Genomic DNA, 57,671 nt, shown 5'->3' on the forward strand with positions numbered 1-57,671 from the left:
CCATTGAGGCGGTTTCCAAAAACCATAAAGATTGGGGTAAGGATTATGAATATAGCGCCATTAAAAATGAGTTTATCCATAAAGGAAACCATCAAATTGAAAAAGATATTATTCGAAATTGGTTTAAATTATAGTTAAAAACGAAATTGTAATTTTAATTATTATTCAATTGTAATAAGCACAGAAAAAACTCCGAAATAACACTGTTTTGGAGTTTTTTTATGGAGTAAAACCATGTGAAAAGCACTTTTTGATATTGCTTTTTTGTCTTACATAAAACCATACAAAAACCATACAACGTATTATAGAATGTAATTAGTTAAAGGATTTGTGCTATATTGGTAACGCAACATTAACTGCATTACCCTTGAAAAAATTATTTTGCCTTACTACACTATTGTTTTTTTTGTGCTCATTTGTATTGGTTGCACAAGAAATGCCTCCCATTGATGTTTACACACCAAAATCTTATGGCGCTGAAAATCAAAACTGGTCTATTGCGCAATCAAAAGACAAGTATATTTATGTTGGCAATAATAAAGGTCTGCTGGAATTTAATGGTGCAAATTGGCGTTTATACCCATCGCCAAACGAAACTATAATCCGATCTGTTAGTGTTTTTGACGATGTTATTTACACCGGTTGTAGCAAAGAGTTCGGTTATTGGAAAAGAAACAAGTTTGGAGATTTATTTTACACATCGCTTTCCCAAAAGCTTCAAATCGATTTTTTAGAAGAAGAAGAGTTTTGGAATATTATAAATCTAGACGATTACATATTGTTTCAATCTTTAGAAAGAATTTATATATATAATAAAAATGATGTATCGTATTCTGTAATTGATTCCGATACCACCATTTATAAAATGTTTAAGGTGAATGGTAGCATTTACTTTCAGCAAACCAAGGATGGCCTGTATAAGATTGAAAATGGCAAGTCTAAAGTAATTTCAAATCACACCGTATTACAAAACAATTTATTGGTTAATGTTTTTAATCATAAAGGAAAACTATTAATTGAAACTGAAAACACAGGGTTTTATGTTTTAGACAACAAGGGCCTTGAGCAATGGGATATTCCTGCTAGAAAGCTTGTTCCCGAAAGTGGTGTTTACCGAAGTACAAAATTGCGAGATGGTAGTTTTGTGCTCGGAACCAGGTCGAATGGCATTTTTCATTTAACAGAAGATGGAGAAATCAATTATCACATCAACATCATAAACGGTTTAAGTAATAACACTATACATGCCATTTTTGAAGATGCCGAAAATAACATTTGGCTGGCTTTGGATAACGGTATTAATTGTATAAATATTAAATCGCCATTTAGAATTTATAACGATAAAGAAGGGAAGATAGGGACCGTTTACGCATCGGCAGTGTACAACAATTACTTGTATTTGGGCACAAACCAAGGCTTGTATTGCAAGCCTATTAACGCTAATGGTGAATTTGAGTTTATTGAAGGCACCCAAGGCCCTGTTAGGTGTTTGGTAGAGCTTAACGACACCTTGTTTTGCGGGCACGATACCGGCACATTTCTTATAGATAAAAATACCGCAGATTTGGTGGTTGATGTTCAGGGCACTTGGAATATTGTACCGATAGACAGCTCGAAAAATGTACTGCTTCAAGGTAATTACGACGGGCTTAATGTAATTGTAAAAGTAAATGGCAAATGGATTTTGAGAAACAAAATAGAAGGGTTTGATATCTCAAGTAAGTTTTTTGAAATTTATAAAGACAATATTTTTGTAAGCCACGAATCTAAAGGCATTTATAAGATAAAAGTTGATAAGGATTTTACAAAAGCCACTGAGATTATTAAAGATTCTATAGTGGGCAAAGGGCTGAATTCTAGTGTGATTAAATATAACAACTCGATTTTTTATGCCTATAAGGAAGGCGTTTTTAAGTACCATCCTGAAAAAGAACAGTTTGTTGTAGATTCTGTTTTAAATAGTTTGTATTCGAAAGATGAATATACTTCGGGAAAACTCATATCCGATAAAGAAAACAATATTCTGTGGAGCTTTTCTAAAAAAAATCTGAGCTATGTTTCTCCAGGCAAGTTAAGCAGTGTGCCACGAGTTAAAAAAATCGCTTTATCAACGGCACTGCCCAAAGGTTTAACAGGTTACGAAAACATTTCATATCTGCAAAACAGTAAACATTTAATGGGTACATCAACAGGTTATTTGGTTTTGGATTTAGATCAAATAAAAGAAAAAGTGTATAGCATTTCAATTAATTCAATTACAAAAAGCGATGTAAAGGATAGTCTTCAGGTTGTAGATAAGCAAATTAAAGGGGATTTTGAAAACAAAGACAATAACATAGAATTCACGTACAGTGTAGCAGAATTTAATAAATATTTAGACACCGAGTATCAATACCAATTAAATGGGATTTATCCGGAGTGGAGCGATTGGTCGGCGAACTCAAGTATATTATTTAAAAACTTGCCCTATGGCGATTATGTTTTTAACGTTAGGGCAAAGGTTGGTAATAGAATAACAAATAATACGGCAACCTATAGTTTTTCCATAGAAAGACCATGGGTTTTATCAAACACGGCAATCATTATATATGTTGTTTTGTTTTTACTTATTACATCGTTGATGCATAACTTGTACAAACGATATTACAGAAAACAACGGGAAAAGTTGATGCAAAAATCGGCACGGGACTTGGAGTTAAAGGAATTGGAGAACCAACAACAGCTTATGCGTTTTAACAACGAAAAATTAAGACAGGATATTGAAAGTAAAAACCGTGAGTTGGGAATTTCTACAATGAGTCTAATAAAAAAGAATGAGTTTTTAAACAATTTAAAAAAGGAACTTAAAAATGTTTCGGATAATGATAAAAACTTAAATTCGGTAATTAGAATCATTGATAAAAACCTTAACAATACAGATGATTGGAATGTGTTTGAAGAAGCTTTTAATAATGCCGATAAAGACTTTTTGAAAAAGATTAAGGCCATCCATCCTTCGTTAACGTCAAACGATTTAAGGCTATGTGCCTATCTCCGGTTAAATCTCTCATCAAAAGAAATAGCTCCGCTACTTAATATTTCACCAAGAAGTGTAGAAGTAAAAAGGTACAGATTAAGAAAAAAAATGGATTTACCACACGAGTCGAGCTTAACAAATTATATTCTTGAAATTTAAGAACTATACATTTATATTTTATACCTATACAATACCACAACATTTAGTAAAATAACGTTTTTTTAACATTAATTTGTTTTTTAGTAATTCGTTGGTAAAACCCCGATTTTATTATGGTTGTCACAATAAACTTTACTTTTTTTTGCTATGTATACTTTTTGTTTGGGTGAAAAATAAGGCTACATCAATGGTATAGAGTAGTTTTACATAAACTCAAAAAACTAACTCTATGAGACACAATCTCTTTAAAATTCTAACACTTTTCTTTATAGCATATTCAAGTGCTCAAAATGTAAATGTTAGTGGAAACGTACAAGACGATACAAGCTATCCTATACCGGGAGCAAATGTATTGGTAAAAGGTACAAGTAATGGCGCCGTAACAGACTTTGACGGTAACTTTACTATTACTGATGTTAAAATCGGAGCAACACTTGTCTTTAGTTATATAGGTTATATAACGCAAGAAGTTGTTGTTGCTAACGGCGATACTTTAAACATTCAATTAATGCCGGACATCGCACAACTTAGTGAAGTAGTGGTTGTGGGTTATGGTACGCAGAAGGTTACTAAAGTGTCCGGTGCTATTTCAACGATAAAATCAGAATCAATTGAAAAAATAAAACCTTTAAGGGTTGAAGAAGCATTACAAGGTAGCGCTTCGGGTGTTTCGGTAATTCAAAGTGGTTCCCCAGGAAGTAAACCAACCGTTTTGGTTCGTGGTATTCCTTCGTTTTCCGGGGTTGACCCAGTGGTTATTATTGATGGTGTACCTCAATCTTTAGATGATTTAAATTCTATTAGTTCTGCCGATATTCAATCAATTAATATTTTAAAAGATGCTGCATCAACAGCAATTTACGGTGTTAAAGGTGGAAACGGTGTAATTGTAGTTACAACTAAAGGTGGAAGAAAAAACCAAAAAACCGAATTTAACTATAATACCTATACAGGTGTACAATCTGTAATAAGAAAAATAGGTTTATTAAATGCTACCGAATATGCTGTTATGGCCAATGAAGGAAGCTCGGTTGCTGGTGGAAGTTTAATTTTCCCGGATATTTCTAATATAGGAATGGGCACCGATTGGCAAGATGAGGTATTTAAAAATGCAACTGTAAACTCGCATACATTATCTGCTAGAGGAGGATCAGAAACTGTAGGTTACTTTTTATCAGCAGGCTATTTGAGTCAAGGCGGTGTTGTTGGCGGTGATGATAAATCTAATTTTAATAGAGTAAACTTTACTTCAAACTTAGATTTTCAGTTAACTTCTAAATTAAAATTCTTAATTAACACAAGTTATGCGAACATTAAAAGCAAAACCATAGCAGAAAACTCTTTTAATTCCATTTTAGGAAATGCTATAAATTTCGATCCTACGGTACCGGTATTTAACAACGATCCTAACGATTTTGCTACATACGGTTACAGTAACTTATTGTTATCTGAGATTTTTAATCCGGTACAACGATTAGATGATACCTATAATGAGAACAATGGAAACAAGTTGTATGGTAAATTCGAATTACAGTACGATATATTGGATAATCTTAAAATATCGTCGCGTTTTGGTTACACCAAATGGGATCTAGTAGGCAAGAGTTTTTCTCCTTTAGCGTATTACGGACCCAATAACGTGTCTAGTCAATATTTACCAGATGGCACGGTGCCTATGCAAACTGTAGATAATGGCGATGGTACAACAAGTACAATCCCGTCGTTCCACAATAGTGTTACCGAATACACGGCATCAAATTTTAATTACACTTTTGAAACATTTGCCAGCTATAATTTTAGCTTAAACGATGCACATAATTTCGATGTTGTTTTAGGTTTAGCCCGAAGCAAATCTACAGGACATGGTTTTGGTGCCACTAGACAAGATGTAAGAGATAACTCATGGGCTTGGGCAGATATTAGTGCTGCTACGGGTGTTAATACCAAATTAAATACCAATGCCTATACAGGGTATAGCTACCAAAATTTAGAGCGTAGAAACATGTCTTTCTTTAGTAGGGTTAATTACGATTATAAAGACACGTATTTGGCATCGTTTTCTGCAAGACGCGATGGCTCTATAGCTTTTGGTGATGATAACAAGTTTGCCAATTTCTTTGCAGGGTCTTTAGGATGGGTTGTAACAAACGAAGATTTTTTCAATTCAGAATCTATTAATTTCTTAAAGATTAGAGGAAGTTATGGTACGGTTGGTAATGAAAATGTAAATCCGCAGTATGTAGGTATTTCTGTGGGCGGACCAAGTTATAACTCTACCGCGAATAGTAACGGATATACGTTTGGAACCGAGTTTGTTTCTGGCGCCACGGTTAATTCGTTTAGCAACCCAACATTGAGTTGGGAGGAGCAAACACAATATAATGTAGGTTTAGATGCTACATTATTTAATAACTTATCTATTACTGCAGATTATTTTAACAAGTCTGTTGAAGGATTATTATTTACAGATGCACCGCCACTTTATGCGGGTACTTCAGAACCAGTTACATCTAACATTGGAAGTACAGAAAGTAAGGGTATAGATTTAACATTAGGATATAGGACTAACGGAGACGATTTTAAGTTTGATACATCATTTACGTTCACAACGTCTAAAAACTTGGTAACCGCAACAAATACCGATGGTACTGCATTTGTGCCAGGTGGGTCTTATTTTAATGGTCAAGCGCATAATGCAACGCGCTTCCAAAAAGGGTTTACACCGGGGTATTTCTATGGTTTTGAAACAAATGGATTATTCCAAAATCAGGCTGAAATCGATGCGCATGCCACACAAACGGGAGCGCAACCAGGAGATATTCGCTTTGTAGATATTAATAATGACGGCATCATTAACGATGATGATAAAACAAATATTGGAGACCCGTTTCCGGAATTCACTTTAGGTTGGAATTTAGGATTTGAGTACAGAAATTTCGATTTAGGCATGTTTACTTATGCGTCTGTTGGAAACGACATATTTAGAGCCTATGAGCGTAATGCGATATACACGAATAAAGATAGAAGCATTTTAAACCGATGGATAGGGGAAGGCAGTACCAACGACGCTAAAAATCCGCGATATACTTTTGCCGATTCCAATAGTAATATCAGACCATCAGATCGATATATTGAAGACGGTAGTTTTATTAAAATTAAAAGTTTAATTTTAGGATACACACTACCTGAGGACTCAAATAATGTATTTAGTAAAGTGCGTATTTATGCCCAAGCTAAAAACTTATTAACACTTACAGAATATACGGGTTACGACCCTGAGATATCAGGTGGAATTTTAGATACAGGTATAGACAGAGGTGCTTATCCGCAGGCAAGAACATTTCTAATTGGTTTAGACCTTAAATTTTAACATCCAAAAATAAATTAGTATGAAAAATATAAAAAACAGTATAGTATTAACCATGATACTTTCAATCTTTGTTGGTTGTTCAGATGTTGTTGAATTCGACCCGCATGATGAGTATCAAGTTACCGAGGCTGATTATCTGCAAACAGAATCAGACTACCGGACTATGGCAGTGAGCTGTTATACACCAACACAATGGTTAAATCAAATGGTGGTTATTGGCGATATTGCATCAGATAATGCCGTTGCAGGTGGCGAAAATGCTTCCGATGTACTATCGTTGCAAAACATTGATGATTACGATTATCAACTTTTAGCAAACAATTCAACACTTCAAGATTTATGGCTATCGGCTTACGAAGGCATTAACAGAACCAACTATCTTATAAGTTATAAAGATGTTAACCTGTTAGGAAACACGGTAGATTTTAATGGTAAGGAAGCACTTTTTGGCGAAGTTCGTTTTTTAAGGGCTTATTATTATTTCAATTTGGTTAGAATGTTTGGCGATGTAGTGTTATTTACCGATCGTAAATTAGGTATCACGGATTTTGGAACCTTACAAAGATTGCCTAAAGCAGAGGTGTATGCACAAATAGAAACCGATTTAACAAACGCTATTAATGCTTTGCCTACATCGGCTTCGCAACAAGGGCGTGTAACAAAATATGCTGCTCAAGCTTTACTGGGTAAAGTGTATTTGTACCAAGAAAAATTTGACTTGGCGGCACCAATGCTTGAAAACGTGGTAAATGGCCCATTTAGTTTAGTACCAACTTTTGATGATATCTTTTTATTTGAAGGTGAAAACGGTCCAGAATCAATTTACGAAGTACAATACTCAAATGGTTCCCCGTATTATAACTGGGGCGGACAAACAAGAGGTCAAGGAAATTACGCGGTACAGCAATGTGGTGTAAGAGGTTTAAGTGGTTCGGCGGATATGCCTTTTAATGCTGGTTGGAGTACAAATTTACCAACACAGGATTTAGCTTTGGCTTATGAAGATGGCGACCAGAGAAAAGACGCTACGGTTTTTGATGTTGCTGCTTATGCTGCAAATAATCCAAGTCTTAATGTTACATTTCAAGTGGCTCCTTTTAAAAATACCGATTTATATAATAAAAAGTATTTACCAAGAAAAGGGCAAACAAGCGGACAAATTGAGTTGAATTACGAAAACAATCAACGTATTATCCGTTATGCAGACGTGTTGTTAATGGCAGCAGAAGCTAACTTAAGAGCATCTAACGGTAGCGCTGCTAAAGCACAAACCTATTTAGATATGGTAAGAGATAGAGCCTTTGGCGATACTAACCATAGGGTTACAGCAACAGTTCAAGCGGTTTGGGATGAAAGACGATTGGAATTGGCTATGGAAGGCGATCGTTTTTTCGATTTGGTGAGAACAGGTCAAGCAGCTACAGTTTTAGGAAGCGGTTATAGCACGGCTACAAAAGGTTTGTTTCCTATACCTCAAAGAGAAATCGATCTTTCTGGATTATCACAAAATGACGGCTATTAAAAACTTAAAAAACAAATTATGAAAACATTAAAATATATTTTTAGCACGATCTTAATTATAGTTTTGGCATGGAGTTGTGAGGAAAACGTGTTTGGCGATACAGATTTTGTTGATAGCACTAAGGCTCCAACAAATCTATCGGCTGCGGTTAGTATTTCACAAGACAATACGGGCGTAGTAACCATTACACCCTTAGGTGAAGGTGTTGCAAGTTATAGTATTGACTTGGGCGATGGCTCTGAAATTGAAGAAGGCATTACTCCTGGCAATAGCATAGAACATGTTTATAAAGAAGGAACTTATGATGCAACAATTACGGCAGCGAGTATAAATGGGTTAACAACATCCATTACACAACCTGTAGTGGTGTCATTTAAAGCACCGGAAAATTTAGTTGTAACCATCGAGAATGATGCTGCAATTTCAAAGCAAGTAAATTTATCGGCAACTGCTGATTTCGCTACATCTTATGAAGCGTATTTCGGAGAGCCAGGAAACGATGACCCAATTCCTTTTAATATAGACGAAACCATATCGTATCAATATGCAGAGGCAGGAACATATACAATTAGAGTTGTAGCTATGAGTGCCGCTATTGAAACTACGGAGTTTTCTGTAGATTTTGAGGTAACCGCAATTTTACAACCATTAGAAGCTGCGCCTGCTCCAATTAGAGCACAAGCGGATGTGATTTCAATTTATAGTGATTCTTATACAGATCCAGATCCAATTGATTACAACCCGAATTGGGGACAATCAACAACGTATACGCAAATTGAAATTGGCGGAAACAACATGATTCAATATGGTGATATTACTTACCAAGGAATCGATTTTTCTAGCGTAGCTGTTGATGCTTCGGCCATGGAATATGTTCACGTTGATGTTTGGACAGCACAAGCAGGTTTCAATGCTAAAATATCTCCTATTAGTGCAGGACCAAATGAAACGGCTTATGATTTAGAGTTAACTCAAGATCAATGGACATCATTTGATATTCCATTATCTGTCTTTACAGATCAAAACCCATTGGTAGACTTTTCAAATATTATTCAATTTAAGTTTGAAGGTTCTCCATCAGAAGGTGGTACCATTTTTATTGACAACCTTTACTTTTACAAAGTGCCAACAGGCGTAGAAACTGGTATTGTTGGAACATGGAAATTGTCATCGGCAGCTGGATCATTAGGTGTAGGCCCATCAGTTGGTGATGTTAGTTGGTGGAACTGTGATGATACTTGCGTATCGGACAGGGCATGTTATTATGATGATACTTATGTGTTTAACCAAGACGGTTCTTTCCAAAATGTATTAGGTGCTGATACCTGGGTTGAGGCTTGGCAAGGTGGTGGTGACTCATGTGGCGCTCCGGTTGCTCCTCATGATGGCTCAAACGCTGCAACCTATGTATACGATGAAAACACAGGTACAGTTACTCTAAACGGTACTGGTGCTTTTATAGGATTGCCAAAAGCAACCAATACGGGCGAACTTTCTAGTCCTGGTGATGCACCAGCATCGGTTACTTACAATGTTAGCTTTGTAGACCCAAATACCTTATCGGTATATATTGAAGCGGGAGCAGGTGTGTTCTGGCAGTATACCTTAGTAAGAGAAGGCGTGGTTAGCTCACCATTAACAGGAACATGGCAAATGGCTCAAGAGGCAGGAGCACTAGGTGTGGGACCAGCTCTTGGAGATACCACATGGTGGAATTGCGACGACGCTTGCGTTTCAGGTAGAGCATGTTACTATGATGATGCTTATGTGTTTGGAGCCGACGGTTCTTTCCAAAATGTATTAGGAACCGATACTTGGGTAGAGCCTTGGCAAGGTGGCAGTGATGCTTGCGGAGCACCTGTAGCACCTCACGATGGATCAAATCCAGCAACATTCACCTTCAATTCCGGCATATTGACATTAAATGGCGTGGGAGCTTATATCGGTTTACCAAAAGCAACCAATACAGGCGAGCTTTCAAGTCCTGGAGATGCGCCGGCATCAGTTATATATAACGTGTCTTTTATAGATAATAATACAATAAGTGTATCTATTGAAGCAGGAGCAGGTGTATTTTGGCAATATAAGTTAGTAAGAATCTAAAAAAATTAAATTATGAAAAACATAAAATATTATATCGGAATGTTTTTGGCACTAGCTTTAGTATTTACTAGTTGTCAAGACGATGATATTTCAATGGGCGAATTAATTGCCCCATCTAATGTCACAATTTCTGCCGAAGTTTTTGGAGTAGATGCAAGTAATCCTAACGGAGATGGATCCGGATTTGTAGATTTTTCTGCAACAGCAGATAATGAAATTAGTTACCAATATGATTTTGGTGATGGTAAATCAGAAATATCTTCAACAGGTAAAATAACCCATAGGTACACAACCACAGGGGTAAATACTTATACGGTTGTTGTTAGCGCTATTGGTGCCGGTGGAATTAAATCGAGCACTTCTATGGAAGTTGAGGTGTTTAGTTCATTCTCCGATCTTGAAGCTGTAGAAATGTTATCAGGAAAAGTAATAGGAGGCTCTAAAACATGGTATTGGGCTTCTAATTTACCAACTCATGTTGGTTTAGGTCCTGTTGAAGATGATTATGGAAATGGTGAATTTGCCTATGAAGCTTGGTGGAATTCCATTGGGCCATGGGATGAGGAAAAATCATGTATGTACACCAACGAATTTGTATTTACTAGATTAGAAGAAGGCTTAACATTTGAACAAACCGTTGGTCCTGCATTTATACCAGGAACTTATGCTGGTGATTTAGGTGTTGCTGGCGATACTTGCCATGATGAAACCGTAGCTACAACCATGTTTGGTGTTAAAAATGTATCATTTGCACCTTCTTCTTCTAAAGCAGCGCTTGAGGGGTCATATAATGAAGCACCTTACAGAGGCACTAGTTTCGAAATTGCTGATGGCGGATTTATGGGATGGTATGTTGGAGCATACACTTATGATATTATATCGATTACCGATGACTTTTTAGAAGTTAGAATTATTCAAACCGGCAATGGATTTGCTTGGTATCATAAATTTACCTCTGTAAAACCTGAAGAAGGAGCGGTTGAAGAATTTGAATCTCAGTACAATACACTGGTGTGGTCTGATGAGTTTGATACAGATGGTGTTCCGGATGCAGCAAACTGGACTTACGATACTGGCGCTGGAGGCTGGGGTAACCAAGAAGTGCAAACTTACACTACCAATGCAGAAAATGTAACGGTTAGCGGCGGATCACTTATTATAACAGCCAAAGCAGATGGAAGCGGTGGCTATACCTCGGCAAGAGTAAAATCTCAAGGTTTACAAGCGTTTACTTACGGAAGAGTTGAGTTTAGAGCTAAATTACCAAGCTCACAAGGAACTTGGCCTGCATTGTGGATGTTAGGTGAAAGCTTTTCTACCATTGGTTGGCCAAGGTGTGGAGAGATAGATGTTATGGAGCAAACAGGTTGGGACAAAGAAACAACTTTAGGAACATTGCATTGGTTCGATACAGGAACAAATGCCAATGCGTCTTATGGTGAAACAACATCTATAGCCGATGTGTCTTCAGAGTTTCATTTATACTCTTTAGAATGGACTGAAGATAAGTTAACCGTAATGCTTGACAATGTGGCCTTTTTTGAAATGGACAATAATTCAGGTTTACCGTTTAACGATGATTTCTTTTTTATCATGAACATCGCCATGGGCGGAACTTTAGGTGGAACAATCGATCCTGGGTTTACCCAAGACACGATGGAAATTGATTACGTAAGAGTTTATCAATAAAAGTTTGAGAGTTATTAAAAGGGTCGGCATTTTACCGTCCGGCCTTTTTATACCATTTTCTTATTTAAAATAGCGCTTTGGTCACTTAGTCGCATGCAATTCAAACGATTATAATTAATGAACAATACAGTTTTAACAGCAGATAAAAACGTTTTGAACCACACCCAAAAAGTAAAGGGTGAACTGGTGGATTTTGATGGCGAAGCGTATTACAAGATTTCCAATAGTGACGCTATGCGACCATTTTTTATGAGCATCGTTAGCGACTCCAACCATTGGATGTTTATTTCTAGCAATGGCGGTTTATCGGCAGGTAGAAAAAATTCTGAATCTTCATTATTTCCTTATTATACCGATGATAAAATAACCGAACTTGCCGATATTACGGGAAGCAAAACCATCTTTCAAATTCATTTAAAAGGAAAAACCTATGTGTGGGAACCTTTTTCGGAAAGACAGGCAGGACTTTATCAAATTACCAGAAACATATATAAAAACAGATACGGCAATAAGGTTGTTTTCGAGGAAGTTAACAAAGATTTAAGGCTAACGTTTCGATATCAGTGGAGTACAAGTAACCAATTTGGTTTTGTAAAAAAATCGACCCTTCAGAATAATTCCAATAAAGATTTAAACATCACTTGTTTAGACGGATTGCAAAATATTTTACCCGCTGGGGTAACTTCCGATATGCAAAACGCATACAGCAATTTGGTTGATGCTTATAAAAAGAACGAATTGTTGCCAGAAGTTGGTTTAGGTATTTTTTCGTTAAGTGCCATTATTGTTGACAAGGCAGAACCTAGTGAGGCTTTAAAAGCGAACACGGTATGGTCTGTTGGGGTTGAAAATCCAACATATTTAATATCATCATTGCAACTTAACGATTTTAGAAAAGGACGTACAGTAAAGCAGAAAGAAGACATTCGAGCCGAAAAAGGTGCGTATTTTACGGTTTCAAATATAGATTTACAAGCCAATTCAGAAAAAAATTGGATGTTTATTGCCAATGTAAACCAAACCATTACGGGAATTACCCAAATTTCCGAACTCATAAAAAGTGAAAATGACGTAGTTCGTCTTATTGAAAATGATATTGAGTTGGGTACGGAAAACCTAATAAAATTAACCACAGCTTCTGATGGTTTGCAAGTAACCGCAGACCCTTTAACAAACACAAGACACTTTGCAAACACGCTTTTCAATATCATGCGTGGTGGCATTTTTGATGACGATTACAACATCGAAAAACAAGATTTTATAACATACATTTTGAAGGCCAACAAAGACGTTTTCAATACAAAACAGAAAACCTTAGAAGCCCTACCGGAAATTTTTCAATTAAAGGATATTAAAGCTTTCGCTGAACAAAGTGCGGATAAAGATTTTAAACGTTTGTGTTTCGAATATTTACCATTAAAATTCAGCCGAAGACACGGCGACCCGAGCAGGCCTTGGAACAAGTTTTCAATAAACACAAAAAGTGAAATTGACGGTTCTAAAATTTTGGATTACGAAGGCAATTGGCGCGATATTTTCCAGAATTGGGAAGCACTGGCACATGCGTATCCAGAATTTATTGAGGGTATGATTCACAAATTTTTAAACGCCACAACTTTTGAAGGCTACAACCCGTACCGCGTAACAAAAGGCGGATTTGATTGGGAGGTTATTGAAGAAGACGATCCGTGGTCGTACATAGGCTATTGGGGCGATCATCAAATTATATACCTTTTAAAATTTTTGGAGTTTATTGAAAAGCATTACCCAAATAGATTGGAAAAACTATTCGACCAAAATATTTTTGTGTATGCCAATGTGCCTTATAAAATTAAGAGTTACCAAGACACTTTATCAAACCCAAAGGACACGATTGATTTTGATTATAAACTGAATGAAAAAATCAACGAAAGAAGGACCAAAATAGGCGCAGACGGGGCATTGCTTTTAGATAAAAATGCGTCCATTTACAAAGTCAATTTAATTGAAAAATTATTGGCCACCGTATTGGCAAAACTATCTAATTTTATTCCCGAAGGCGGTATTTGGTTAAACACCCAACGCCCCGAATGGAACGACGCCAACAACGCTTTGGTGGGCAACGGTGTCTCGATGGTTACTTTGTATTACTTAAACCGTTTTTTAAATTTCTTTGAAACGGTGGTGTCGAAATCAGACACCGAAGAGGTAGAAATATCTTCAGAATTAAGGGTGTTTTTTAATCAAGTGGTTGCCACATTCCAAAATAACAAAAATATACTTTCTGGGCCTATTTCAAATAAAGACAGAAAAACAGTTTTAGATGGTTTAGGAAACGCAGGCAGTACATACAGAAACACAATTTATGAAAACGCTTTTTCAAGCGATAAATCTTCAATAAACAAAACAGAGCTTTTAGAGTTTATTGATGTTACAAAATCGTATTTGCAGCACACCATTGCGGCAAACAAACGCGCAGATAATTTATATCACGCCTATAATTTAATGACTGTTGAAAATAACGAAGAAATTTCCATTTCATATTTATCCGAAATGCTCGAAGGTCAAGTTGCCGTTTTAAGTTCGGGTTATTTAGCGCCAAAAGAAGCCTTGGATTTATTGGAAGAATTAAAATCTAGCGCCCTCTTTAGAGCCGACCAATATAGCTATATTTTATATCCAAATAAAGACTTGCCAAGGTTTGATAAAAAGAACAATATTCCAGCCGAAAACGTGGAGCAATCCCAATTATTAAAGCAATTGGTTGATGATGGGAACACGCAGATAATTGAAAAAGATATTTTAGGAAATTTCCATTTCAACGGAAACTTTAATAACGCAAATAGTTTAAAGGAAGCGTTGCATAAATTATCGGATGAAAAATATAAACCGCTGATTGAAAAAGACACCCAATTCTTATTGGATACATTCGAAGCTGTCTTCAATCACAAAGCATTTACGGGACGTTCGGGAACATTTTTTGGTTACGAAGGATTGGGGTCAATTTATTGGCACATGGTTTCCAAATTGGTATTGGCGGTTCAAGAAAATGTACAGTTAGCCATTAACACCAATGAAAGCGACGACATAATAGGCAGATTGTTAGATCACTATTACGAAATTCAAGCCGGTATTGGCGTACATAAATCTCCAGAATTATATGGCGCATTTCCAACCGATCCGTATTCGCATACGCCAGCAACAAAAGGTGCACAACAACCGGGAATGACGGGGCAGGTTAAAGAAGATGTGTTGAGCAGATTTGGGGAACTGGGCGTTTTTGTTGAAGATGGAAAACTGTTTTTCAATCCACGATTGTTACGAAAAAGCGAGTTCTTAAATTCATCAAAATCGTTTGAATATACCAGTATAAATAAAGAGGATAAAACCATTCAATTGGAGGCCGACTCATTGTGTTTCACCTATTGTCAAATTCCAATAATTTATAAAATTTCAGAAAACGAAACCATTAAAGTGGTTTATCAAGACAACACGATTCAAGAATTTCAGGATTTAAGTTTAGATGAAAAAACTTCAAAAACAATTTTTGAAAGAACAGGTGATATTAACCGCATTGAAGTTTTACTTAAAAATAGATTTTAAAATGACAACAACGCTTAGAAATACATTGATATTGGGCATTTTAATTGTGATGGTTGGCTGTGGGAATAAGCAAAAAAAAGAAGAAAACAACGTGGCAACAGAAAAACAGATAACAGCAAAAGATATTTTAGGTAACCCTGATTATTTGGCCATTTCTTATGGCGGTTATAGGCAAACGTCGCGGGATATTCAACCCACTATTGAAGAGCTTAAAGACGACATGAAGATTCTTGCCGCTATGGGTGTTAAAATATTGCGCACTTATAATGTGCAGTTACAGCAAGCGCCAAACTTATTAAAGGCTATTAGTGAACTAAAAAACGAAGATTCAAACTTCGAAATGTATGTTATGCTTGGTGCTTGGATAGATTGTAAAAACGCGTGGACAGACCAAACACCGGACCATAATGTGGAAAGCGAACAAAATGCTGGCGAAATAGACAGGGCGGTAGCCCTGGCGAAAGCCTATCCGGACATTGTAAAGGTAATTGCCGTTGGTAACGAAGCCATGGTGCGTTGGGCAACAAGCTATTTTGTGCAACCCAACGTCATTTTAAAGTGGGTCAATCATTTACAGGATTTAAAGCAAAAAGGCGAGCTTTCAAAAGATTTGTGGATTACAAGTTCAGACGATTATGCCTCTTGGGGCGGCGGCGATCCGAGTTATCATACACCGGATTTGGAAAAGCTAATTAAGGCTGTCGATTATGTTTCCATGCATACCTATCCGTACCACAACTCACACTATAATCCGGAGTTTTGGAAAGTGCCGGAAAATGAGCAAAACCTATCCGATTTAAAAAAGATAGATGCGGCCATGTTGCGGGCTTTTGAGTTTGCAAAAAAGCAATACAATGATGTTTATAAATACGTAAAAAGCATTGATGCATCAAAACCAATTCATATTGGCGAAACAGGTTGGGCAACGGTTTCAAATGGGCATTATGGTAAAGATGGGTCTCGTGCTACAGATGAATACAAATCAGGACGCTATTATGAGTTGATGAGGGCTTGGACTAACAAAGAAAACATCTCTTGTTTTTACTTTGAAGCGTTTGATGAGCCGTGGAAAGATGCCAGAAACCCGTTAGGTTCAGAAAATCATTTCGGACTTTTCAAGGTCGATGGTCAAGCTAAATACGCGCTTTGGGATTTGGTTGATAAGGGTGTTTTTGAAGGTTTAACCAGAAATGGAAACCCTATAACAAAAGCCTATGATGGCGATAAAGATGCTTTAATGAGAGGCGTTTTGGTGCCGCCAATAAAAGAATAAAGATGAAAAACTATATCGTACTATTTGTAATGCTTTTTGCTTTTGCATCGTGTAAAAACGAGGCGCAAAACTCTGTGGTTTCGGTAAGCGAGCGTCAAATTCTTGTAAACGGTTCGCCCTATCTTATAAAAGGGATTTGCTATCATCCTGTTCCAAAAGGAAGCGATAAAAGGGATTTTAGCGCTTTAGCCCAAGATTTAGCCTTAATGGTCGAGGCAGGTATTAATACCATCCGCGTTTATGCGCCTATTGATAACAAAGCGGTTTTAGACGACATACATGCAGCCGGAATTAAAGTGATTATTGGTTTTGGGTATAATCAAAAAGGAAAGTTCGATATACTTTCAGGAACATATATCGATTACGTAAACAAGTATAAAAACCACCCATCCATTTTAATGTGGGAACTGGGTAACGAATACAACTACCATCCAGAATGGTTCAGAGGCGACATAAAAAATTGGTATAAAGCCATGAATGATGCTGCAGAACTTATCCATAAAAACGACAGCAATCATCCCGTAACAACAGCTCATGGCGAGCTGCCCGATGCATTGGCGTTGTCAATGGGGCCAAATATCGATGTTTGGGGCATGAATGTGTACCGTTGGGACGATCCATCAAGTATTTTTTTCCAATGGGAGGCCGTTAGCGAAAAACCCATGTATTTATCCGAAGCAGGTGGCGATAGTTATATGACCATTTCAAAGGCTGGATTTGAAGAAGGTATTAATGAAAAGGCACAAGCTGAAGCCAATAAAAATATTTTAGACAAAATTTTTGAAAACCAAGAGGTTTGCTCAGGTGTTACCATGTTTTCATTTACAGATGGCTGGTGGAAAGCAGGAAATCCGGATAAGCAGGACATTGGTGGTTGGGCGCCCAACAGTAGCGGCGTGCCATACGACGGGGCTCCAAACGAAGAATTTTGGGGCATTGTAGATATCGATAGAAACAAAAAAGAAACATTTAGTGTTGTAAAAAATAAATATAATCAGTTAAAACATTAGGAAAATGAGGCAATGTAATTATGTAACAATCTTTATAATGGCGATAGTATTATCAAGTTGTAATGTGAAAGATAAAGCGTTGGATTTTGAGGTTTACGAAACATCGGAAAGCGGAAATAAGCTAACCAGAATTACCGAATTTAAAACACTGGATAGTGTTGTTAAAATAACTTTAAACCCCGAAAAAACGTTACAAACCATTACAGGTTTTGGCGGTTCTTTTACGGAATCTTCAGCTTATTTGCTGAACAAGTTGAGCAAAAAAAACCGCGATACCATTCTTCAGGCTTATTTTGGTGAAGAAGGCGCGCGCTATTCATTAACAAGAACCCATATTAGTTCCTGTGATTTTTCATTGAGTAATTACACCTACGCACCGGTTGAAGGTGATATGGAATTGGAAAACTTCTCCATTGAAGAAGATCGTGACGATTTAATTCCAATGATAAAAGACGCGATGGCGATTTCAAAAGATGGTTTCAAAATTATAGCCTCACCTTGGACGGCGCCGCCATGGATGAAAGATAACAATGCCTATGTTGGTGGCGAGTTATTGCCACAATATTACGATACATTCGCCCTGTTTTTTTCTAAATATTTAGACGCCTATAAGGCAGAGGGCATTGATATTTGGGGTTTAACGCCTGTTAATGAGCCTCACGGAAACGGCAATAATTGGGAGAGCATGCACTTTTCGCCCGAGGCAGAAACAGATTTTGTTCAAAATCATTTAGGACCAAAACTTGAAGCCAATGGTATGGGAGCCGTTAATATTCTTGGTTACGACCAAAATAGAGCCGGTTTAAAAGAATGGGTCGATGCCATGTTCGCTACCGAAGAATCTTCAAAATATTTTGCCGGTACAGCCATTCATTGGTATGAGAGTACTTATGATTATTTCCCCGAAGCTTTACAATACGCGCACAACAAGGCACCAGAAAAATACTTGATAGAAACCGAAGGCTGTATAGATTCTCAAGTTCCGGTTTGGCAAGACGATGCTTGGTATTGGAAAAAAGAAGCCACAGATTGGGGCTATGATTGGAGAGAGCCCGAAAAAAAATATTTACACCCAAAATATGCACCTGTAAATCGTTACGCGAGAGATATTATTGGTTGCCTAAACAATTGGGTTGATGGTTGGATAGATTGGAATATGGTATTAGACCGACAAGGTGGACCAAATTGGTTTGAAAACTGGTGTGTCGCCCCGGTTATTGTAGACCCGGAAAAAGATGAGGTTTACTTCACGCCACTATACTACACCATGGCACATTTTAGCAAGTATATAAGACCTGAGGCTAAAGTTATTTCGCATGATAATTCAGATGAAACCCTTATGGTCACAGCTGTTAAAAATCCTGATGAATCCATCGTATTGGTGTTGTTTAATGAAGGTGATACGCCTAAAAGTTTCAATATTAATTTAAACGAACAATCTATTGCTGTTTCAATAAATGAAAAAGCCATTCAAACTATAGTCATTCCAAGTCAACAATAAAAACACCTGCACAATGCTAACTAAAAACTAAAAAAAGTATGTCTAAAACGAATAAAGTACCCATGGGTCAAAAAATAGCTTTCGGAATTGGTATGTTCGCTAACCAAATGTTCCCTGCTATTCTGGGCATTTTTATGGTAGTTCTAGTGCAAGATTTAGGTTTTCCTGGGTGGATGTGGGGTATTCTGTTTTTTCTTCCAAGGGTGTTTGATGCTTTTACCGATCCAATTATGGGTTTTATATCAGATAATACAAAATCCAAATGGGGAAGACGCAGGCATTATGTTTTTCTTGGTGCATTAATTATGGGCATCTCTTTTGTTATAATGTGGCAATTATATAGAACAGACGGTGTAAACTATAATTTTACATACTTTTTAATTTGGTCTTTTGTGTTTTATTTAGGGCTAACCATTTTTAGTGTTCCTTATGTGGCTATGGGTTACGAAATGAGTAATGATTTTCATGAACGCACGGATATTATGGCTATTGCCCAATGGATAGGCCAATGGGCATGGGTAATTGCGCCTTGGTTCTGGGTTTTTATGTACGATCAAAACTTGTTTGAATCGGCAGATGTAGCAACACGAAGTTTGGCTGTTTGGGTCGGTATCGCTTGTATGGTTTTTGCCATGGTCCCAGCAATTTTTATACATAGTAAATCGACAATTAATGAAAATTATGCGCCTTTAAATTTTAAGACCATTGGCGGTAGTTTAAAAAAGATTTTCGAAGGTTTTAAAGAAGCATTTAAATCGGTGCCTTTTCGACAATTGTGCATCGCCACCTTTTTTATTTATAACACCTTTTATACTATTGCGAGCTTTTCGTTTTTCATTGTAGTTTACCATTTATTTGGAGGCGATGCCGGAGCGGCAGGAATCTGGCCCACCTTATTTGGCAGTGTGGGTGCCTTGGCTACCACGTTTATTGTTATTCCGATAATTACCGGAATGTCTAAAAAAATAGGTAAAAAGAAAGCTTTTATAGTCTCACAAGCAATCTCAATAATAGGGTATATTCTACTTTGGTTCCTGTTTATTCCGGGGAAACCGTATATGTTTTTATTTGCACTTCCGTTTTTTTCATTCGGAATTGGAAGCTTGTTCACATTAATGATGTCTATGACTGCTGATGTTATCGATTTGGACGAATTAAACACCGGGCAACGTCGCGAGGGTGTTTTTGGAGCTATTTATTGGTGGATGGTTAAATTTGGGTTTGCCATTGCTGGATTGTTAACAGGCACCATTATGTCGGCCGTAGGATTTGACCCAAATTTGGCTACCCAACCAGAAGGTGCCGTTTGGGGGCTTAGGGTGTTTTATTCAGGATTTCCTATCGTAGGTACTTTAATTGCCATTTATGTGATGCGGAACTACGATTTAACCGAAGAAAGAGCGAATGAAATAAGCGAGCAGTTAGAAAAACGTAAAAGTACACCATAAACACAGTATTATGTCTCTCAAAGCAGGAAATATATTGTCGCTCTCTGGTGGCAATCATGAAAATAAAACGACAAAAGGATTACAAAATACATTTAGCAGGGTATTAAAAAGTGGTATGCACGGAATTTGCTTTAGTGCTTACGAGGAAGGACAGGAAGCCGGAGATCAAATTACCGAAAAACAAATCCGCCGACGCATGAAAATTATTAAACCATACACGAAATGGATTCGTACTTTTTCATGCACAGACGGAAACGAACTTATTCCCGTAATTGCTAAAGAATTTGGTATTAAAACAATGGTTGGTGCTTGGTTAGGTAATGATGCCGAAATTAACAAAAGGGAAATTGAAGGCCTAATTAAACTGGCTAAAGAAGGATTTGTAGATATTGCTGCAGTTGGAAACGAAGTGATGTACAGGGGTGATTTAACCGAGGCGGAACTTTTAAGTTTTATGCACCACGTAAAGAAAGCTATTCCAGAAATTCCAATGGGCTACGTTGATGCGTATTATGAGTTTACAAAACGCCCAAAAATCACTGAAGCTTGCGATATTGTTTTGGCAAATTGTTATCCTTATTGGGAAGGATGTAGTCTGGAATATTCTTTAATTTATATGAAGGATATGTTTAACAGAGCATTAAAAGCTGCCAACGGAAAAAAAGTTATAATTACTGAAACAGGCTGGCCTAGTCAGGGTTCAGGGTTGCATGGTGCCGTTCCTTCTTACGAAAACGCCATAAAATATTTTATTAATACTCAAGAATGGGCCAAAGAAGATGATATTGATGTGTTTTATTTTTCTTCTTTTGATGAGTCATGGAAAGTTGGAACCGAAGGCGATGTTGGTGCTTACTGGGGCTTATGGGATAAAGATGAAAAATTAAAATATAAAAACAACATTCTTGGTTTTAATACCTCAAAGCATTCTTTAATAAAAAGTCAGTAATTTTCTTTTAATCGTAAAGAATTCCTCGAGGTTCTACCTCGGAGTTTCCGATGAAATTGTCATTCCCGAGACATCGGGAATCTAAATAACAAATTTCGGTTTTTGGCTCTAAGACCAAAATGAAACGAGTGAAGTACCTCTATGGCCCTACCTCGATGATAGTTCGTTCAAGAAATTTTTTATTCAGTTCGTTTTTCGTTAAAATAACCTTAAATATTTTCTGTAACTAACTATCTGTCAAGCTAAGCGGAGTTAACAACTTAATTTCTTACGGTTAAACTCAGATATTTACCACTACATCACCCATACAAATAGCTTTATCTGAAACGATGAAGCTTTTTTATTTGGATTGGCAATAAGTCTTACAAACCCCTATTATATGTATAATACGTTTTGTTAAAAATAGAATAAACCCTGGTTTTTATTGCGTTGTATACTTTTTGTAGTGCTCTCAAATAAGAATTTCACATAGTTTTATTAATATATTTATTAAAGCGACAAATTCAGTTTTCATTTCGCTTTAACTAAAGCATACTTTAAACACTGAATTTGTTTTAATACTAATAATTCTTAAAACTAAATTATGATGAAAAAAATTACTTTATTTCTTTCAAAAATCACATGGTCTATTGTTACACTGGTATTTATGATAAGTATGTCTGCTTCCGGACAAACCCCAGGAGGCGATTGGTATTTAAAATGGAGCGACGAATTTAATGGGAACTCTTTAAACACTAACCATTGGAATGTTGAAGTTGGGAATCTTAACATAAACAATGAGTTACAAACCTATACTGCCGATAGAGTGACGGTTGGCAATGGCCATTTAACAATATTTGCCTCTTGGGATTTTCAAGAAAACCGTATGGAATCGGGTCGAATAAATTCGGCTGATAAAATCGTATGGGACGAAGGTTATACCGAAGCACGAATTAAATTTGAAGATTGGGACTGGAATGGAAAAGATGCAACTTTTGCTGCATTCTGGTCGATGGGAGAAAGTTTTGGTAATTCAAATATAAGCGCCCATAATGTAAATGGTGGTTCGGCATGGCCAAGTTGCGGGGAAATTGATATGATGGAAATGGTTCCCAATCATGACGCCATTTCTACAATCCATTACAATCCATCATTAGACTATAATGGCGATGGCGATTCAGACGTTCAAAACTGGCCGCACAATTGGGTTTATCATACCGTAAGCAGACCTGCTCCAGATTGGACACAGTGGCATACCTTTGGTTGTGAAAAAACAGATACCGAGTTAAAGTTTTATATAGATGGCGTCTATTTCGGTTCGCATTATTTAGATGAAACAAGAAAAGAGTATCACCAGGCTTTCTTTTATATTTTAAATGTAGCCATAGGCGGTGATTTGGCGGGCAATCCTCCAAACAATTATGACGTTTATGTAAAAATGAATGTTGATTACGTGCGCTATTATAAACGCCCTTGGACTATTTCATTAAAAGGCAGCAACAACAAATTTGTGAGTTCCAATAATGGTTCGTCGGCAATGATGTGTGATCGCCCAAGCGTTGGAGACTGGGAAAAATTTGATATCATAGATCAGGGTGACGGAAAAGTGGCTTTAAAAGGTTCTAACGGAAAATATGTAAGCTCTAACAATGGTGCGTCGCCAATGAAATGTGACCGATCAAGCATTGGAGGATGGGAAGTTTTTACCTGGGTTGATTTGGGTAACTCGCAATTTGCTTTAAAAGGAAGCAATGGAAAGTACGTAAGCTCTGAAGGTGGCAACACAGGAATGATGTGTAACCGCTCAAGCATCGGAGCGTGGGAAACATTTAACTACCAAACTACTACCCACTCTGCTAAAAATAGCGCCAAGGATAAAAACTTATTATCTGATGACATCAATGAAAATTTATTATCGGATATCACTGTATTTCCAAACCCCGCAATAAACACGCTAAACATTAATACTGAAGAAAAAAACTATACCTTATCGGTATTCGATATGCTAGGTAAGCAAGTCTTTAAAGCATCTGAAATTAATGGTGCAACTGCAATTAACGTAGAAAAAATGAACACAGGATTGTATGTAATAAAAATAAACTCTGAAAACGGAACACATACCCAGCTCGTGGTGGTTAATTAATGCTTTCCGAACCAATAATTAAAAGCTGTTTCGCTTACTTCGAAACAGCTTTTTTTTACACTTTTTTTATATGAATACAGGTCAATTTGCATCCAAATATTTACTGCAATCACCTTTTCTTCAAGGTTATACAGAGTCATAGATTGGTTTCTTGTAGTACAACTCAAATATTTACCACTACATCACCCATACAAAACGGCAATATGTCAACCAGTAAAGCTGTTTTTAAAAGCACCATAAACCGCACTATTGCCCTGTAGCTGTGCTCTGTTTTATGAAAAATTAGATAAAGCATAACTTTTATTGCGTTGTATGTTTTTTGTAGTGCTGTTAAATGTGAATTTCACACAATTTTGTCAATATATTTATAAAAATGACAATGTTGGTTTTTAGTAGGTTGAAGTTCGACCTCCCGTAAATACTGATTTTGTTTAAATATTAACTAATTCATAAAACTAAATTACGATGAAAAAAATTACCTTATTACTTATCTTTTTGACTGTGTCTCTTGGATTTGCGCAGCCAACAACCAATGCTACCGATCCGCAGGCTAGAGATGCAGGAGATGTTATTTCTATTTTTAGTGGTGCCTATACCGATGTGGCTGGATCGAATTTCAACCCAAACTGGGGTCAATCTGGTTTTGGCACTGCAAATACGGCTTTCGATCCCGGGACGGGAAATACCGTATTGGCTTATACCAACTTTAATTATCAAGGCGTTCAATTTGGATCTACTCAAAACATAACAGGAATGGAATTCTTGCATGTCGATATTTATATCGATGGTACATTCAATCCTAATGTATTTGTGATTAGTTCAGGTGCTGAAATTGCCCATGCCATTACAAATACGGGAGCAAATACATGGATTAGTGTAGATATCCCGGTAACTGGAATTACGGGAGACACTTCTAATGCGATTCAGTTCAAGTTCGACGGTGGCAATGGATCTACAGACGCTATCTATGTAGATAACTTATATTTTTGGAAGGCAGAAACAGACCCTGCAACAGATGCAACATTAAGCGACCTGCAGGTTGACAATGTTACGATTACTGGTTTTGGATCGGCTACAACGTCTTATGATTACTCCGTTCCACCGGGAACCTCAATTGTACCGCAAATTACTTTAGCGACTACAACTAATGCCGGTGCATCACGTGTAATAACTCAAGCGTCTGGTATTCCCGGAACAGCTACGGTGGCCGTTACAGCCTCAAATGGGATAGATACGGAAACATACACAGTTAATATTTTTGCTAGTGGCCCTCCTACAGCTGCCCCATTACCCCCTAATAGAGCACCTGCCGATGTGAAGTCAATTTTTAGTGACGCCTATACCGGTATTACAATTGATACTTTTGATACACCATGGTGTCCCGGAACAACAACAGAAGAGTCGATTTCCGGTAATGCCATGAAAAAAGTTAGTGGCTTAGGTTGTGAGGGTGTAGAATTCATAAACGGTAGATTTGACGCTACAGAGTTTACTCATTTTCACATGGATATTTTTACAGAGACAGCAACCATGGATAAGAGTTTCAATATTAAATTTTCCAACTGGGATAATGGCACATCGGAATCAAACGCTATAGAATATTCTGTAACCAATGCAAATTTCTTAACCAATCCGAATCCAGGTACATGGATATCTTTAGATATACCTTTATCTGATTTTACCGCTGGAAGTAGAAATGATATTACACAATTTATAATAACATCAGATTTGGGAACTGTTTATTACGATAATTTATATTTATATAAAGGAACACCTTTAAGTACCGATGACTTCGAATTATCGGTATTCAAAGCATATCCAAACCCCACACATGATAGTTGGACGGTGCAATCTAAAAACCAAAATATAGCATCCATTAAAGTGTTTGATATTTTAGGAAAACAAGTGTTATCACTTTCTCCCAATTCAAGCGAAGCAAACATTGATGGATCGAGCTTAAAAATCGGATTGTATTTTGCACAAATACGTACCGAGAATAGTTTACAAAGTATAAAGCTTGTGAAAAAATAAATAAAACCATATATGTTTTAAAACCCTATAAACGCTGTTTATAGGGTTTTTTTATACGCCATGTTTCTCTTTTATCGCTGTGCTCTCTTAACTTAATATCAATCGATTAAAATGCTGTGTTAAATTAATTTAGGTGTTAAAATTTTGAATTACTAAAAATATTTCTTTAATATTGCATTATGTATTACATAATACTTAATACGAAAAACTAACGTTATTTAACTAATTCAAATCATTTTAGTATGAAAAAAAGAAAGTTTAATATCAATTATTTGATATTTATTTTGCTTTTTTCTTTGCCAATTCTAACTTTTGGTCAAGAAAAAACAATTACGGGAACCGTGGTTTCAGCCGGAGACAGTATGCCATTGCTAGGTGCAACGGTTGTTGTTAAGGGTACGACTACAGGAGCGTCAACAGATTTTGATGGAAACTACACCATTAGCGCCAACACAGGCGATGTTCTTGTGTTTAGCTATGTTGGTTATACATCAAAAGAAGTTACGGTAGCAAGCGAAACAGTAATTAATGTGTCTTTAACCGAAGACGTAGCAATGCTGGACGAAATTGTTATTACAGGTTATGGTAAGCAAACCAGAGCCACTTTAACAACGTCGGTATCAAAACTTGATACACAAATTTTAGAAACATCAACACGATCTAATGCAGCAACTGCATTACAAGGAACCATTGCCGGTTTAAGGGTAACAAACACTACGGGACAACCGGGGTCTACGCCACAAATTGTTTTACGTGGTGGTACTAATTTCGACGGTACGGGTTCTCCATTAATATTAATTGATGGTATTCCTGGATCTTTTTACGCTTTAAACTCTGACGATATCGAGTCTATCGAGGTGTTAAAAGATGCGGCAGCTACCGCAATTTACGGTGCAAGATCTGCTAATGGTGTTATTCTGGTAACCACAAAAACAGGTAAGGTTGGAAAATCTTCTATCAACTACAGATATAAGTATAGTACCAACAATGAAAGAAACGATCAAAAGTATATTGGTGCTGCAGACCATATCAATTACAACAGACAGTCGATTGCTTGGTATAGAGAAGTAGTTAATAACCCTGGCAGCTTTGGTGCGTTTTTAAATGGAAACCACAGTGCGGCGACAGGTAATAACACAACTAACGATCCGTTTACTACACAGCTTTTAACAGCTTCAAACCAATATTTATTAAACCAACCTGGATGGATGTCTATTCCAGATATTTTAGATCCAAGTCAAGACATTTTGTTTTTCGATAATAAGGGTGTTGGCGATCGTATCTATCAAAATAGCGAATCAAAAGACCACTATTTATCATTTGACGGTGGTAACGAAAAAGGGACTTACTATTTAGGCTTAGGGCTTTTGGATAACGATGGTTTAATTTTAGGGTCTGGATTTAAAAGATACTCAGGGAAATTTAGCGGTTCTTACCAAGTAACCGATAATATTAAGGTAAACTCGAATATTTTATATTCACACTCTAATTTAAATTTAAGTCCTTTAGGTGGAGAAGATACTGTTTTTAGAAGATTCCAAGGACAGGCTTCAACCTCAAGAACTTACGATAGTAACCCTGATGGAACTTGGTCTGACCAATATGCCGTAGGGCAAAACCAAGGCTTTGGTAACCCACTATATTACCAAGATAAATTTGTTAGAAAAAATTTAGAGCAACGTTTATCGGCATCGGTTGGTATTAACTGGGATATTATTGAAGACTTAACCTTAGCGGTAACAGGAAGTCATTTTACAATTAATAACCATAACGAAAGCTTTAATAGAGCTTACCGCGTAGGTAGTACTACAGGGCCTTTACGTACAGGTCGTGAAGCAGGTGTTAGTTTAGGCAGAACATTGAGAAACCAATTAACAGGTACATTAAACTATACCAAAAAATTTGGCAATCATAACTTTAACGCCTTAATTGGTGCGGAGTATTTTAAAGATAACGGCTTTAGTACGTTTGCTGGAACAAGAAACTCACCAACAGATTTAATTGAGACGCTTAACGCAGGTGCAGAAGCTGATGGTATTCCTTCAAGTTTTGAATCTGAGTACGTGATAACATCTGCTTTTGGTAGATTGCTTTATGATTTTGATGATAGATATTTATTTCAGTTTAATTACAGATATGATGGTACTTCAAGATTGGGTAATAATAAATTCGACTTTTTTCCAGGTGTATCTTTTGGATGGAACGTGCATAACGAATCATTCTTTGAAGAGTCTTCATTAAGCAACACGGTTTCTAGATTAAAACCAAGATTAAGTTATGGTGTCGCTGGTAATATAGATGTATTAAGCAATTATGGTGTTTACGGTTCTTATGGAGAGCAAGGGGTTTACAACGGTCAAACAGGTTATGCAAATTCTTCTTTACCAACGTTAGATTTATCATGGGAAAAATCAACCACCTTTAATGCTGGTTTGGATATCTCATTTTTAGATAACAGAGTGTCAATCATTACCGATATTTACTCTAGGGACATTAAAGATAAATTAGCAACTCTTACCTTGCCATACTACACTGGATTTGGTGGTATATTAACCAATAACGGAACCATTAGAAATAAAGGTTTTGAATTGCAGGTAAATGGCGATATTATTAGAAACGACGATTTAACTTGGAATGTGGGCGCTACGTTTACCAAAAACAAGAACTATGTGCAGAAACTTCCTGAAAACGACAACGATTTAAACAGACAAGGCGGTACATTAATTTGGAACCCAGATACACAGCAAGAAGAATGGGTGGGCGGTTTCCAAGAAGGACAACGCTCTGGTCACGATTTAGTAGTTGCTTTCGAGCAAGCAGGTATTTATGCTACACAAGCTGAAGCCGATGCAGACAATGCCATTACCGATACTTATATGCCAGGAGCTAGCCGTAACCAACGTTGGGCTGGTGATGTAAAGTGGGTTGATCAAAACGGCGATGGTGTGATTGATGGCTTGGATAGAAAAGTTATTGGGCGTACTACTCCAGATTTTGTTGGTGGTATAACCACAAGTTTACAATACAAAAACTTCAATTTATTTGTTAAAACCGATTTTGCTACCGGACATTTGGTATGGAATCATATTAGAAACAAAGGTTACGGGCAAACACAAGGTAACTTGGCACAGCCTATTGAAGTGTTGGATTCTTGGACACCAACAAACACCGATACCGATTGGCCGCGTTTTGTTTTTGTTAACGGAGCTAAAAACGTATGGAGAGGTAATGAAGGTTCGGGTAGTTTACAAACAGAAGCAAACAATAGGTTCTGGGAAAAAGGCGATTACTTAGCATTGCGCGAAATAACTTTAAGTTATAATGTACCAACAGAGCATTTTAACGATGTTATTAAAAGATTAAACATATATGTAACGGGTACTAACTTGCACTATTTTAAAAGTATGAGTGGTGATACACCAGAAGTTGGTGGTGTGCAATATGGAGAATTTCCAGTTCCTAAAACATTTACAATAGGACTTAACGTAACATTTTAAATTTTAAAAAAAATGAAGAAGTATATATATATATTTATAGCTGTAATGACTTTTAGTGCTTGCGAGAGTGAACTTGAATTAACAAGCCCTAGTCAATTAACAGCAGCAGGTTTTTGGGATACCGAAGAAGGTGCAAAAACCGCACATACAGGAATGTATGCAAACTTAAGATCATCAGCGGGAACGCTATGGTTATTAGGAGAAATGAGAAGTGATATTTGGGGTGGACGAACTTACGAGTCGCCTTCAAACGAATCATTAATAGAATCTAACATTACAATTGCCACAGCACCTTTTGGTGGATGGGCAGGTTTGTACACTAGAATTCACAGAATAAATGACTTTTTGGTAAACTTGCCAAATGTAGAATTTAACGACGAATCGGAAAAAAATCATTTATTGGGTCAAGCTTACGGGTTGCGTGCATTGTACTATTACACTATGCTTAAAACTTGGGGCGATGTGCCAATTATTTTAGAGCCATTTACCGATATCGATCCAGCAGGTTTAAGTAGAGCAAGATCGCCTCAAACAGAGGTTATGGCTCAAATTAAATCGGATATAGCTGCATCTTTAAGTGCATTTGGATCTGATGATAGCTATTGGGAAGGTAGCCGCGTGTTTTGGTCTAAGGCTGCAACCTTAGCGCTTAAAGGCGATGTGTTTATCTGGTCTGGAAACCTATTGGGTGGCGGAAACGCAGATTTTACAGAAGCTAAAGCTGCTTTACAGCAAATCGCATCTTTGGGTGTGAGTTTAGAGCCAAGTATCGATAACCTATGGGGCGTATCAAACGAAGGTAACAACGAGTTCATTTTTGCTTATCAATATAAACAAGACGAAGCAGAGAACTTTTACAATAGCTTAACAGGTAGAAGTACTGAAATTAACCCTCAGTTTGATAGTATGGGGAATTCTATGAGTAGTTTTATTATCGCTGGAGCTAACCGATATGGTCAGTCTGAGAAAACCATTTTGCTTTTAGATGATAATGATGATGCTCGTAAAGAAGCTACCTTTATTAGATTATATACCGATGATAATGGAGGCGCTGGATACCCTACGTATAATGAGCCTACATACTTTGGTTCTATATTTAATAAATTTTTGGGAGAAGTAAATGGTAGTGAGCGTATTTTTGAAAACGATGTGCCATTATACAGATATGCCGATGTACTTTTATTGTTGGCCGAAGCAAAAAATCATTTGGGTGAAGACCCATCGGGAGAGATTAACCAAATTAGAGCTAGAGCTTACGGTGCAAATTATGTGCCTGCAACCCATGCTTACGTTAACAGTACCCAAACCGATAACGCCAACGCTATTTTAAACGAGCGTTACAAAGAGTTTATTGGCGAAGGTAAGCGCTGGTGGGATTTAAGAAGAGCTGGAGATAGTTTTGTTTACAATAACATAGTTTATATTTCTTCAAGCGATAGCCAGTTGTTGTTGTTACCAATCACAGAAGACATGATAGGTAGGAACCCATTATTGGACCAAACTCCTGGATATACCAATTAGATTAGTAGCAATTGTTTGAGTTAGTTTGAAAAGAGAGTTTTAGTTTAAAAAACTTAACTCTCTTTTTTATCCTTTGAAAACAACAAAACAGCATAAAATTATTAAGTTCGCTTTATGAAACTTCCATAGCGAGAATTCGATTCCCAAGGATATGATTATATGGAAGCTACATGTGACCATTGAATAGCAATAATTATAACACATGAAAATAAAAAATTTAGTAGCAGCGGTTTATGCCCCAATGCATAAAGATGGTTCTTTAAATACTGATAAAATTAAAGATTATAGTCAGTTTCTAATCAACAATAAAATCTCTGGGGTATTTATGAATGGCTCTACGGGGGATTTCGCATCATTATCAACTGCAGAGCGAAAGCAAATAACATTGGCTTGGTCTCAAAACAAATCCGAGGATTTGTGTTTAATAGACCATGTTGGGCACACCAATCTGCGAGAAGCTAAAGAACTAGCGGAATATGCTGCCGATAAGGTAGATGCCATTTCGGTATTGGCGCCATTTTATTTTAGGCTAAATACTATTGAAAAATTAGTGCAATACTGTAAAGAAATTGCTGCATGCGCTCCTAATTTACCGTTTTATTATTACCATATTCCGGTATTATCCGGAGCGAATTTAAATATGAACGAATTTTTAATTAAAGCAGAAAGCGAAATACCAAGTTTGGCTGGAATTAAATTCACCAATAATAACTTAATTGACTTTCAACACAGTAAAAAGGTGGCGAACGGAAAGTTTAATATACTTTTTGGTTTTGACGAATTGTTTATAAACAGCTTACCAGTGGGGGCAACCGGATGGGTTGGCAGTACATACAACCATTTGGCTCCATTATATTATAAAATAAAGGACCTTTTTGAAAAAGGGCAAATGGCCGAAGCCACGGCGTTACAAAACAAAGCCATCCGATTTGTTGAGATTTTAGATAGCAAAGGCGGATTTAATGGTGTAGCCAAAGGTTTTATGAGGGTGTTGGGTGTAGATTGCGGACCAAGTAGATTTCCGCATACCACCTTAACCGATGCCGATTATAAAATAATTAAAAAAGAATTAGATGCTTTGGGTTTAACGGATTTGTTTAGCAGATTTGACGAATCTTTAGTAAATTAAGTAGAGTGTTTGTTTAGTTTTTAAAAGTCAGCTTTAAATTAATTTAAAGTTGGCTTTTATGTTTTTATACCTTAAGATTTAACCGTGTTCAATACCCTTTCAAAGTGCGGTTCAAGATGATTTCTCATAGCTTCCCTAAAAGTTTCGGCATCACCATCTATTAAAATGTTTAGTAAATCGCGATGCGTAACAAATTTTCCTTTCGAATATTTAAAATCTTCAGCTCCTTGAGGCATGTTGTCGTGTACATAATTAAAAACCGGTAAAAGCAAGTCTTGAAATCTTTGGAGTGTAGAATTGTTCGACATTTCATATAATTTCCCATGAAACGCAATTTCGTTTTTTAAGCTAAAAAGCACGGTATTTTGCTCTTCCATTTCTTGTTTGGAAACTATTTTGTCCAACGCATCAAGATCCGCTTTGGTTTTTCTGGCAAACAATAAATCGGCCATTCCCATTTCCAATATTAACCTAAGTTCAAAAATATCGGTTAAAGCTTCTTCGCCTAATAAATTATATTCAATGGCTTTTTCAAAATTCTGAATAATATCGGGCTGTGTTAACACCATGCCGCTGCGTTTTTTAGACTGGATTACGCCAATGGTTCTCAATCTTAACAAGGCTTCGCGTATAACGGTGCGGCTAACTCCAAGGGCCTCTGCAAACTCCAATTCTTTCGGAATCGAATCGCCAATCTTTAAATTGTTTTCTTTAAAATACTCCTTTAATCTAATTTCCACTTTATCCACTAACGATAAGTTTTCGAGCGGAGCCATTTTACTAAGTTTGGTTTTCATTTAATTTATTTGTTAAAAAGAAGTCTTACAAAGGTATAATTTCTTATTTTTGTATTATGTCAGACATATAAAAGTAAGACATTTTATTTTAAAATAAAAGGCTAATATAAAAAAATCTTATTTCGAGATGAATTTTTCTACACTTTATAAAAAAACGTTGCTTGAAGATGTTGTTCCGTTTTGGGAAAAACACGCCATAGATTATGAAAACGGAGGCTATTTTACATGCTTGGATACCAAAGGAAACGTGTACGACACCGATAAGTTTATTTGGCTTCAGGGGCGACAGGCGTGGACGTTTTCGATGCTGTACAACAAAGTTGAAAAAAACGAGAAATGGCTGGCCATTGCTAAAAATGGCATCGATTTTTTGCGTAAATACGGCATGAATGAAAAAGGCGATTTTTACTTTTCTGTTACAAAAGAAGGCAAGCCTTTGGTGCAGGCCTATAATATTTTTTCCGATTGTTTTGCGGCCATGGCATTTAGCCAATACGCCATCGCATCGGGTGACGAAGTGGTAAAGGAATTGGCTAAAAAAACGTATTTTAATATTCTTGGAAGAATTGATAATCCGAAAGGGAAGTACGAAAAGAATACAGATACCAGACCATTAATGGGCTTTTCGTTGCCCATGATTTTGTCTAATTTGGTGTTGGAATTGGAAGCCGTTTTAGATGCAGACGAAGTTGAAAAAACAATAGATTACAGCATCCATCAAGTTATGGAAGTGTTTTTGGACAAAAAATCAGGTTTGATTTTCGAAAACGTTTTACCTAACGGCGAGCATCATGATAGCTTTAACGGGCGTTTGTTAAATCCGGGTCATGGTATAGAAGCCATGTGGTTTATGATTGATATTGGCGTGCGTAAAAACGATAAAGCCCTCATTAATAAAGCAACCCAAACTATTCTAAACATTTTAGAGTACAGTTGGGACGATAAATACGGCGGAATTTACTATTTTATGGATTCAAAAGGGCATCCGCCTCAACAATTGGAATGGGATCAAAAACTATGGTGGGTTCATTTGGAAACCTTAGTGGCATTGGCAAAAGCTTATGAGCAAACCCAAAACCCCGATATTTTAAAATGGTACCATAAAGTACACGATTATGCATGGTCTCATTTTTCAGACCCTGATAACGGCGAATGGTTTGGGTATTTAAACCGCCAAGGCGAAGTGCTTTTAAACCTAAAAGGAGGCAAGTGGAAAGGTTGTTTCCATGTGCCTAGGGCCATGTACCAATGTTGGAAAGCTTTTGAAAACATTGAAGCTAAAAAATAATAATTAAACCTAAAATATTAAAAAGATGATAAGAAGTACTGTTTTGTTAGTGATGATTGTATTGCTTAGCTCGTGTAAGGGAAAAGTCAATACTGAAAAAAAGGAAAATACCGAAGCTGTTAAGGAGACTCCGGAACTGGTAGCCCTATTTAATGCAGGTATGGAAGAAGGGGTTGCTTGTTACAGAATTCCAGCAATCGTTACGGCGCCAAATGGCGATGTAATAGCGGCTATCGATCAGCGTGTTCCGGGTTGCGGCGATTTAAAATGGAGTAAGGATATCAATATCATTATACGCCGAAGCAGCGATAATGGCAAAACCTGGACGCCCATTGAAATGGTAATTGATTTCCCTGAAGGCAAATCGGCTTCAGACCCATCAATGATTGTCGATAAAGTTACGGGCGATATTTTTATGTTTTACAATTACATGAATTTGGATACCGAAAAAGACATCTACTATTTACATGTTATGAAAAGTTCCGATAACGGAAAAACTTGGAGCGAACCCGAAGATATTACCTCGCAAATAGCAAAACCCGAATGGCATAAGGATTTTAAATTCATAACCTCGGGTCGTGGTATTCAAACACGCTCAGGAAAATTATTGCACACCATGGTAAATTTAAATAGCGGATTGCATGTATTTGGTAGCGACGATCATGGTAAATCATGGTATTTTATTGATACGCCAATTCAACCGGCTGACGAATCTAAAATTATTGAACTTGCCGACGGTACTTTAATGATTAACGCAAGAGTAAACGGCAAGGGCATGCGTTACGTGCACACCTCGAAAGATGAAGGAAAAACATGGGAAACAAATCCAGTTCCAGAATTAATCGATCCGGGTTGTAATGCCAGTATCATTCGCTATACTTCAAAAGCAGATGGTTACGATAAGGATAGAATTCTTTTTTCGAATGCGCAATCTGAAAAAGGACGAGTAAACATGTCGGTTCGTATTAGTTATGATGAAGGAAAAACGTGGAGCGAAGGTAAAACGGTTTACCCAGGGTCATCGGCATATTCATCATTAACCATTTTGGAAAATGGCGATATTGGATTGTTTTTTGAAAAGGATGAATACAAAAATAATGAGTTCATAAGCTTTTCATTAGATTGGTTAACCGATGGCAAAGACACCTACAAAAAACCATAATGTTTAAATAAATGCCTTTAAAGTTTATTTATTTTATTGCATTCACATTTACATTGATTTTGCCAACACAAGCTCAAAAAATTAAAGTAGCTTGTGTTGGCAATTCGGTTACTTATGGAGCGGGTATTAAAGATAGGGCTGTAAATTCCTATCCCGCGCAGTTGCAAAAATTATTGGGCAATAACTACCAAGTGGCCAATTTTGGGTACTCCGGAGCGACCATGCTTAAAAACGGACATAAACCCTATTGGACAAAAAACGAGTTTAAGCAATCCCAAGATTTTGCACCAAACATAGTAATCATTCATTTAGGGTTAAACGACCAAGGCAACAATAATTGGCCAAAACACAAAGATGAATTTATAGCCGATTATTTGGAAATGATTGCGGTTTACAAAAGTCTGCCATCAAAACCCAAAGTGTTTATTTGTAAAATGACACCCACTTTTTCAGGGCATCATTGGTTTGAAGAAGGCATGCGTGAAAATTTTAAAGACATTCAAAATAAAATTGAAACCATTGCTACAACGGCAAATGTACAGCTTATAAATCTGCACGAACCGCTATATCGTTTCCCGGAGTATTTCCCAGATAATTTACATCCAACGGAATCTGGCGCTACCGTGATTGCCCAAAAGGTTTATGGTGCCATTACAGGTGATTTTGGTGGATTAAAATTACCAAAATTTTATGGTGAAAACATGGTGTTTCAGCGTAACGAACCCATTTTTATTTCTGGAACAGCGAATGCGAATGATGAGGTTTTGGTAAATTTAAATGGAGAAAAATCTAAAGTAAAAGTTTCAGTAAATGGCGAATGGCAAGTGACACTTCCTGCAATGAAAGCCGGTGGGCCTTTTCCGTTTAAAGTTGAATCGAAATTATCTGAAAATATTAATTTCAGTACGGTATATATTGGCGAGGTTTGGTTGGCATCGGGACAATCTAACATGGACTGGAAAGTAAATCAATCTAAACACGCCAAAACAGTTTTAAAAGACTCGCTAAACCCCAATGTTTTTGTGTTTTCAATGGATCCGAAGGTTTTAAACAGTCGTGTTTTTACTAAAGAAGAATTGGCCCTTTGCAACACAAACGATTATTTTAAGTATTCAGGATGGAGCAATGCTAAAGATGATATTTTAGAAAACTTTTCGGCTGTGGCTTATGCCTACGCCTATAATCTTCAAAAAGAATTAAATGTGCCTATTGGTATTATTTGCAATGCCATTGGAGGTTCACCAGCACAAAGTTGGATAAGTCGGGAACGCATGGAACAAACACACGAAACCATAAGTATGTTAAATGATTCGTGGCAAAATCCGTTGATAGATTCTTGGAATTCAAAACAGAAGACGGAAAATTTCGATCATAATAAAAACTTAAACGCGAGGCATCCATACGATCCTACTTTTTTATTTGATTCAGGAATTTTACCGCTTACCAACTTCAATTTTAAAGGTGTTATTTGGTATCAAGGCGAATCAAATGCAGAACGTGTCGATTTGCACGAGCGATTATTTAAAATGTTAATTAACGATTGGCGTATTCATTTTAAAAAACCCGAACTTCCTTTTTATTATGTGCAATTAAGTAGCATCAATCGCCCAAATTGGGGCGCGTTTAGAGATTCACAACGTAAATTGCTGGCTATTGAAAATACGGGAATTGCAGTATCTTCCGATGTTGGCCATGAAACAGATGTGCATCCAACCCAAAAATGGATTGTTGGCAAACGATTGGCCAAAGTGGCATTGGCAAAAATGTACGGTAAATCCATAGCCTTTTCTGGGCCACTGTTAGATTATGTAAATGTGATTGGCACCACATTAGAAGTCCATTTTAAACATGGCGAAGGTTTAAAAACTGTTGATGGTGCTTCTGTAAAAGACATAGAAATAGCTGGAGCGGATAAAATTTTTGTAAAAGCAAATACGGATATTAAAGGTAACACACTCGTTGTTTGGTCCGAAAACATTAAAAACCCACGATTTGTAAGGTATGGCTATGCGTCTTTTACCAACGGTAACCTTATTAATAAAAACAATTTACCAGCTTCAACATTTTCCAATATTTTAGATTAAATTACATAAAACAAAATAACATGAAATCAATTTACTTTTTTTTAACAGTATGCTTTTTATCGGCAAGCACGATTTACGCTCAAAAATTTGAAAATTTAGCGTTAACACCTCCCATGGGCTGGAATAGCTGGAACACTTTTGAATGTGAAGGTGTAAACGAAACCGTTATAAGGGAAATGGCAGATGCCTTGGTTGAAAAAGGTATGAAAGACGTTGGTTACGAGTATATTGTAATTGACGATTGCTGGCAAATTGGTCGCGATGAAAACGGATACATTATTGTTGACAAAGAAAAATTCCCATCAGGAATTAAGGTTTTGGCTGATTATGTGCATTCTAAAGGATTGAAATTCGGGATTTATTCTGATGCGGGCACAATGACCTGTGCACGTCGCCCTGGGAGTAAAGGTTTTGAGTATAAAGATGCAGAAACCTATGCAAAATGGGGTGTTGATTATTTAAAATACGATTGGTGTTTTACTGAAGGTCAAGATGCCAAATCGTCTTATAAATTAATGCGTGATGCTTTATACAAAGCGGGTAGGCCCATTGTTTTTAGTATGTGCGAATGGGGCGAAAACAAACCTTGGGAATGGGCAGAAAACGTTGGACATTTGTGGCGAACAACTTTGGATATTGATATGAATGGACGATATGACGGAAACGTTAACGGCAACCTTTTTGGTTGGTCGGATTTAGTGGATATGCAAGTGGGCTTGGAAAAATACGCAGGCCCCGGGCACTGGAACGACCCCGATATGCTCGCCGTTGGGAACAACGATATGCCAATCAACGAAGCCCGGGCACACTTTAGTATGTGGGCTATGTTAGCGGCACCTTTAATGGCTGGGAACGACTTGAGAAACATGTCGTTTAGCGACCAAGAAATTCTAACTAATGAAGAACTGATTGCCATAAACCAAGATGCTTTGGGCAAACAAGGTTTTAAAATCGTAGATTTAGGAAATTTTGAAGTTTGGCAAAAACCGTTGTCAAATGGAGATATGGCGATTTGCTTGTTTAATAGAGAAATTAAAAACACAAAATACCAAGTTAATTGGAGTCAAATGAATATTAAGGATTTTTCCGGAGCTTATACAATTAAGAATTTATGGCAGAATAAAGTAATCGGTACAACCGATACTAATTTTTTAATTGAAGTTCCTGCCAGAGACGTTGTGGTTTTTAGGTTAACCAAATAAATAAAGCGGATATGTTGGATTTTTTTAAAGCAAAAGTTTTATTGTACACAGCACTTTTGGGGTTTTGTATAAGTGGTTGTGCGGATTCAAATCCTGAGAATTTTGAAGATAAATATCCCATAATTCCAACACCTAAAGAGATACGTTATGGCAGCGATGAAATTCAATTTGAGCATATCAACATTCAAGCCACCGATTTTGAAAATGAAGGAAGGTTGCTCGCTGGTTTTTTTGAATCAAAACAGATTAAAGAAGATACCAAAGGTCTAACTATTGAGTTGAAAAAAAGTAGTACTGAAAAAGAAAACGATGAAGCTTATTCATTAACCATTTCAGATAAAATAGTCATTTCCGCTACTACCCACAAGGGCATTTATTACGGTATTCAAACCTTAAAGCAAATCTTTAGAAAACAAAACAAAAAAGGCGTTTTTCCAAAGCTTACACTTAACGATTGGCCGGTATTTAAAATTCGTGGTTTTATGCACGATACGGGCAGAAATTTCCAATCGGTTTACCAGTTAAAAGAGCAGATTGAAATTTTGGCACAATACAAATACAATGTGTTCCATTGGCATTTAACCGATAATCCGGGGTGGCGTTTGGAAAGTAAAATTTATCCGGAATTACAAGCAGAACATGCCACAACAAGGCAAAAAGGCAATTTTTATACTCAAGAAGATTTTAAGGATATCCTTGAATTTTGCAAAGCCAGAAACATAACCCTAATTCCGGAATTTGATATTCCGGGACACACAGATGCATTCAGAAAAGCCTTGGAAATTGATGAAATGCGCGACCCAAAAGTAAAACCCATTTTGTTGGATTTGTTTCAGGAATTAATGGATTTAACTAGCGCCGAAGATGTGCCGTACATTCATATGGGGACGGATGAAGTTCGGAATGATTATGAGCGGGTTTCCAACGATGTTATTTTTGAAATTATGAATTTAATCAGAAAAAATAATAGAGAAGTTATTGTTTGGAAAGAAGGGATTGTGGTAAAAAGGGATTCCACTTCCATCAATCAACTGTGGGCCTATCACGAAGGGCGAAAAGGACATCGTTTTATAGATTCCAGAAGTAATTATATCAATCATTTAGACCCTTTTGCGGGAATGGCACGTTTATATTTTCAACAGCCAACCAGACAACCAAAAGGCGATTCGTTGGCACTTGGCGGTATTTTAGCGGCGTGGCCAGATAATAATATTAACAACGAACGCGATATATTGATACAAAACCCTATTTACCCTTCCATGGTATTTTATTCGGATGCCATTTGGAATGGCAGGGCAAAGGATTATCCAGAATATTGGGCAAAACTGCCACCAAAAGATACCCAAGAATTCAACGATTTTAAGGCTTTTGAAAAAAAGGTGATTACCCAAAGAGATTTGTTTTTTAAAGGTAAAGAGTTTCAATACATCACACAAACCGATAAACATTGGAAACTTATCGGGCCTTTAAACCACCAAGGTGATGTTGAAACATCCTTTCCGGTTGAGGAAAGTATAAAGGACACATACAACATAGACGGAAACCCATATACTTGGACGGATAATCACACAGGTGCCACCATTCATTTAAAACATTTTTTCGGATTTCCAGCGGTTACCGAAGCCAAACAAGGCACCTATTATGCCTACACCAATATTTATGCGCCCAACGATAGAATCCAAGATTTTTGGGTAGGCTTTCAAGGTTGGTCGCGCTCGGGTGGAAGACGTGTTGGTCCTTTCCCAGATCAAGGTGATTGGCACACCACAAAACCGAAAATTTGGGTGAATAATACGGAAATTGAACCACCAGTTTGGAAACAACCAAATTTAGGCACAAAAACAGATGAAATCCCATTTATTGACGAAGACTATTTCTATAGAAATCCAACCAAAATTCATTTAAAAAAAGGCTGGAACAAAGTGCTTTTAAAAATTCCCCAAGACAGAAACTCATGGAAATGGATGTTTACCTGTATTCCTGTAAATATTACCGAAAATGGTGTTAGGGAAGTACCCGAATTAAAATATAGTACTAAATTTGAGAATAACTAATGCGTTTCGAAATGAAAAAATTCCTGATTGTTATTTTACTGGTATGTGCTAATATTGGATTTGCCCAAAAATATTCAGACCATTACTATAAACGGAAAGCATTATTTGAAAAGGAGGCGGATACAAAAAACGAAATCATTTTTTTAGGCAATAGCATAACCGAAGGTGGCGATTGGAAAGCCTTGTTTCCTAACAAAAATGTGGTAAATAGAGGGATTAGTGGCGATGTTACCGATGGCATTTTATACAGATTGGATGAGGTTACAGCATCAAAACCTTCAAAAGTATTTTTATTGATTGGTACCAATGATATGGCACGTGGAAGAAGTGTGGATTATGTTTTGGAAAACACTGAAAAAATCATTCTGCAAATTAAAAATCAATCTGAAAATACAATCATATACTTACAAAGCATCCTGCCCATCAACCCCAATGTGGGCCAAAAGTTTTCCGGACACAAAAACAACCATCAAAAAATCATAGAGGCAAATAAACGCTTAAAAGCACTAGCCAAAACGCATCAAATAAAATACATCAATCTGCATAAAGCCATGCGAAATGGCAAAAAGCACATCAAACCAAAATACACTTACGATGGGTTGCATTTAAGCGAAACCGGTTATATAAAATGGAAGAAAGTCATTAGTAAATACATCAATTAAAATGAATACAAAACCACGCCCTTACGTGTTGGCCGAAACCAATTGGAAAACCATAAAAGACGAAAATTACACGGTTGCCGTTTTACCTTGGGGCGCTACCGAAGCGCATAATTATCATTTGCCTTATGCAACAGATAATATTTTGGCCGAAGCGGTTGCCATTGAGGCGGCAAGTATAGCGTGGAGCAACGACGCAAAAGTGGTGGTTTTGCCCACTATTCCGTTTGGTGTAAATACGGGGCAGTTGGATGTGCCTTTGTGCATAAACATGAACCCGAGCACGCAGTTGGCTGTTTTAAAAGATATTGTTGATGTGCTGAATCGCCAAAACATTCAAAAATTAGTTGTGGTAAATGCACATGGTGGTAATAATTTTAAACAGATTATTAGAGAGTTGTCGGTTGAGTTTCCTAATGTGTTTGTCTGTGCCTTAAATTGGTGGCAAGCTGAAAACGGCAATGATTATTTTATTGAACCGGGAGATCATGCCGGCGAATTGGAAACCGCGGTTACCATGCACATAGCCCCGCATTTGGTATTGCCATTAAGCGAAGCCGGTGATGGCGCTGCCAAACAGTTCAAATTAAAAGGTCTAAAAGAAAGCTGGGTTACATCGCAACGTCAATGGACATCGGTTACCAAAGACACAGGTGTTGGAAATCCTAAAAAAGCAACCCAAGAAAATGGCGCACTTTTTTTCAAAGCAGTGAGCCAAAAAATAGCGTCATTTTTTGAAGAACTGCATCACGCCGATTTAGATGATATGTATGCGTAATTTCATATGTCAAACATAAGACAATCGTGTTGTTTTTGGCTATATTTGTAGTTCAACAAGTTTAAACGAAATCATAGAATAATTAATTTTAAAATGCCATTAAAAATGAAAAGCTTTAAGTTAGTACTAGTTACTTTGACAATTTGTTTTGGGATGCTGTCTTTTCAAGCCCAAACGCTCGATCCTGTTATTGAAAACCCAGATGTAATTGGGATAAACAAACTGGATGCGCGTGCCACTTTTTTTCCGTACAATTCGTTGGAGTTGGCAAAAGAAGACAACCTTTCTAATGCCGAAAACTACTTGTTGCTAAACGGTATTTGGCAGTTTAATTACAGCGAGGCTCCAGAATTGAGACCTGCCGATTTTTATAAAGAAGATTACGATACCTCAAAGTGGAATACCATTAAAGTGCCGTCAAACTGGGAGGTTGAAGGTTTTGGTGTACCTATTTATGTAAATGCCACTTATCCTTTTCAAAAAGGCAAATTAAACCCACCAGATATTCCTGATGGAGATAACCCCGTGGGCTCTTATAAACGCACGTTTAATGTTCCGAACAATTGGGACGGGAAAGATATTTTTATCCATTTTGGCGCTGTAAAATCTGCTTTTTATATCTGGATTAACGGTAAGAAAGTAGGGTACAGCCAAGGCTCTAAATTGCCGGCGGAATTTAATCTTACAAATTTCGTTAAACCCGGAAACAACAGTATTGCTTTAGAAGTGTATCGTTGGAGTGACGGCAGCTATTTAGAGTGTCAGGATTTTTGGAGAATTTCAGGAATTGAACGCGATGTGTATTTATATGCCAGACCAAACGTGCAATTGGCCGATTATTTTGCAAAAGCAGGATTGGAAAACAATTATACCGATGGCGTTTTCGATTTAACGGTCGATATTAAAAGCATTGATGCCAAAAAACAACGCGGTACCGTAGCGGTGGAAATCACAAAAGATAATCAAAGGGTTTATACGGCTTCTTCAGCTTACGACTTAGCACCAAAAGCAGATGCAACCTTAAAATTCAATAAAACCATTCCGCAGGTAAAAACGTGGTCTGCTGAAATTCCGGAATTATATCAATTAAATATCATTATTAAAGATAGAAAAGGAAACGTTATAGAGGCTATTTCCAGAAAGTTAGGATTTAGAACTTCCGAAGTTAAAGATGGACAATATCTGGTAAACGGAAAACCGATTTTATTTAAAGGGGTGAACCGACACGAGCACGACCCAGATACGGGGCATGTAATTTCAAGAGAAGATATGCTTCGCGATATTCAGATATTTAAGGAATATAACATCAATGCCGTTAGAACTGCACATTATCCAAACGACCCTTATTTTTACGAGTTGTGTGATGAGTATGGTATCTATGTTATCGACGAAGCCAACATCGAATCACACGGTATGGGTTATGCATTGCACAGAACATTGGCAAATAATCCAGCTTGGTTAAAATCGCACTTAGAGCGTGTGGAACGCATGGTTCAGCGAGATAAAAACCATCCATCAATCGTTATTTGGTCTTTGGGTAACGAAGCAGGAAATGGCTATAATTTTTACAAATCTTATTTATTGGCAAAGGAACAGGATGATACCAGACCAACACAGTACGAACGTGCGGTTTATGAGTGGAATACCGATTTATTCGTGCCCATGTATGCCACTCCCGATGATGTGGAAAAATATGCCTTAAACGACGATTTTACAAAACCTTTGGTGCAGTGTGAATTTGCACATGCCATGGGAAATAGTATGGGCGGTTTTAAGGAGTATTGGGATTTATTTGAGAAGTACGATAAATTGCAAGGTGGTTTTATTTGGGATTATGTTGACCAAGGTTTAAGAACCGTTAAAAATGGCAGGGAAATTTTTGCTTATGGTGGCGATTTCGGACCCGAAGGTACGCCTAGTGATAACAACTTTTTAAACAACGGATTGGTACAACCTGATAGAAGACCAAACCCGCATATTCACGAAGTGGCTCACATTCATCAAGACGTTAAGTTTTATGAAAACGACTTAGCCAATGGTGTTATCGATGTTAAGAATTGGTATTTCTTCAGGGATTTATCAAACTACAAACTAAAATGGGAAATCTTAGAAAACGGAGCGGTTGTTGAATCCGGAACCATTGATGATATGATAACGGCACCACAAGCTAAAAAAGCAATCAAAATTCCTTTTAAAACACAGCTAAAAAATGATAAAGAATATTTTTTAAATGTGGCTGCCATTTTAAAACAAGACGAGCCTTTGTTAAAAGCAGGACATGTTTTGGCCTACGAGCAATTTCAATTACAGGATGCTAAAACGGCACTTCCCGAAAATTCAACCCAAGCCGTTAGTTATAAAACCCAGGGCGATGTTATAAATGTAACGGGTGAAGGTTTCAGTGTGGCGTTCAACAAAAAGGAAGGTCAACTTACAGATTACTCATTCAACAATAAAAATTTGCTAAAAAGTGGTCCCGTAGTAAACTTTTGGCGTGCACCCATTGATAACGATTATGGCGCGGGAACACAGCTGCGCTATAAAGCATGGAAAGACGCCGGAACTTCGGGTACGGTAACAACTGAGGTTAAGCAAGTATCAAAAAACGATGTACAGATTGTTTTTACAAGGGATTTGTTTAATGGCGATGTGCAAATTATAAGCACTTATTTAGTAAATGGCGATGGTGCCTTAAAAGTAACCAATGAATTAAAGGCTATAAAAGGCAAACATTCTAATTTTTATAAATTCGGAAATAAACTCGTTTTGCCAGAGGATTACAAAAACATCACTTACTATGGTAAAGGGCCTTTTGAAGCCTATGCCGATAGACAACATGCAGCTAAATTAGGGGTGTTTGAGCAAACCATTGAGGAGCAATATTTCCCATATATTCGTCCGCAAGAAACAGGAAATAAACTGGATGTACGTTGGGCGGCCATAACCAAATCAGATGGTTCCGGAATTAAGTTTTTAAGCGACACGCCATTTCATTTTTCAGCATTGAATTTTAGTGAAGACGATTTACATACCGGAGATAAAAGAGTACAGCATCACGCAGGGGAAATCGACCCACGAAAAGAAGTTTTTGTAAACATTGATGGTTTCCAACAAGGTGTTGGAAGTATTAATAGTTGGGGAAGATTACCAATGGAGCCTTACATGTTGCCGTACCAAGATTATTCGTATTCCTATTGGATGATGCCTATTGGAAAATAGAATAATTCTTAAACATTAACCTATTATAACCAAAACATTAGTTAGGTTGCAAATACTTTGGGAATAAGTATATGTGCTTTATGATAGAAGGTTATTAAAATATGGTATTGGAATCTAACAATAAGTTTCATTAAATAATAAATACAGGAATTTTGTAATATACCATATAAAAACCCTTTGTGTTTTAAATAATTATTAATAACAAATAGTTATGCACAATACATTATTTATCAATTTGTTGCAACATAAATATTACCTCTATTTGGTTTTTTTATTTCTACCAATCACGTTGTTACATGCACAAAACACCTCAGACCAATTGGCAAATCAATTGCACGAGGTATCAAAAAACCATGTTTCAGAGTCTGTGTATGTACAAACCAGTAAAGGCATTTATGAAACAGGAGAAGATTTATGGTTTAAGGGCTATGTACTGAACAGTCAATATCTAACTCCTTCAATACAGAGCAAAACCCTGTATGTTCAGCTCTTAGATAGCCAAACAAAAAAAGCCGTTTGGGAAGAAAAGTATGAAATAACAAACGGTTTTGTGGATGGCCACATTTATGTGCAAGACACCCTGCAAGAAGATCGTTACACTCTAGCCGCTTACATACGGTATTCATTTTATAATGATAAACAACCTATAACGTCTATTCGTGAGTTGCAAATTGTAAAGAACATTACAGACTACCATCAATCAAAAAATAAGGACACTTTAGTAAAAACAGAAACCAAAGAAACCACCATCGATTTTCAAGTATTTCCAGAAAGCGGTCATTTGGTATCTGGAATAACAAGTTCCGTGGCCTTTAAAGCTGTGGACTCCCATGGGTATCCAAAAACAGTCTCGGGAACCTTGTATGAAAACAATACCCCAAAAATCACTTTTAAAACAGCACATGCTGGTATGGGTCGTTTTAACTTCACTCCAGATAATACCAAACGCTACCATATAATATTAGATTCTCTGGCAACTGAAAAACAATACACTTTACCAGTCATAAAAGCCAAAGGTTACGTTTTGCAATTGGTCGATAATACCAAAGAGGGTTTAACCTTTAAAGTTTCAAAAAATACAGACCTGAATAAAGAAACCTTGTACCTAAGGGTTCAAGTGAGAGGTGTGGTGTACAGCGTAGCCAAAGCAGTTATAACCAAAGAACGGTTGATAAAAATCCCTTTAAAGGGTATTCCCCAAGGCATAGCGGAAGTAACCTTGTTTGACCAAGAACTTGAACCTGTGGCAGAACGCCTTGTATATGTAAACCAAGACCAAAAGTTAAACATAAAAGCGGTATTGGATAAAGGAGAGTATTTGACCAAAGACCAAGTGAAATTAAAGTTAAAAGTAACCGACCAAAACAACAACCCTATAATTGCCCATTTGGGATTAAGTGTTTATGATGCGTTTTATAATAACCCAGAAGATTCAAAAACCATAGAAAGCCATTATCACCTATCTGCCCAGTTAAAAGGCAGGTTATACAACCCAAGTTATTATTTTAATCCAGAGAACACCAATAGATATCAGGCATTGGACTTACTGCTTTTAACCCAAGGATGGAGGGCTTACCAATGGGCCGAAGCTAATTTAAAACAAGAGTCTTTAAAGAAATACCCTGTACTAAACGATACCGTAACAGGAAAACTTAATACTAAAAACAAAAAGGACCAAGCTCTATTATCCCAACAACATGTCATGGCTTTTACAGCGGATAAGAAAAACCCTGAAGCTTTTATAGAAGTAGATTCTTTAGGGAATTTTACAGTGTACCCAAAAGATATGCAACAAGCAAAAGGGCACTTGTATTTAAAATTATTACTCAATAATCCAAAGAATAAAATAAGCATCGCAATAAATGATCCTTCTTTTGTAACCATTAACCGTTTACAACAACAAAAGGCGTTCAATTATCCTAAAGCACCAAAAATGGAATCTAAAACCAACATAGACTTAAAACCTTTTACACTTGCTAACGGCGTCAATAAATTAGACGAGATAATAGTAACTGGTAAAAAGAAACGTGTATTTAGAGATAAATATATGGGAAGATTAGATAGCATAGCAAAATTAGATATGAATAATGACTTTATTTGTCATCATGATCACCAAGCTTTGAACTGTTGGCAACATCAAAGAGAGCCGAATAGTGCAAGACCCGTGGAAGGAAAAAAATATAATGTGTTTTTTGATAAATATGGTAACCAACTTGGTCAAGACTGGATAAATACTGGAGCTTATGAATTCAAAGTTCTAGAATATCGATACCCTGTTTTAACAGAAGCAGATCTATTAAAAAAGTTTAAAATAGCTAGGATTAAGGGCTACTATGGTAAAAAAGAATTTTATAGCCCTGTTTATGATACACAAGACCTCATTGATGACTTTCCAGATTACAGGAATACTTTATTTTGGCAACCAGATATAATAACCAATGAAAGTGGAGAAGCCACAATTGAATTTAGTACCTCAGATATTAACTCCAAATTTATAGGTGTCATAGAAGGTGTAAATGGCAATGGCGAATTAGGAAGACAAACCTTTGAGTTTTACGTTAGAAAAAGAGAATAATAAATAGCATTAATAACAAATAGTTATGCGCAATACATTAACTAACATAAACATACCCCAATACAGAGGTTGCCTCTCTTTAGTTTTGTTGCTTTTACCAATCTTGTTTTTACACGCACAAAACACCTCAGATCAATTGGCAAATCAACTACACGAAGTATCAAAAAAGCATGCTTTAGAGTCTGTGTATGTACAAAGTAGTAAAGGTATTTATGAAACAGGCGAGGATTTATGGTTTAAGGGTTATGTGTTGAATAGTCAGCATCTATCACCTTCAACGCAAAGTAAAACCTTGTATGTTCAGCTTATAGAAAGCAAAACCGAAAAAGCCGTTTGGGAAGAAAAATACGAGATAGAAAACGGATTTGTAAACGGACATATTTATGTACAGGACACCTTACGAGAAGGTCGTTACACTTTAGCAGCTTATACACGGTATTCATTTTATGATGATAAACAACCTATAAAATCCATCAGGCAATTACAAATTGTAGAAAACATTACAAAGTATCATCAATCAAAAAAGCAGGACACTTTAATTAAAGCTAAACCTAAAGAAGCCGCCATCGATTTTCAGCTTTTCCCTGAAGGCGGATGTTTGGTGTCAGGAATAACAAGTACCATTGCTTTTAAAACTGTAGATACATTAGGGATGCCCAAATCTGTATCTGGCACTTTATATGAAAATAATGTTCCCATAACCAAGATAAAAACAGTACATGCTGGTATGGGTCGTTTTAACTTTACTCCAGATGTCAACAAGCGTTATCATATAGTATTAGATTCACTTACAACTAAAAAACAGTACACGTTGCCAACTATAAAAGCCGATGGTTCCGTGCTACAACTGGTTAGTAATACCAAAGACCACTTAACCCTTAAAGTTTCAAAAAGCACAAGTCAAAAAGAAACTTTGTATTTAAGGGTTCAAGTAAGAGGTGTGGCGTATAGTGTTGCACAAGCAACCATAACCAAAGAGCGGTTAATAAAGATTCCTCTAAATGATATTCCGCAAGGTATAGCAGAAGTAACCCTATTTAATCAAGAGTTTGAGCCTGTGGCAGAACGCCTAGTCTATATGAACCAGGACCAAAAGTTAAACATAAAAGCTGTATTGGATAAAGGAGAATACCTTACCAAAGGCAACGCAAAATTAAAACTAAAAGTAACCGACCAACACAACAACCCTGTAATTGCTCATTTAGGGTTAAGCGTTTTCGATGATTTTTACAACAATCCAAAAGATACTAAAACCATAGAGACCCATTACCATTTGTCTGCACAATTAAAAGGCAGAATATACAACCCAAGTTATTATTTTAATTCAGAGAATGCCAATAGACACCAAGCATTAGACTTATTGCTTTTAACCCAAGGGTGGCGATGTTATAAATGGAATGAGGAAAACTTAAAATCACAAAACCAGTTAAAAACAGCATTGGTAACAAATGGAATAGAAGGAAAGTTTACTTATATAAAAAAAGGAAAAAACAGTCCTGAGCAAAGTTTTATTATAGCTTATGATCCGTTTAAAGAAGAAAAAAAATCAATTATCCCTATAGATACTAATAACAGATTTGTTTTAACGCCAAGCCATTTAAAAATAAGTAGAAGGTTATTTATTAAACATTTTGGCACAAAAAAGGATAAGATATTAATATCGGTTAAAGACCCTTTTCTGGCTATAAATAGTATAAAAAAACTAAAGGATTTTGGTTACCCAATAGCACCAGTTACAGAGAAAAAAGAAGTCAACGAATCTAAAACGCATAAATGGCAATCGATAAAGGATGCCGTTAAATTAGATGAAATTCAACTAGTAGCTAAGAAAAAAGGTATTGTTAAAAGAGATAAATATTTAGCAAAATTAGATAGTTTGGCTAAGCTAGAAATGACTGGCGGTGATTATGTCTGTACAAAAGATAATTATTTAAATTGTCCAATTCATCTGCCTCATAAATATAGCAAGAACCCAGTAGAAGGTGAAGTATATTTAGAGCTTCAAATTAAGGATGGAGGGCAATGGGTTACAGGGGTTGCTCCTGTCGTTGGGCAAGTGTTTAGAAACCCTAAACTTCCAGCATACCGCTATCCAAAACTAACAGATGAGTATCTTTTAGAAAAGTTTAATATAATAAAGGCTAAAGGGTATTATACTAAAAAAAGAATTTTATAATCCCATATATGATAAAATAGAACAAACAGATGGTTTTCCAGATTATAGAAACACGCTGTATTGGAAACCTGATATAATAACTAACAACAAAGGAGAAGCCCAATTAGAATTTAGTGTTTCCAGTATCAACTCCAAATTTATAGGAATTATAGAAGGTGTAAGTGGCAATGGTGAGTTAGGAAGGCAAACCTTTGAATTTCAAGTTAGAAAAAGAGAATAAAAAATATAAAGCTCAAGCATCAATTATTTTCACATCATTTTTTAGTACTAAACCTAACGGACAAGGTATTGGATTGATGTTAATACGTGAAGTTTTATTAAATCACGAATTTAATTTTCCCTTAAAAACCAACGACGATAACTTTACTAAATTTAAAATTGATTTTGAACCCAATTTTGATTGATAAATTTTACAAGTAATTTATTATTTAAGTTTGTAAATAGATTAAATTTGTATTAAGTTCGACTTATAAAGAGTATTCCTATTGAATAATGCCTATTCAGAGATATGGTGTTACCTCTTATAATAAATCAATATTGACTTTTACTTTCATTCAAAAGTGGATATTACAATTCAAATTTAATGATTAAATACTATCTTTTTTTATCGCTTTTAATTTTAATGTCCTGCCAAAATCAAGGTAATAAAAAAGATATTCAAATTACAAATCAAAACAATTCCCAAGAAATAAGTAAACCACAAACGCCAATCATGGGGTGGTCTAGTTGGAATAATTTTCATGTGGATATCAACGAAGAAATCATCAAAGCGCAAGCAGATTATATGGTGTCATCAGGAATGGCAGACGCTGGTTATTCTTATGTAAATATAGATGATGGTTTTTTTGGAGGTAGAGATGCTGAAGGCAATTTATTAGTGCATAAAGATCGTTTTCCAAACGGGATGAAAGTGATTTCAGACTACATTCACTCAAAAGGATTAAAAGCAGGAATATATGCTGAAGCTGGCATTAACACCTGTGCGTCTCATTGGGATAAAGATACTATTGGCGTAGGTTCAGGATTAATGGGGCATGATAGAAAAGATTTAAAATTGATGTTGAAAGACTGGAATTACGATTTTATAAAAGTAGATTGGTGTGGTGGCGATTGGTTGGATTTAGATGAAGAAACGAGATACACGCAGATTGCCAACGTTATAAAAGAAATAAAACCTAACACCGTTTACAATATTTGTAGATGGGAATTCCCAGGGAAATGGGCTCTTCAAATCGCCGATTCTTGGCGAATTTCGGGCGATATTTCCAACGAGTTTCATTCCATTTTGCACATCATCGATTTGAATGCCGATTTATGGAAATATGCCTCGCCCGGACATGTAAACGATATGGATATGCTTCAAGTGGGTAGAGGCATGAGTTACGACGAAGATAAAACCCATTTTACCATGTGGTGCATGATGAGCTCGCCACTTTTGGCCGGTAACGATTTACGAAACATGAGTGACGAAACGATTTCAATATTAACAAACAAAGAAATTATAGCATTAAACCAAGATCCATTAGTGTACCAAGCGCGACGATTAATTGATAACGGCGATTTGGAGGTTTGGGCGAAACCATTAATTCATACAATGAGCGGAGAGGTGGCCGTTGCTTTATTAAATAGGTCTAACAAAGCTGAAAACATTAGTTTTGATTTAGATACTATTGGGATTGACGTTGATAAAGGTTACGCTTATCGTGATTTATGGGCGAAAAAAGATTTTGAGAAAACCATTGGAAAAAGTTTGTCTTTTAAAGTACCGAAGCATGGCGTAGTGGTTTTAAAGATTGAAGGCGCCTCAAAACCGTTTAATGTGTTTCAAAATAAATAATTTAGGATAATTGTTCCGTAAATGAAGACAATCGAAGCTTTTAATAAAAACATAAATAAAGGGAATATGCTATTTTTTATGTTGGGTTTTTTATTGACACTTTCATTGTTTGGGCAACATCCGGTTAGGGACATACTCACTTTAGAAAAAAACTGGAAATTTTTTAAAGGTGATGTAACGAATGCACAAAAAATAGCTTTTGATGATTCCAAATGGGAAACCGTTACCGTGCCTCACGATTGGGCCATAAAAGGCCCTTTTGATAAAGAGATAGACAAACAAAACGTTGCCATTGTTCAAAATGGCGAAAAAGTGGCAACCGAAAAAACAGGGCGCACGGGTGCCTTGCCATACATTGGTGTGGGCTGGTACCGCAATACGTTTTCACTTCCAAATTTTTCCGAAGAAAAAAAAGTCATTTTGCTTTTTGAAGGTGCCATGAGCGAGCCGGAAATTTTTATCAATGGTAAAAAAATTGGCAGTTGGAATTACGGTTACAGCTATTTTTATTTCGATATCACCGAACATATTTCAGCCAATCAACCCAATACCTTGGCCGTAAAACTCACCAATGTGGGGTTGTCTTCGCGCTGGTATCCCGGAGCAGGTTTGTATCGCAATGTTCGGGTAATTGTAAAAAACAAAGCTAGTATCAATCATTGGGGCACGTTTATAACTACGCCTTTGATTTCAAAGCATTTGGCTAAGGTAAATGTAAAAACCAAAGTGTCTGGAAAGCAGCTTAAATTGGTTACTACAATTAAAGATGCTAACGGAAAAACTGTTGCAACCAATTCGACCGAAACGATTTTTGATAATGAATTCGAACAAAACATAGCCGTTAATAACCCCAATTTATGGAGTCCGGAAACGCCTTATTTGTATACCGCAACCTTTCAATTATATGCTGAAAATATTCTAAAGGATGAAACCGAAACACGTTTTGGTATCAGGGACATTAAATATGAAGCGGAAAAAGGATTCAGTTTAAACGGAACCAACACCAAATTTAAAGGCGTATGTCTGCACCACGATTTAGGCCCCATTGGAACAGCTATAAACAAATCCGCTTTGCGCAGACAATTACGTATTTTAAAGGATATGGGCGCGAATGCCATCCGTAGTTCGCATAACATGCCGTCTTTGGAACAATTGGAATTATGCGACGAAATGGGCTTTATGTTTTTGGCCGAAAGTTTTGATGAGTGGGCAAAACCAAAAGTAGAAAACGGCTATCATCGTTTTTTTGAAACCGATGCGGAAAAGGATATTGTAAACTTGGTGCATGCCACTAGAAACCACCCAAGCATCGTAATGTGGAGCTCGGGTAACGAAGTGCCAGACCAATGGGGTAGCCAAGGTGCAAAACGTGCCAAATGGCTACAGGATATTTTCCATCGCGAAGACCCAACACGACCCGTAACCGTGGGCATGGATCAAGTAAAGGCCACCATGGCATCGGGCTTTGGTGCGGTATTGGATATTCCGGGGTTAAATTACCGTGTGCATTTATATGAAGAGGCTTACGAAGCTTTTCCGCAAGGATTGATTTTAGGCTCCGAAACGGCGTCTACGGTGAGTTCACGTGGAATATATAAGTTTCCCGTCGAAGAATTTAAAATGAAACAATACGATGATTTTCAATCCTCTTCCTACGATTTAGAAGCTTGTAGTTGGTCTAATATCCCAGATGAAGATTTTGTATTGCAAGACGATAAACCTTGGGTAATAGGGGAGTTTGTGTGGACCGGATTCGATTATTTGGGTGAGCCCACACCTTACGATACCAAATGGCCATCTCGAAGTTCCTATTTTGGCATTAACGATTTGGCTGGTTTACCAAAAGACCGCTATTATTTATACCGAAGCCGATGGAATACCAAAGACGAAACCCTGCACATTTTACCGCATTGGAATTGGGAAGGACGCGAGGACGAAATCACACCCGTATTTGTTTATACCAGCTATACTAGCGCAGAATTGTTTGTAAACGGCAAGAGTATGGGGATTCAAAAGAAGAATAAAAGCACGCCAAAGCACAGGTACCGTTTGATGTGGATGGATGTAACATATCAACCCGGAACCATAAAAGTTGTGGCTTTTGATGATAAGGGAAACCCTGCTGCAGAAAAAGAAATACACACAGCAGGAAAACCTTATAAATTAGTTTTAGAATCAGATAGAAAAACAATAAAAGCCGATGGTAAAGATTTGGCTTTTGTAACCGTTTCGGTGGTCGATAAAAACGGCATACCTTGTCCCACTGCCACCAATCAATTAAAATTTAAAGTAAAAGGCGACGGCATTTTTAAAGCGGCCTGTAATGGCGATGCCACCTCGCTCGAACCTTTTCATGTACCAACTATGAAATTATTTAGTGGTAAATTAGTGGTTTTGATTCAGTCTGATTCAAAAGCTGGTCATATAGATTTGTCGGTTTCCGGCAAAGGATTAAAAACTGGAAAAGTAACTATTCATACTAAATATTAAAAAAAATGAAATTATTTCGTATTCCTATTGCGTTCATTTGTATAACGGTTATGTTTGGATGCCAAAATAAATCCAAGCAATCAGAAGTACAACCAACCAATCAACCAAACATCATTTATATTCTAGCGGATGATTTGGGTTACGGCGATTTAGGAGCTTACGGACAAACCAAAATCGAAACCCCAAACATTGATGCTTTGGCACAAGAAGGGATGTTGTTTACACAGCATTACACAGCTGCTCCGGTGTGCGCACCGGCACGAGCTTCATTGTTAACAGGTAAACACGGTGGACATGCGAGTATTAGGGGAAATGACGAATGGAGATCACGAGGCAATGTGTGGGATTATTTAGAAATGCTAAAAGATTCTACCCTTGAAGGCCAGCGCCCCATGCCAAAAAACACCACAACTATGGCCCAATTATTAAAAACAGCCAATTATAAAACGGGCATCGTTGGAAAATGGGGATTGGGCGCACCGCATACCGAGTCCATACCAACTAAAATGGGCTTTGATTACTTTTTTGGGTACAACTGCCAACGTATTGCACATACATACACCCCAACACATCTATACGAAAACGAAAAGCGGTTTCACTTAAAAAATGATACTATAGCGCCGCATTCAGGCACAGGAAATGATGGTGATTCATTAGCTGAATCAACGTATGAAAAGTTTTATCAGCCCGATTACAGTCCAACTATAATTTTTGACAAAATGATGGGGTTCATCGAAGAAAATAAAAAAGAGCCCTTCTTTATGTATTGGGCAAGCCCTATTCCGCACGTGCCGTTACAGGCGCCAAAAAAATGGGTAGATTATTATGTTGAAAAATTCGGAGACGAAAAACCCTATTATCACAAAGAAAAAGGCAACTATTTTCCAACCCGATATCCGCATGCTACTTATGCGGCAATGATATCTTATTTAGATGAAAACGTAGGGAAGCTGGTATCCTATTTAAAAAATGAAGGTTTATACGATAACACTTTAATTATTTTTACATCAGATAATGGACCATCAAATCATGGTGGGGGAGATTCTCAATGGTTCAATAGCGCAGGATTATTTAAAAATAAAGCTGGAAGAGTTAAAGGCTTTACATACGAAGGCGGCATTCGAATACCCATGATTGCTACTTGGCCCAAAAAAATAAAAGCAGGCTCAACAAGCAATCATATTTCAGCATTTTATGATGTCTTGCCTACATTCAATGAGATTGCAAACGTAGAAACCGATTACAAAAGTGATGGCATTAGTTTTTATAATGCCCTTACAAATGCCGATAAACAAAAAGAACACGACTATCTGTATTGGGAATTTGCAGGTTACCAAGGGCAAGTAGCCGTAAGAATGGGCAAGTGGAAAATGATTTGGAAAAACATTAAAACAGGCAATAAAGAGGTTGAGTTGTATGATTTAGATGCCGATATAAAAGAGGAAAACAACGTGATGGACAAGCACCCGGAAATGCTTGAAAAATTCTTTGAAATCGTTAAAAAAGAACATCAAACACCCGAAAACGAATCCTTTGTAATTGAAGCTGTAGAAAACTTTGTTAATCAAAAATAAATAACAATCATATTATGAAATTATTAAACCATTTGGCTATAATCGGTTGTATCTTTTTGATTGTCGGATGTAAAGACAAAGCAACTTCAAAGGAAACTGATAAAAAACCCAACATTGTTTTTATCATGTCCGATGACCATGCTTATCAAGCCATTAGCGCTTATAGTGATAGGCTGATACAGACCCCAAATATCGACCGTATTGCCAACGAGGGCATGTTGTTTACCAATGCGAGTGTTACCAATTCTATTTGTGCACCGTCAAGAGCGGTGATTTTAACGGGAAAACACAGTCACATCAATGGTAAAATAGATAACTTAAGTAAGTTTGATACTACTAATGTGACCTTTCCCCAAATTCTTCAAAAAGCGGGTTATCAAACAGCAATGTTCGGTAAGCTTCATTTTGGAAACAATCCAAAAGGCTTTGATGAATTCAAAATTTTACCCGGACAAGGAAGTTATTACAACCCGAGGTTTATCACCCAAAAAGGCGACACGATCATAAAGGGGTACGTCACCGATATTACTACGGATTTAACCTTGGATTGGATGAAAAACCGCAGGGACCCCAACAAACCTTTCATGCTCATGTATTTGCACAAGGCGCCACATCGTGCGTGGTTGCCCAACAAAAAGTATTATACAGAATTTACCAAAAAAACATTCCCGTTACCGGAAACCCTGTTTGACGATTATAAAACACGGGGAGCGGCTGCCAAAACTGCCGAAATGGGTGTTTTTAAACACATGTCGTTAATTAACGATGTTAAGCTTAGGCCGGAAACCGTAAAAGAACTCGGTATTGAACAATGGAGCAAATTGGGGCAAAGCATTGGTAGATTAGATTCGGTGCAGCGTGCCGATTGGGATGCGGTTTATAACCCTATTGATGAAGATTTCAAAAAAAGATACCCAACCATGAACGACTCCACTTTTACGGTTTGGAAATACCAACGTTATATGCAGGATTATTTAGGCACCATTGCATCGGTTGATGATAATGTGGGACGCGTATTGGATTATTTAGATGAAGAAAAACTCGCTGATAACACTATTGTAATTTATACCTCCGACCAAGGGTTTTACCTCGGCGAACACGGTTGGTTCGATAAGCGTTTTATGTATAATGAATCTTTTAAAACCCCACTTTTAATCAAATGGCCAAATAAAATTACCGCGGGCATTACTGAAGATGAAATGGTGCAGAATCTGGATTTTGCACAAACCTTTCTGGAAGTTGCAGGTGTAAAAGCACCAAAAGAAATGCAAGGTGAAAGTTTGGTGCCCTTATTAACAGGAAAAAAACAAGCTTGGGATAGAGAGGCAGTATATTATCATTATTACGAATATCCCGCAGAACACGCCGTAAAAAGGCATTATGGCATTGCAACCAAAGATTATAAATTGATACATTTTTACCACGATGTAAACGAATGGGAACTATACGATAGTAAAAATGATCCTAACGAGGTAAACAACGTGTACAACGACCCAAATTATGCAGATGTGGTTAAAGAGATGACCCAAAAACTAAAAGACGTTAGAAAAAAATACAAGGATTCTGAAACCTTGGATAATCACTATATAGAGCTTTATAATAAGAAAAAGTAGATTAGTAACAGGTTTGTTTTTTTAGAGAAATCTGTTTTAAATCCGAAGTTTTGTCATCATTTTTTATTAAATCACATCTTGCATTTTAGTTTATTTAATTACCACTGTAAAGCGTTCCACTTTAGTGTTTAAAGTTTCGTTTGATGTGTTTATAAAACGAACATATTTCACTGTTGTATTGATAGATGCTTGTAGCGCTTCATCTTTTTGCTCTGTTTTTATAGCTGTCCAATCGTCTCCA

Annotated in this window: 33 protein-coding genes (1 of these 33 running past the window's edge); 31 read left to right on the forward strand and 2 right to left on the reverse strand. The window is 36.8% G+C overall.

Annotated features, from left to right (window positions below; genetic code table 11):
* Window positions 1-367: 367 nt before the first annotated feature.
* The 16 genes from ACN5J7_RS12690 to ACN5J7_RS12765 all read left to right on the forward strand — a co-directional run bounded on the left by ACN5J7_RS12690 (window position 368) and on the right by ACN5J7_RS12765 (window position 31,922).
* Complete coding sequence (locus ACN5J7_RS12690; protein WP_418604190.1) at window positions 368-3,175, forward strand: triple tyrosine motif-containing protein; 2,808 nt, start codon at window positions 368-370, stop codon at window positions 3,173-3,175.
* Window positions 3,176-3,404: 229 nt separating this feature from the next.
* Window positions 3,405-6,545 carry a SusC/RagA family TonB-linked outer membrane protein gene (locus ACN5J7_RS12695; RefSeq protein ID WP_418604191.1) on the forward strand — a complete coding sequence of 1,047 codons (3,141 nt, stop codon included), beginning with the start codon at window positions 3,405-3,407 and terminating at the stop codon, window positions 6,543-6,545.
* 19 nt (window positions 6,546-6,564) lie between these two features.
* Window positions 6,565-8,067, forward strand: a complete 1,503-nt coding sequence (locus tag ACN5J7_RS12700; RefSeq protein WP_311942299.1) for a RagB/SusD family nutrient uptake outer membrane protein — start codon at window positions 6,565-6,567, stop codon at window positions 8,065-8,067.
* Between the two features lie 18 nt (window positions 8,068-8,085).
* Entirely contained in the window at window positions 8,086-10,170 is a 2,085-nt protein-coding gene (locus ACN5J7_RS12705; protein WP_418604192.1) for a hypothetical protein, read from the forward strand.
* A gap of 12 nt (window positions 10,171-10,182) precedes the next feature.
* Window positions 10,183-11,859, forward strand: coding sequence for a family 16 glycosylhydrolase (locus ACN5J7_RS12710; RefSeq protein ID WP_418604193.1), 1,677 nt, complete (start codon window positions 10,183-10,185; stop codon window positions 11,857-11,859).
* Between the two features lie 117 nt (window positions 11,860-11,976).
* Entirely contained in the window at window positions 11,977-15,441 is a 3,465-nt protein-coding gene (locus ACN5J7_RS12715; RefSeq protein WP_418604194.1) for a hypothetical protein, read from the forward strand.
* 1 nt (window position 15,442) lies between these two features.
* A complete protein-coding gene (locus ACN5J7_RS12720; RefSeq protein ID WP_418604195.1) occupies window positions 15,443-16,714 on the forward strand; it encodes a glycosyl hydrolase family 17 protein in 1,272 nt (423 codons plus the stop codon).
* 2 nt (window positions 16,715-16,716) lie between these two features.
* Window positions 16,717-17,724, forward strand: a complete 1,008-nt coding sequence (locus tag ACN5J7_RS12725) for a glycoside hydrolase family 2 TIM barrel-domain containing protein (protein ID WP_418604196.1) — start codon at window positions 16,717-16,719, stop codon at window positions 17,722-17,724.
* 37 nt (window positions 17,725-17,761) lie between these two features.
* Window positions 17,762-19,225 (forward strand): glycoside hydrolase family 30 protein, encoded by a 1,464-nt coding sequence (locus tag ACN5J7_RS12730; protein WP_418604197.1) that lies wholly within the window; start codon window positions 17,762-17,764, stop codon window positions 19,223-19,225.
* A gap of 38 nt (window positions 19,226-19,263) precedes the next feature.
* Window positions 19,264-20,673, forward strand: coding sequence for an MFS transporter (locus ACN5J7_RS12735; protein WP_418604198.1), 1,410 nt, complete (start codon window positions 19,264-19,266; stop codon window positions 20,671-20,673).
* A gap of 10 nt (window positions 20,674-20,683) precedes the next feature.
* Window positions 20,684-21,622, forward strand: a complete 939-nt coding sequence (locus ACN5J7_RS12740; protein WP_418604199.1) for a glycosyl hydrolase family 17 protein — start codon at window positions 20,684-20,686, stop codon at window positions 21,620-21,622.
* Window positions 21,623-22,205: 583 nt separating this feature from the next.
* Complete coding sequence (locus ACN5J7_RS12745) at window positions 22,206-23,744, forward strand: T9SS type A sorting domain-containing protein (protein WP_418604200.1); 1,539 nt, start codon at window positions 22,206-22,208, stop codon at window positions 23,742-23,744.
* Between the two features lie 465 nt (window positions 23,745-24,209).
* On the forward strand, window positions 24,210-25,775 hold the full coding sequence (locus tag ACN5J7_RS12750) for a T9SS type A sorting domain-containing protein (RefSeq protein WP_418604201.1): 1,566 nt from the start codon (window positions 24,210-24,212) through the stop codon (window positions 25,773-25,775).
* Window positions 25,776-26,017: 242 nt separating this feature from the next.
* Entirely contained in the window at window positions 26,018-29,272 is a 3,255-nt protein-coding gene (locus ACN5J7_RS12755) for a SusC/RagA family TonB-linked outer membrane protein (protein WP_418604202.1), read from the forward strand.
* Window positions 29,273-29,284: 12 nt separating this feature from the next.
* Entirely contained in the window at window positions 29,285-30,793 is a 1,509-nt protein-coding gene (locus tag ACN5J7_RS12760; RefSeq protein WP_418604203.1) for a RagB/SusD family nutrient uptake outer membrane protein, read from the forward strand.
* A gap of 202 nt (window positions 30,794-30,995) precedes the next feature.
* On the forward strand, window positions 30,996-31,922 hold the full coding sequence (locus tag ACN5J7_RS12765) for a dihydrodipicolinate synthase family protein (RefSeq protein ID WP_418604204.1): 927 nt from the start codon (window positions 30,996-30,998) through the stop codon (window positions 31,920-31,922).
* 71 nt (window positions 31,923-31,993) lie between these two features.
* Here the strand turns inward: ACN5J7_RS12765 and ACN5J7_RS12770 are convergent, their stop codons facing one another.
* The gene (locus ACN5J7_RS12770) at window positions 31,994-32,719 is read right to left on the reverse strand and encodes a FadR/GntR family transcriptional regulator (protein ID WP_418604205.1); all 726 of its coding nucleotides are present in this window, start codon (window positions 32,717-32,719) and stop codon (window positions 31,994-31,996) included.
* Between the two features lie 127 nt (window positions 32,720-32,846).
* Between ACN5J7_RS12770 and ACN5J7_RS12775 the strand changes: the two genes are divergently transcribed.
* The 15 genes from ACN5J7_RS12775 to ACN5J7_RS12845 all read left to right on the forward strand — a co-directional run bounded on the left by ACN5J7_RS12775 (window position 32,847) and on the right by ACN5J7_RS12845 (window position 57,430).
* Window positions 32,847-34,007 carry an AGE family epimerase/isomerase gene (locus ACN5J7_RS12775; RefSeq protein WP_418604206.1) on the forward strand — a complete coding sequence of 387 codons (1,161 nt, stop codon included), beginning with the start codon at window positions 32,847-32,849 and terminating at the stop codon, window positions 34,005-34,007.
* Window positions 34,008-34,032: 25 nt separating this feature from the next.
* Window positions 34,033-35,169: a sialidase family protein gene (locus ACN5J7_RS12780; protein ID WP_418604207.1), complete on the forward strand. Its 1,137-nt coding sequence runs from the start codon at window positions 34,033-34,035 to the stop codon at window positions 35,167-35,169.
* Between the two features lie 11 nt (window positions 35,170-35,180).
* Window positions 35,181-37,253 carry a GDSL-type esterase/lipase family protein gene (locus ACN5J7_RS12785; RefSeq protein WP_418604208.1) on the forward strand — a complete coding sequence of 691 codons (2,073 nt, stop codon included), beginning with the start codon at window positions 35,181-35,183 and terminating at the stop codon, window positions 37,251-37,253.
* A 20-nt stretch (window positions 37,254-37,273) separates the two neighbouring features.
* Window positions 37,274-38,455 (forward strand): glycoside hydrolase family 27 protein, encoded by a 1,182-nt coding sequence (locus ACN5J7_RS12790; RefSeq protein WP_418604209.1) that lies wholly within the window; start codon window positions 37,274-37,276, stop codon window positions 38,453-38,455.
* 11 nt (window positions 38,456-38,466) lie between these two features.
* Entirely contained in the window at window positions 38,467-40,509 is a 2,043-nt protein-coding gene (locus tag ACN5J7_RS12795; protein WP_418604210.1) for a family 20 glycosylhydrolase, read from the forward strand.
* Window positions 40,510-40,520: 11 nt separating this feature from the next.
* A complete protein-coding gene (locus ACN5J7_RS12800) occupies window positions 40,521-41,171 on the forward strand; it encodes a GDSL-type esterase/lipase family protein (RefSeq protein ID WP_311942355.1) in 651 nt (216 codons plus the stop codon).
* A 1-nt stretch (window position 41,172) separates the two neighbouring features.
* On the forward strand, window positions 41,173-41,946 hold the full coding sequence (locus ACN5J7_RS12805; protein ID WP_418604211.1) for a creatininase family protein: 774 nt from the start codon (window positions 41,173-41,175) through the stop codon (window positions 41,944-41,946).
* Between the two features lie 105 nt (window positions 41,947-42,051).
* Window positions 42,052-45,165 (forward strand): glycoside hydrolase family 2 TIM barrel-domain containing protein, encoded by a 3,114-nt coding sequence (locus ACN5J7_RS12810; protein WP_418604212.1) that lies wholly within the window; start codon window positions 42,052-42,054, stop codon window positions 45,163-45,165.
* Between the two features lie 211 nt (window positions 45,166-45,376).
* Window positions 45,377-47,740, forward strand: coding sequence for a hypothetical protein (locus tag ACN5J7_RS12815; RefSeq protein ID WP_418604213.1), 2,364 nt, complete (start codon window positions 45,377-45,379; stop codon window positions 47,738-47,740).
* A gap of 25 nt (window positions 47,741-47,765) precedes the next feature.
* Window positions 47,766-49,916 carry a hypothetical protein gene (locus ACN5J7_RS12820; RefSeq protein WP_418604214.1) on the forward strand — a complete coding sequence of 717 codons (2,151 nt, stop codon included), beginning with the start codon at window positions 47,766-47,768 and terminating at the stop codon, window positions 49,914-49,916.
* Window positions 49,917-50,107: 191 nt separating this feature from the next.
* Window positions 50,108-50,320, forward strand: a complete 213-nt coding sequence (locus ACN5J7_RS12825; RefSeq protein ID WP_418604215.1) for a hypothetical protein — start codon at window positions 50,108-50,110, stop codon at window positions 50,318-50,320.
* Between the two features lie 179 nt (window positions 50,321-50,499).
* Window positions 50,500-51,753 carry a glycoside hydrolase family 27 protein gene (locus ACN5J7_RS12830; protein ID WP_418604216.1) on the forward strand — a complete coding sequence of 418 codons (1,254 nt, stop codon included), beginning with the start codon at window positions 50,500-50,502 and terminating at the stop codon, window positions 51,751-51,753.
* Window positions 51,754-51,774: 21 nt separating this feature from the next.
* Entirely contained in the window at window positions 51,775-54,243 is a 2,469-nt protein-coding gene (locus ACN5J7_RS12835) for a glycoside hydrolase family 2 TIM barrel-domain containing protein (RefSeq protein WP_418604217.1), read from the forward strand.
* A 5-nt stretch (window positions 54,244-54,248) separates the two neighbouring features.
* On the forward strand, window positions 54,249-55,817 hold the full coding sequence (locus tag ACN5J7_RS12840) for an arylsulfatase (protein WP_418604218.1): 1,569 nt from the start codon (window positions 54,249-54,251) through the stop codon (window positions 55,815-55,817).
* A gap of 14 nt (window positions 55,818-55,831) precedes the next feature.
* A complete protein-coding gene (locus ACN5J7_RS12845) occupies window positions 55,832-57,430 on the forward strand; it encodes a sulfatase (protein ID WP_418604219.1) in 1,599 nt (532 codons plus the stop codon).
* 90 nt (window positions 57,431-57,520) lie between these two features.
* Here ACN5J7_RS12845 and ACN5J7_RS12850 read toward each other — a convergent pair whose 3' ends face one another.
* Window positions 57,521-57,671: the 3' end of a beta-N-acetylglucosaminidase gene (locus tag ACN5J7_RS12850; RefSeq protein ID WP_418604220.1), read on the reverse strand. 2,042 nt of this gene lie beyond the right edge of the window; the window shows 151 of its 2,193 coding nt (coding positions 2,043-2,193); the start codon falls outside the window, past its right edge — the gene reads right to left on this strand; its stop codon occupies window positions 57,521-57,523.

Origin of the sequence: Hwangdonia sp., from assembly GCF_048381975.1 — a bacterium.
Taxonomy (GTDB): domain Bacteria; phylum Bacteroidota; class Bacteroidia; order Flavobacteriales; family Flavobacteriaceae; genus Hwangdonia; species Hwangdonia seohaensis.

Coding starts and splice junctions, on each gene's coding strand:
- ACN5J7_RS12815 (WP_418604213.1), top strand. CDS start 45,377: ATGCACAATACATTATTTATCAATTTGTTGCAACATAAATATTACCTC.
- ACN5J7_RS12840 (WP_418604218.1), top strand. CDS start 54,249: ATGAAATTATTTCGTATTCCTATTGCGTTCATTTGTATAACGGTTATG.
- ACN5J7_RS12700 (WP_311942299.1), top strand. CDS start 6,565: ATGAAAAATATAAAAAACAGTATAGTATTAACCATGATACTTTCAATC.
- ACN5J7_RS12725 (WP_418604196.1), top strand. CDS start 16,717: ATGAAAAACTATATCGTACTATTTGTAATGCTTTTTGCTTTTGCATCG.
- ACN5J7_RS12705 (WP_418604192.1), top strand. CDS start 8,086: ATGAAAACATTAAAATATATTTTTAGCACGATCTTAATTATAGTTTTG.
- ACN5J7_RS12820 (WP_418604214.1), top strand. CDS start 47,766: ATGCGCAATACATTAACTAACATAAACATACCCCAATACAGAGGTTGC.
- ACN5J7_RS12715 (WP_418604194.1), top strand. CDS start 11,977: ATGAACAATACAGTTTTAACAGCAGATAAAAACGTTTTGAACCACACC.
- ACN5J7_RS12830 (WP_418604216.1), top strand. CDS start 50,500: ATGATTAAATACTATCTTTTTTTATCGCTTTTAATTTTAATGTCCTGC.
- ACN5J7_RS12810 (WP_418604212.1), top strand. CDS start 42,052: ATGAAAAGCTTTAAGTTAGTACTAGTTACTTTGACAATTTGTTTTGGG.
- ACN5J7_RS12790 (WP_418604209.1), top strand. CDS start 37,274: ATGAAATCAATTTACTTTTTTTTAACAGTATGCTTTTTATCGGCAAGC.
- ACN5J7_RS12765 (WP_418604204.1), top strand. CDS start 30,996: ATGAAAATAAAAAATTTAGTAGCAGCGGTTTATGCCCCAATGCATAAA.
- ACN5J7_RS12785 (WP_418604208.1), top strand. CDS start 35,181: ATGCCTTTAAAGTTTATTTATTTTATTGCATTCACATTTACATTGATT.
- ACN5J7_RS12780 (WP_418604207.1), top strand. CDS start 34,033: ATGATAAGAAGTACTGTTTTGTTAGTGATGATTGTATTGCTTAGCTCG.
- ACN5J7_RS12710 (WP_418604193.1), top strand. CDS start 10,183: ATGAAAAACATAAAATATTATATCGGAATGTTTTTGGCACTAGCTTTA.
- ACN5J7_RS12755 (WP_418604202.1), top strand. CDS start 26,018: ATGAAAAAAAGAAAGTTTAATATCAATTATTTGATATTTATTTTGCTT.
- ACN5J7_RS12695 (WP_418604191.1), top strand. CDS start 3,405: ATGAGACACAATCTCTTTAAAATTCTAACACTTTTCTTTATAGCATAT.
- ACN5J7_RS12730 (WP_418604197.1), top strand. CDS start 17,762: ATGGCGATAGTATTATCAAGTTGTAATGTGAAAGATAAAGCGTTGGAT.
- ACN5J7_RS12760 (WP_418604203.1), top strand. CDS start 29,285: ATGAAGAAGTATATATATATATTTATAGCTGTAATGACTTTTAGTGCT.
- ACN5J7_RS12720 (WP_418604195.1), top strand. CDS start 15,443: ATGACAACAACGCTTAGAAATACATTGATATTGGGCATTTTAATTGTG.
- ACN5J7_RS12775 (WP_418604206.1), top strand. CDS start 32,847: ATGAATTTTTCTACACTTTATAAAAAAACGTTGCTTGAAGATGTTGTT.
- ACN5J7_RS12750 (WP_418604201.1), top strand. CDS start 24,210: ATGAAAAAAATTACCTTATTACTTATCTTTTTGACTGTGTCTCTTGGA.
- ACN5J7_RS12835 (WP_418604217.1), top strand. CDS start 51,775: ATGAAGACAATCGAAGCTTTTAATAAAAACATAAATAAAGGGAATATG.
- ACN5J7_RS12795 (WP_418604210.1), top strand. CDS start 38,467: ATGTTGGATTTTTTTAAAGCAAAAGTTTTATTGTACACAGCACTTTTG.
- ACN5J7_RS12735 (WP_418604198.1), top strand. CDS start 19,264: ATGTCTAAAACGAATAAAGTACCCATGGGTCAAAAAATAGCTTTCGGA.
- ACN5J7_RS12740 (WP_418604199.1), top strand. CDS start 20,684: ATGTCTCTCAAAGCAGGAAATATATTGTCGCTCTCTGGTGGCAATCAT.
- ACN5J7_RS12800 (WP_311942355.1), top strand. CDS start 40,521: ATGAAAAAATTCCTGATTGTTATTTTACTGGTATGTGCTAATATTGGA.
- ACN5J7_RS12845 (WP_418604219.1), top strand. CDS start 55,832: ATGAAATTATTAAACCATTTGGCTATAATCGGTTGTATCTTTTTGATT.
- ACN5J7_RS12805 (WP_418604211.1), top strand. CDS start 41,173: ATGAATACAAAACCACGCCCTTACGTGTTGGCCGAAACCAATTGGAAA.
- ACN5J7_RS12770 (WP_418604205.1), bottom strand. CDS start 32,719: ATGAAAACCAAACTTAGTAAAATGGCTCCGCTCGAAAACTTATCGTTA.
- ACN5J7_RS12745 (WP_418604200.1), top strand. CDS start 22,206: ATGATGAAAAAAATTACTTTATTTCTTTCAAAAATCACATGGTCTATT.